At 41.3% G+C, this 57,671-nt stretch carries 47 protein-coding genes and 5 pseudogenes (1 of these 52 running past the window's edge); 21 read left to right on the top strand and 31 right to left on the bottom strand.

Annotation, left to right across the window (positions count from 1 at the left end):
• Positions 1-960 carry the 5' portion of a hydroxymethylbilane synthase gene (gene hemC, locus LC605_RS03720; protein ID WP_229546226.1) on the bottom strand. 12 nt of this gene lie to the left of the window's left edge, so the window shows 960 of its 972 coding nt (coding positions 1-960); it begins with the start codon at positions 958-960; the stop codon falls past the left edge of the window.
• Between the two features lie 1,300 nt (positions 961-2,260).
• Positions 2,261-2,683 carry a lysozyme inhibitor LprI family protein gene (locus tag LC605_RS03715; RefSeq protein WP_229546225.1) on the bottom strand — a complete coding sequence of 141 codons (423 nt, stop codon included), beginning with the start codon at positions 2,681-2,683 and terminating at the stop codon, positions 2,261-2,263.
• Positions 2,684-3,553: 870 nt separating this feature from the next.
• Here LC605_RS03715 and crtR point away from each other — a divergent pair.
• Positions 3,554-4,618, top strand: a complete 1,065-nt coding sequence (gene crtR, locus LC605_RS03710; protein ID WP_229546224.1) for a beta-carotene hydroxylase — start codon at positions 3,554-3,556, stop codon at positions 4,616-4,618.
• 753 nt (positions 4,619-5,371) lie between these two features.
• Here crtR and LC605_RS03705 read toward each other — a convergent pair.
• Positions 5,372-5,965, bottom strand: a complete 594-nt coding sequence (locus LC605_RS03705; protein ID WP_306426842.1) for a sterol desaturase family protein — start codon at positions 5,963-5,965, stop codon at positions 5,372-5,374.
• Between the two features lie 918 nt (positions 5,966-6,883).
• On the opposite strand from LC605_RS03705, the gene LC605_RS03700 reads away from it, so the two are divergent.
• Positions 6,884-7,855: a YegS/Rv2252/BmrU family lipid kinase gene (locus LC605_RS03700; protein ID WP_229546222.1), complete on the top strand. Its 972-nt coding sequence runs from the start codon at positions 6,884-6,886 to the stop codon at positions 7,853-7,855.
• 262 nt (positions 7,856-8,117) lie between these two features.
• Positions 8,118-9,680: a metallophosphoesterase gene (locus tag LC605_RS03695; RefSeq protein ID WP_229546221.1), complete on the top strand. Its 1,563-nt coding sequence runs from the start codon at positions 8,118-8,120 to the stop codon at positions 9,678-9,680.
• A 63-nt stretch (positions 9,681-9,743) separates the two neighbouring features.
• Here LC605_RS03695 and LC605_RS03690 read toward each other — a convergent pair whose 3' ends face one another.
• The 5 genes from LC605_RS03690 to LC605_RS03670 form a co-directional block, all read right to left on the bottom strand.
• Positions 9,744-10,256, bottom strand: a complete 513-nt coding sequence (locus LC605_RS03690) for a hypothetical protein (protein WP_229546220.1) — start codon at positions 10,254-10,256, stop codon at positions 9,744-9,746.
• Between the two features lie 205 nt (positions 10,257-10,461).
• The gene (locus LC605_RS03685; protein WP_229546219.1) at positions 10,462-10,869 is read right to left on the bottom strand and encodes a hypothetical protein; all 408 of its coding nucleotides are present in this window, start codon (positions 10,867-10,869) and stop codon (positions 10,462-10,464) included.
• Positions 10,870-11,636: 767 nt separating this feature from the next.
• Positions 11,637-12,071, bottom strand: coding sequence for a CAAD domain-containing protein (locus LC605_RS03680; RefSeq protein ID WP_229546218.1), 435 nt, complete (start codon positions 12,069-12,071; stop codon positions 11,637-11,639).
• A gap of 574 nt (positions 12,072-12,645) precedes the next feature.
• Complete coding sequence (locus LC605_RS03675) at positions 12,646-13,107, bottom strand: BON domain-containing protein (protein ID WP_229546217.1); 462 nt, start codon at positions 13,105-13,107, stop codon at positions 12,646-12,648.
• 234 nt (positions 13,108-13,341) lie between these two features.
• Complete coding sequence (locus LC605_RS03670) at positions 13,342-14,646, bottom strand: general stress protein (RefSeq protein ID WP_229546216.1); 1,305 nt, start codon at positions 14,644-14,646, stop codon at positions 13,342-13,344.
• A gap of 575 nt (positions 14,647-15,221) precedes the next feature.
• Between LC605_RS03670 and LC605_RS03665 the strand changes: the two genes are divergently transcribed.
• The 6 genes from LC605_RS03665 (at position 15,222) to LC605_RS03635 (ending at position 28,398) form a co-directional block, all read left to right on the top strand.
• On the top strand, positions 15,222-18,344 hold the full coding sequence (locus LC605_RS03665; protein ID WP_229546215.1) for an MFS transporter: 3,123 nt from the start codon (positions 15,222-15,224) through the stop codon (positions 18,342-18,344).
• A 1,088-nt stretch (positions 18,345-19,432) separates the two neighbouring features.
• Positions 19,433-20,464: a calcium-binding protein gene (locus tag LC605_RS03660; protein ID WP_229546214.1), complete on the top strand. Its 1,032-nt coding sequence runs from the start codon at positions 19,433-19,435 to the stop codon at positions 20,462-20,464.
• A 1,158-nt stretch (positions 20,465-21,622) separates the two neighbouring features.
• Positions 21,623-22,627 carry a calcium-binding protein gene (locus tag LC605_RS03655; RefSeq protein WP_229546213.1) on the top strand — a complete coding sequence of 335 codons (1,005 nt, stop codon included), beginning with the start codon at positions 21,623-21,625 and terminating at the stop codon, positions 22,625-22,627.
• A 1,396-nt stretch (positions 22,628-24,023) separates the two neighbouring features.
• Entirely contained in the window at positions 24,024-24,650 is a 627-nt protein-coding gene (locus tag LC605_RS32795) for a calcium-binding protein (protein WP_267868398.1), read from the top strand.
• Positions 24,651-25,256: 606 nt separating this feature from the next.
• Positions 25,257-26,891 (top strand): IS1634 family transposase, encoded by a 1,635-nt coding sequence (locus LC605_RS03640; RefSeq protein WP_229546212.1) that lies wholly within the window; start codon positions 25,257-25,259, stop codon positions 26,889-26,891.
• 733 nt (positions 26,892-27,624) lie between these two features.
• Complete coding sequence (locus LC605_RS03635) at positions 27,625-28,398, top strand: MlaE family lipid ABC transporter permease subunit (protein WP_229546211.1); 774 nt, start codon at positions 27,625-27,627, stop codon at positions 28,396-28,398.
• A 166-nt stretch (positions 28,399-28,564) separates the two neighbouring features.
• Here LC605_RS03635 and LC605_RS03630 read toward each other — a convergent pair whose 3' ends face one another.
• A complete protein-coding gene (locus LC605_RS03630) occupies positions 28,565-29,014 on the bottom strand; it encodes a hypothetical protein (protein WP_229546210.1) in 450 nt (149 codons plus the stop codon).
• 660 nt (positions 29,015-29,674) lie between these two features.
• Here LC605_RS03630 and cruF point away from each other — a divergent pair.
• The gene (gene cruF / locus LC605_RS03625; protein WP_229546209.1) at positions 29,675-30,583 is read left to right on the top strand and encodes a gamma-carotene 1'-hydroxylase CruF; all 909 of its coding nucleotides are present in this window, start codon (positions 29,675-29,677) and stop codon (positions 30,581-30,583) included.
• Between the two features lie 139 nt (positions 30,584-30,722).
• A complete protein-coding gene (cruG, locus tag LC605_RS03620; RefSeq protein ID WP_229546208.1) occupies positions 30,723-31,913 on the top strand; it encodes a 2'-O-glycosyltransferase CruG in 1,191 nt (396 codons plus the stop codon).
• Between the two features lie 41 nt (positions 31,914-31,954).
• Here cruG and LC605_RS03615 read toward each other — a convergent pair whose 3' ends face one another.
• The 6 genes from LC605_RS03615 to LC605_RS03590 all read right to left on the bottom strand — a co-directional run bounded on the left by LC605_RS03615 (position 31,955) and on the right by LC605_RS03590 (position 36,658).
• Complete coding sequence (locus LC605_RS03615) at positions 31,955-32,440, bottom strand: hypothetical protein (protein ID WP_229546207.1); 486 nt, start codon at positions 32,438-32,440, stop codon at positions 31,955-31,957.
• Positions 32,441-32,605: 165 nt separating this feature from the next.
• Positions 32,606-33,514: a ribonuclease HI gene (gene rnhA, locus LC605_RS03610; protein WP_229546206.1), complete on the bottom strand. Its 909-nt coding sequence runs from the start codon at positions 33,512-33,514 to the stop codon at positions 32,606-32,608.
• A 285-nt stretch (positions 33,515-33,799) separates the two neighbouring features.
• Complete coding sequence (locus tag LC605_RS03605; protein ID WP_229546205.1) at positions 33,800-34,054, bottom strand: hypothetical protein; 255 nt, start codon at positions 34,052-34,054, stop codon at positions 33,800-33,802.
• Between the two features lie 2 nt (positions 34,055-34,056).
• Positions 34,057-34,242: a hypothetical protein gene (locus LC605_RS03600; RefSeq protein ID WP_229546204.1), complete on the bottom strand. Its 186-nt coding sequence runs from the start codon at positions 34,240-34,242 to the stop codon at positions 34,057-34,059.
• A complete protein-coding gene (locus LC605_RS03595; protein ID WP_229546203.1) occupies positions 34,242-34,985 on the bottom strand; it encodes a M50 family metallopeptidase in 744 nt (247 codons plus the stop codon). Before LC605_RS03595 ends, LC605_RS03600 begins: the two co-directional genes overlap by 1 nt.
• Positions 34,986-35,827: 842 nt before the next feature.
• Positions 35,828-36,658: an FHA domain-containing protein gene (locus LC605_RS03590; RefSeq protein WP_229546202.1), complete on the bottom strand. Its 831-nt coding sequence runs from the start codon at positions 36,656-36,658 to the stop codon at positions 35,828-35,830.
• A gap of 93 nt (positions 36,659-36,751) precedes the next feature.
• Between LC605_RS03590 and LC605_RS32790 the strand changes: the two genes are divergently transcribed.
• Entirely contained in the window at positions 36,752-36,883 is a 132-nt protein-coding gene (locus LC605_RS32790) for a hypothetical protein (protein ID WP_267868397.1), read from the top strand.
• Between the two features lie 82 nt (positions 36,884-36,965).
• Here the strand turns inward: LC605_RS32790 and pgl are convergent, their stop codons facing one another.
• From pgl to LC605_RS03575, 3 genes are all read right to left on the bottom strand, one after another.
• Entirely contained in the window at positions 36,966-37,688 is a 723-nt protein-coding gene (pgl, locus tag LC605_RS03585; protein WP_229546201.1) for a 6-phosphogluconolactonase, read from the bottom strand.
• 271 nt (positions 37,689-37,959) lie between these two features.
• On the bottom strand, positions 37,960-38,703 hold the full coding sequence (gene rph, locus LC605_RS03580) for a ribonuclease PH (RefSeq protein ID WP_229546200.1): 744 nt from the start codon (positions 38,701-38,703) through the stop codon (positions 37,960-37,962).
• A 140-nt stretch (positions 38,704-38,843) separates the two neighbouring features.
• Entirely contained in the window at positions 38,844-39,467 is a 624-nt protein-coding gene (locus LC605_RS03575; protein WP_229546199.1) for a nucleoside monophosphate kinase, read from the bottom strand.
• 343 nt (positions 39,468-39,810) lie between these two features.
• On the opposite strand from LC605_RS03575, the gene LC605_RS03570 reads away from it, so the two are divergent.
• Entirely contained in the window at positions 39,811-40,347 is a 537-nt protein-coding gene (locus LC605_RS03570) for a P-loop NTPase family protein (protein WP_229546198.1), read from the top strand.
• 88 nt (positions 40,348-40,435) lie between these two features.
• Here the strand turns inward: LC605_RS03570 and LC605_RS03565 are convergent, their stop codons facing one another.
• From LC605_RS03565 to LC605_RS33245, 8 genes and pseudogenes are all read right to left on the bottom strand, one after another.
• Complete coding sequence (locus LC605_RS03565) at positions 40,436-41,233, bottom strand: hypothetical protein (protein WP_229546197.1); 798 nt, start codon at positions 41,231-41,233, stop codon at positions 40,436-40,438.
• A 27-nt stretch (positions 41,234-41,260) separates the two neighbouring features.
• Positions 41,261-41,830: a dCMP deaminase family protein gene (locus LC605_RS03560; RefSeq protein WP_229546196.1), complete on the bottom strand. Its 570-nt coding sequence runs from the start codon at positions 41,828-41,830 to the stop codon at positions 41,261-41,263.
• Between the two features lie 238 nt (positions 41,831-42,068).
• Positions 42,069-43,562, bottom strand: coding sequence for a thymidylate synthase (locus LC605_RS03555; protein ID WP_229546195.1), 1,494 nt, complete (start codon positions 43,560-43,562; stop codon positions 42,069-42,071).
• Between the two features lie 75 nt (positions 43,563-43,637).
• Positions 43,638-43,835, bottom strand: a complete 198-nt coding sequence (locus LC605_RS03550; protein WP_229546194.1) for a DUF433 domain-containing protein — start codon at positions 43,833-43,835, stop codon at positions 43,638-43,640.
• Positions 43,836-43,956: 121 nt separating this feature from the next.
• A complete protein-coding gene (locus LC605_RS03545) occupies positions 43,957-44,217 on the bottom strand; it encodes a hypothetical protein (RefSeq protein ID WP_306426841.1) in 261 nt (86 codons plus the stop codon).
• A 305-nt stretch (positions 44,218-44,522) separates the two neighbouring features.
• Positions 44,523-44,957, bottom strand: a pseudogene (gene thyX, locus LC605_RS33255) (FAD-dependent thymidylate synthase); the annotation flags it as partial.
• Between the two features lie 12 nt (positions 44,958-44,969).
• Positions 44,970-46,256: pseudogene (locus tag LC605_RS33250) on the bottom strand (HNH endonuclease); the annotation flags it as partial.
• A 60-nt stretch (positions 46,257-46,316) separates the two neighbouring features.
• A pseudogene (locus LC605_RS33245) lies at positions 46,317-46,604 on the bottom strand (FAD-dependent thymidylate synthase); the annotation flags it as partial.
• Between the two features lie 200 nt (positions 46,605-46,804).
• Here LC605_RS33245 and LC605_RS03535 point away from each other — a divergent pair.
• Together LC605_RS03535 and LC605_RS03530 are read left to right on the top strand one after the other, a co-directional pair.
• Positions 46,805-47,020, top strand: coding sequence for a chlorophyll a/b-binding protein (locus tag LC605_RS03535; protein WP_190912609.1), 216 nt, complete (start codon positions 46,805-46,807; stop codon positions 47,018-47,020).
• A 145-nt stretch (positions 47,021-47,165) separates the two neighbouring features.
• On the top strand, positions 47,166-47,747 hold the full coding sequence (locus LC605_RS03530; RefSeq protein ID WP_229546192.1) for a thioredoxin family protein: 582 nt from the start codon (positions 47,166-47,168) through the stop codon (positions 47,745-47,747).
• 82 nt (positions 47,748-47,829) lie between these two features.
• Here LC605_RS03530 and LC605_RS03525 read toward each other — a convergent pair whose 3' ends face one another.
• Positions 47,830-48,342 carry a hypothetical protein gene (locus tag LC605_RS03525; protein ID WP_229546191.1) on the bottom strand — a complete coding sequence of 171 codons (513 nt, stop codon included), beginning with the start codon at positions 48,340-48,342 and terminating at the stop codon, positions 47,830-47,832.
• A gap of 414 nt (positions 48,343-48,756) precedes the next feature.
• Between LC605_RS03525 and LC605_RS03520 the strand changes: the two are divergent.
• From LC605_RS03520 to LC605_RS03515, 3 genes and pseudogenes are all read left to right on the top strand, one after another.
• Positions 48,757-48,904, top strand: a pseudogene (locus tag LC605_RS03520) (3-phosphoshikimate 1-carboxyvinyltransferase); the annotation flags it as partial.
• Positions 48,905-49,427: 523 nt separating this feature from the next.
• Positions 49,428-49,562 (top strand): hypothetical protein, encoded by a 135-nt coding sequence (locus LC605_RS32780; protein WP_267868395.1) that lies wholly within the window; start codon positions 49,428-49,430, stop codon positions 49,560-49,562.
• A gap of 120 nt (positions 49,563-49,682) precedes the next feature.
• Positions 49,683-50,855, top strand: coding sequence for a type I restriction endonuclease (locus LC605_RS03515; RefSeq protein WP_229546190.1), 1,173 nt, complete (start codon positions 49,683-49,685; stop codon positions 50,853-50,855).
• 332 nt (positions 50,856-51,187) lie between these two features.
• Here the strand turns inward: LC605_RS03515 and acsF are convergent, their stop codons facing one another.
• Positions 51,188-52,264, bottom strand: coding sequence for a magnesium-protoporphyrin IX monomethyl ester (oxidative) cyclase (gene acsF, locus LC605_RS03510; RefSeq protein WP_229546189.1), 1,077 nt, complete (start codon positions 52,262-52,264; stop codon positions 51,188-51,190).
• A 421-nt stretch (positions 52,265-52,685) separates the two neighbouring features.
• Between acsF and LC605_RS03505 the strand changes: the two genes are divergently transcribed.
• Entirely contained in the window at positions 52,686-53,180 is a 495-nt protein-coding gene (locus LC605_RS03505) for a TM2 domain-containing protein (protein WP_229546188.1), read from the top strand.
• Between the two features lie 294 nt (positions 53,181-53,474).
• Here LC605_RS03505 and LC605_RS32775 read toward each other — a convergent pair whose 3' ends face one another.
• The 3 genes from LC605_RS32775 to LC605_RS03495 all read right to left on the bottom strand — a co-directional run bounded on the left by LC605_RS32775 (position 53,475) and on the right by LC605_RS03495 (position 55,427).
• Positions 53,475-53,597 (bottom strand): hypothetical protein, encoded by a 123-nt coding sequence (locus tag LC605_RS32775; RefSeq protein ID WP_267868393.1) that lies wholly within the window; start codon positions 53,595-53,597, stop codon positions 53,475-53,477.
• Between the two features lie 17 nt (positions 53,598-53,614).
• Complete coding sequence (locus LC605_RS03500) at positions 53,615-54,244, bottom strand: DUF2996 domain-containing protein (RefSeq protein WP_229546187.1); 630 nt, start codon at positions 54,242-54,244, stop codon at positions 53,615-53,617.
• Between the two features lie 127 nt (positions 54,245-54,371).
• Positions 54,372-55,427: a DMT family transporter gene (locus tag LC605_RS03495; protein WP_229546186.1), complete on the bottom strand. Its 1,056-nt coding sequence runs from the start codon at positions 55,425-55,427 to the stop codon at positions 54,372-54,374.
• A 251-nt stretch (positions 55,428-55,678) separates the two neighbouring features.
• Between LC605_RS03495 and LC605_RS03490 the strand changes: the two genes are divergently transcribed.
• On the top strand, positions 55,679-56,041 hold the full coding sequence (locus tag LC605_RS03490; RefSeq protein WP_229546185.1) for a hypothetical protein: 363 nt from the start codon (positions 55,679-55,681) through the stop codon (positions 56,039-56,041).
• Positions 56,042-57,429: 1,388 nt separating this feature from the next.
• Positions 57,430-57,671 (top strand): annotated as a pseudogene (locus LC605_RS03485) (hypothetical protein); the annotation flags it as partial.

Genomic DNA, 57,671 nt, shown 5'->3' with positions numbered 1-57,671 from the left:
CTGAATCACCGCAAAAATTTCTGATAAAATTTCTTGCGCTCCCTGTTCCCGCAACACTTGTGCTAGTTCTTGTCCTAGCGCTTCAGCGTTATTGGCAATGCCTGTGACGGTATCTTTTACAAACTTTTGACCATCTACACTGGCGACTATTCCTGTTAAGGTCAAATTATCACCAGCAATTTCCGTATTTACACCAATAGGTACTTGACATCCGCCCTCTAAAGAGCGTAGAAAAGATCGTTCGGCGAGACAGCGATCGCGTGTTTGCGGATGTTCGATGGCTTTGAGTAGAGATCGCAATTCACTATCATCACTCCGGCATTCTATTCCTAAAGCACCTTGTCCAACGGCGTGGAGGGAGATTTCTTTGGGTAGGATTTGATGAATGCGATTGCTCATTCCCAATCTCTCTAACCCTGCTGCTGCCAAAATTAGGGCATCATATTCGCCTGCATCCAGTTTTGCCAACCGTGTAATCAAGTTTCCCCGCACGTCCTTAAAGGTAAAGTGAGGGAAGTGATGGCGTAACTGTGCTAACCGCCGCAGTGAAGAAGTCCCGATTACCGCACCTTCTGGCAATGTATCAATTTGTTTATCTTTATGCTTTTCATGCACCACTAATGCATCTGCTGGATTTTCCCGTTCCGTAATTGCTGCTAATGTTAACCCTTCTGGTAAGTGAGTCGGCAGATCCTTGAGAGAATGAACTGCAAAGTCAATCTCCTGATTGAGCATTGCGAGTTCAAGTTCTTTAGTAAAAAGTCCTTTATCGCCAATCTTAGCTAATGCCACATCCAAGATTTTATCGCCTTGGGTAGACATGGTGTGGACTTCAAAAGTGATATCAGGAAATCTTTTCTTGAGTTGCTCTTGTACCCAGTAGGTCTGAACCAGAGCAAGTTGGCTTTTGCGTGAACCGATCCGAATAGTGCGTGGCGGACTAGAAACAACTGAAGTCATAAAACAATATATCAAAGGAGGCGATAAATTCACTCTGATCTAGACTACCGTAGTCAGGGACTCATGCGAATTTTGGGTTTAAGATTTGGGATTTGAGATTACAATTCTTTACCAAAAGCTCGTTTAAGGTAGGACTTACGCAAGTGTCACAAAAAATATAAAGCTTTTAGTTTGTAGTAAGGGCTTCAGCCCTGATTTTGAGGACTAAAGTCCTCACTACAAACTAAAAATAATATGCCAGTTGCGTAAGTCCTATAAGGAAATACTCCCTTCCCCCTACAAAATTACCTATTGATTTTCTCTCTTCCTTGGTGTCCTTGGCGTCCAACTCTTACGAGACGCTACGCGATGGCGGTTCGTAAAAAAAAATTAGGTAAGCTAAGTAAGTCGGTGAGAATAAATCAAACTAAATTAAGTAATGTAAAAAATCTTGATATTATTTTGTAGTCAGGGCTAACCTACGGGAACGCTCCGCGAACAGCCATCAAATAAGGACTAAAGTCCTCACTACAAACCTTTAATTATTTACGCCGCTCTAATTAATCGGCATTTAAGTTGCATAAAAGCAAGGGTGAAGCCCTGACTACAAGCGAATCATTCTGGAAAAATGAATGACGATTAGCTTATTCTTCTGGCGGGAATGGGGAAAAAGAATTTTCTAGGCGATCGCCTTGTTGGATTCAGCTAGTGGCGAACGTTGATAAGCTCGATGTATGTCTTTCGGAATGGCATAAGTAACGAGTCCTCACTATCCACCAAAGCGTCGATCAACTTTTGTAGTCCTTTACTAGGTAGCACAATCGACCACGCTAGTTTTTCGCGTTGATTGTAAACCTCACGGTCTAAGAGGACGTTTGGAAAGTCCTGTTGTTGGTAGCAAAACGTTATTTATCCCCCCTAACAAAGAGATAAATTGGGGGGAACCGGAATTAAAGCCCCCCAATTTATCTCTTTGTTGGGGGGATAAATAAGTGCCGAAAATCACAGCTAACTACTTTTCAAACATCCTCTAACAAGCGCTGTACGCATATCTGCACAAAGCCGAAATGCATCAGATATTGCTAACCCTCCAATAAAATCCCTGACTCTAAAACCTGTCTATTACATAGCAATACACTTGGGTTAAGCATTTCCTCCTTCTCCTTCTCTCTGTGTTCTCTGCGCCTGGAGTGGTTCGTAAAAAAAAGAGTTTCAGCCCTTTTGTGAACCGTATTGGTCTACATAGCAATACGCTTGGGTTAAGAGGTTGCTTAAAAAGTGTTTTAGTGTAACTTTAGGTACTTTTAGATCCCCTTTAACCTTAAGGGTCGGGTTTAAGATATTCTTGTAATTGTTGAGTACGTAGTTTTGTGATATTTGCCAGACAACTAAAATAAATGCTAGAGGCAATAGTTCCGCCCTCATATCTGCTTCTCTCAAACTCACAATTGGTATCACGAAACTTGATCCATGCCAGCTGTGCAGCGATCAATTTCTGTTTTCTAGACCTTTCTAATGTAGATTGCAATTGTTGATAAACTTGATTCAGTTTTTTATCTGCATTCTGAGCAGACAATTTCGTGCATTCATTAATTGCTGGTTGAGTTTGAGGATTATTGCAGTTCAGCTTTTGAACTAAGCGCATCTCAGATAAATCAGGGGTTGTGCCTGCTATTGTCATAGCGGGTGTATCTAAACTGCTGAGGGTTAGTATACTTGCCAAAAGTAGTAATAATCGACCCATAGTATAATTTTTATTATTAAGTATGATAATTTGATATTTTAGGTAGCGTTTAACTCAGAATCAGAGTAGTTTGTCAAGCTATTGTTGAGGTTTTGTCGTCGCCACTAAAGTGTTTATAAGATCAGGGCTAAAGTCCTGACTATAAAAGTATCTTACCTATCAATTTAAACTTGACAGAGTAGTAGAAAGTGGTATGCTCCACAAATAAGTATTATGCTTGGGGCCAAGGTTTCTATGTTCCGCCTACCAAGACACTCCGGCAATGGAGTTTTGGTTAAAACAAGAAGACGCCAACTGCACGGAATTAAAAGGGGGAAAGCGATCGCTAGTATATATACTTATTGGAACCACCAGGAAAACGGATGATATTTTTATCTAAGCAAATAAAATATACATTTTTGTTATAAGTTATGATATTTCTGCTGAAAGCATCTTTATTATAAGTCAAATTACGACAAAACTCTTGCCTTTCTCATTCAAATAACTGTATTGTTTATATTGTTGAAAGTTGTTTTTCACAAAAACAATAACAAAGCATAATTTCAGCACCCCGCAAAAAGCATTGTCTTGGCAAATCGATAAATGTCGATATAAACCAAAATATGTATGCAGTCGTTGCTGCCATTACAAGTAACAGGACTAACTCCAGAAATGAAAAATCAAATATTTTGTTGATGTGTGTAGTGTAGCAAGGAATTCAAAATTGGCCCTATCCTCTATCTTTATACACGCCATACCTAATCTTAACAGAGAGGAGTATGGCTAAATTTTCAGGGTTTCATCTCTCTAATCGTGGCAAGAAATCTATTCTGTGCTGGCTGAGTTTGGGATTTCAAGCCCATTTTATCAACGAATCACGACCAGAAAATTATGACCTCTGTAGATCCTAATTTTTTTGACATCCCGGACAAAAGCCTAATCATCATCGACCCAGCCGTTGATGACTATACAAAGCTAAATGCCAACAACTTGGAAGTCATCTTTGAAGACGTAGTAAATACAAAAGTAAGAACGGTAACTTCAGAAGCACATAAGCTGCTGAAAGTTCCACCTAAAGAATTGTTAGCGCCTCCTGGTGATTTCAATCCGACACTACTACTGTTTTTTGCATCTGTGACAGTGTTGGTGTTATCTCACTGTGGTTACTGGCTTTGGCAATGGCCAGACTGGCTATGTTTTAGTTTTAACACTATTGCCTTGCATTGTGCTGGGACAGTAATTCATGATGCTTGTCACCAATCTGCCCACCGCAATCGAGTAATTAATGCCATGCTAGGTCATGGTAGCGCCCTGATGCTAGGGTTTGTTTTCCCAGTGTTTACGCGAGTACATTTGCAGCATCATGCTCATGTCAACGATCCCAAAGATGACCCAGATCATTTTGTTTCTACAGGTGGGCCGCTGTGGCTGATTGCATTTCGATTTTTGTCCCACGAGGTGTTTTTCTTTCGACGGCGACTATGGCGTAAATATGAACTATTAGAATGGTTTATTAGCCGCTTAATTGTTGTTGCAATTGTTTATATCTCAGTTCAATATCATTTTTTAATGTACGTTCTCAATTTTTGGGTTGTACCTTCTGGTATAGTGGGATTAATACTGGGACTATTTTTTGACTATTTGCCCCATCGTCCTTTTATTGAACGCGATCGCTGGAAAAATGCTCGTGTATACCCCAGCCCAATTCTGAATATCCTGATTTTAGGACAGAACTACCATTTAATTCATCATTTATGGACTTGTATTCCCTGGTACAAATATCAGTCTACATACTATGTGATGAAGCCTTTATTAGATGAAAAAGGCTGTTATCAAACTTCAGGTTTACTGCAAAAGAAAGATTTTTTAGACTTTATTTACGACATCTTTGTAGGAATTCGGTTTGACCATCAAAAAACTAAAAATCAAAAGGAATCACAAAGTCGTGAGTTGTGAGTAAGCAGGGTAAGCGCATCTAATTTGGTAGCTTTTGATAGAGACAAAAAGCTGAAAGCTCTATCTAAATATCAACTTTTCATTCAAAATAGGACGAATTGTCGTAAATGATTGAAAAAACATGGTTCAAATAGTTTTTTATGTTTTTTGACCATATAAAGACAAAAATGTCAATCCTGCCCCTTGGCTCAGTGTAGTAATTTTGAACTTATCGTAAGTTAAAGGGTTTAAGACCCCTACATTTATATGTAGCAACCATTTCAGTCGGGGTTTAAATCCCCGTCTGAAATGTCTAAAATGTTTGAATTTTGAATTTTGAATTGTGCTTTGGGTGAACCCCAAAACAACCGTTTCAATAGGGTTTGAGATGCGCTTACCCTGAGTTTACTTCCAAATGACTAATGACTCATATTGACACTCTCCGACCTAAAGGCGCGGAGATTCTTAAGACCTCACGGCCAAAATATCCTGTTTACACAGGTTCCCAGGCTCACTACGTTTGCCCCACAGGGCGCAGTGATATCTCCTCAAGGTTTTTCGGGCGTAGACTTTCCCCCAGTCCGGGGGTAGGTTTTTAAATCTTGTACTGATTGAGTTATTCTAACATGGCTGAGTCCTAAAGGACTCAATTAGCCTTCTCCCAAGGGGAGACGCAAGCGCGAACATCACGCAGCCTGAAGTACGGAATACGCAACTACGTTGCTGTTCCTCAAGGGTTTTCGGCATATTTTCTATAAATTAAAACTCCCTTGTTTAGGTTTTGTTTTCATAATTAGGGTCTTCAGTACCAAGCAGTTTGTCCCAGAAGGTAAAATACAAACCGTAGTGTACTTTATATTTGTGATGATGCATCGAATGATGGGTAGAACCTATAAGCCACCTTCCAATCCAGTAACTCTTAGATGACGAGGGAAATACCTGAAATCCCAAATGGGTAAACACTGCCCATAGTGTCATCGTTATAAGTGCGGCAACTAAGGTGATAAAATGCAACGGAACTATGAAGCTTACACCTACAAAAAAAAGTCCTTGGACGATCGCCTCTGGCAAATCGAATGCAGAAGAACTCCAGGGCGTCGGTTCTCCTGAACGGTGGTGTCCATAATGCATCCATTTAAAAATCAGAGGCTGGTGAAATATCCGATGGATAAAATAAAAGTACGTATCTTGAAGAACTAGCACCGCAATAAAGCTAACTAATAAATACCACAGTCCATACTTGTATAGATCAGTGTATAACAGTGTTGCTCCCAAACTATATGCAAAGATGATAAACGCTCCACAAATAGCAAAAACCACTGCGGAGAGTACCGATAATTCAATATCCTTTTTAATGGAACAACTCATTAACGGTTTTAAATGCAAACTATTGTTAGCGAGAGACTTCCCCAGAACTAAATAAAAAAGCAAGTATGCTCCCCCAGCGATCAGAAAGTATCGGCCAAGAGTGATACCGAAGAAGAAAAAGAAATAATACCAAAATGAGTGGTTCGCCAATTAGACCCATCCGTAATACTAAAGTACGTTTTAACGGACTATAACCTTTTCTCAGTAGTCTTTAGACTACTTTCGCTATTAGACTCAGAATTAATTATGAGGCAAGCTGGATGAGAATGAAATAGCCCTGGTTGTCCCACAGGCTTTTTATCCCTCCACCCCCCTACCGTGTATACACAAGTCGGTAGACCTCTCCCCAAACCCCTCTCCGATGCGGAGAGGGGCTTTGAAGATTGACTCCCCAACCCTGGTAGGGAAGGGGCTGTTCTTGTTAGGTCTGAGAGCGCTTTGAGCAGAATAAGTGAGATGATCTTTTGCATTGTGTATAGATATGTATATACCACCGTAAGTAGGTTGGCGCAATTAAAGTTAACTGGCGAAGGCTGTCATTGGTCATTGGTCATTTGTCATTAGTAAAGGTTTTAAGCTTATTTATGTTTCGTAACATACTTGCTTTTTTTCGCACCAATGCAAGTAAGTCAGCAACAATAAATCCAACTATATTACGAAACGTAAATGCACCTTAAACCCTTATAAATGAATAAGTACAAGTGACAATTGACAGCCTTAGCCAGTTAGCTTTATTTGCGTCGCTTTACTTACTTAGCTGAAAAGAGGGGGATCTTAAAAGCCTCTTTTTAACGGAGTTGACGGATATATTAAAGATATCTAGATAACTCAGCCCTAAGAGCAAGGTTGGAAATTTACAGGAATGCTAAGAATAATTTGGTATCTTCATTAATCATCCAAGCTTAATTGTTATCCCTTATGAATCGTTTTGCCTGTCTCATCTTCAATCCTGTTGCGGGTCAGGGCAACCCAGATATAGAACTGGCAGAAATTCGGGCAATATTAGAGCCAGAAATTGACTTAGATATTTATCTCACAACTGAAGAAATCGACGCCGACCAACTGGCCTATGCAGCAGTAGAGCGAGGAGTAGATGCAATCATCGCTTCTGGGGGAGATGGCACCCTCTCGGCGGCGGCGGCGGCTGTAGTGGGTACTGATATCTCATTTGGGATCATTTCTCGAGGCACAGCAAACGCTTTTGCCACAGCTTTAGGAATTCCTGACACGATCGCAGATGCGTGTCAGACAATTTTACAAGGAGGAACCCGTCATGTAGACGTAGCCTATTGTAACGATCAGCCAATGGTACTGTTGGCAGGTATTGGCTTTGAAGCTGAAACTGTAGAATTGGCAGACCGCGAAGCCAAGAATCGCTTTGGGATGATGGCTTACATCTTGGCAGGAATCCAGCAATTAAGAAACTTAAAAAATTTTGATGTTGAAATTGAAACAGAAGACAGGATTATTAAAACTAGTGCCTGTGCGGTGACAGTAGCAAATGCTGCGCCTCCCACTTCGGTCTTGGCTCAGGGCCCAGCAGGTCTGATTTATGATGATGGGTTACTAGATTTAACGATTGTAGCTCCAGCTAACAAGGCAGGAGCGATCGCAGCGACATTTCATCTATTTCAAACGGCTTCTACGGGTAACGCCGTAGAACGGGATGATATTGGCTTTCTACGAGCCAAACAATTTAAAATTACGACTGAGCCACCGCAAAAGGTTGTTATAGATGGTGAAATAGTGGGCACAACACCAGTAGAAATTAAGTGTGTTCCAGCAGGTTTGAGAATTTTTGTGCCATTAGTAGAAGAAATTGAGCCTACGGAAAAACTAGAGGGACTCCCTAATTTGACTATTGAGATGAAAGACACAGTGGGAGAATAAGGGCATGGGACATGGGGCAGAGGCAGGGCTATTTCATTTTAGACATAAACCGCCAGGAACTGAAGTTCCTGGCTCATAGCTAAAATCCGTTTTAACGGACTAGAACCTTTTCTCAGTCGTCTTGAGACGACTTTCGCTATAAGAGAGGTGAATTCATTCTGAGGCGGGCTAGATGAGAATGAAATAGCCGTGGGACAGAGGAGAGACTTGCTCTAATTTTTCCTCTGCTCCCCTTCAATTGAAGATTCAGGAGTAGGTTGCATTGAAACTTGTATCTGATCCAGCGATCGCTAACAAAATTCGTAAAATGAATCAGCGAGTCCGATGGCAAGATCCGTTAATTATGGAACGGAACATCGATCAAACTCGGCTGGTGTTGGAGGATGGTCAAACAGACAATTCTGAGTTCTCATTTTTAGTTGTAGGTGATAGTGGTTCGGGCAAGCATCGGGGACACGATCCTCAGCGACGGGTGGCTGAACTGATGCTACCCCATCACAAGGAATCCCGTTTTATGCTGCATACCGGGGATGTGATCTATTTAGTGGGGTCGAGTGAATACTACCAGCAGAACTTTATCCAGCCCTACCGAGAGTTTATCTTGGGCGGTGAGCATCCCCAACAGATTGCATATAACCAAATGATTTTTACGCTGCCCATTTTACCTGTGCCAGGAAATCACGATTACTATAACTTGCCAATTTTATTGAGCTTGGCGTCCCTAACAACATTACCCATTCGTCGCCTGTTGCGATCGCGCTTAGACTTAGATGTGGGCTTGCATGGCTCAGGAACTGGTGGCGCTTACGCACGGGCTTTTCTCGACTATCTTCAGGCGTTTCAGCTTCCCGGAGAGTTAGCCAGTCACTTAGATCAGTACTACACAGCTAAGACAGACACAGGTCGTTGTCTTGCTTATGAACCTGGGCAGTTTACCCGCCTTCCCAATCGCTACTACACTTTTCGCTATGGCGGGATTGATTTCTTTGCCCTGGACTCTAATACATTTAACGATCCACCACCCCTACCTAAAACAAAAAAAGGTGACGCTGATCGCAGAGTCTTAGAAAAACGTCGTGAAGATTTAGAGCAAGAAAAGCTGCAAATCATTGAAACCTCAGCCAAACTTCGTCCCGAAAACCCCAGCGAAGCCGACCAATTAGACGACTTCCACGCCAAGGTGTCACAAATTGAAGAAATTATTGTTGATATCGATAAGCAATTAGCCACTAATAAAACAACGCTAACTGATATCGAACAACTAGACTGGCTCAAACAAAGATTAATCGGATCTTGGAATAATTCTGAGGTTCGAGGAAGGGTGATTTATTTCCATCATCCTCCCTATGTAACTGAGGCGACAAAGTGGCAACAAGCACAAACACTGATCATTCGCGATCGCCTCCGTGGTGTGTTGGATGCAGTAGCTAAAGAAATAGGTTCTCTAACTCAGGGCCGTCCTTTAGTTGATTTGGTATTAAACGGTCACGCGCACTGCTTAGAACACCTTGAGACAATGGATACGGGACACGCTGATTCTGGCATCCACTGGATTGTTTGTGGTGGTAGCGGGTTTAGTTTGCGACGCCAGCGAACTGAGGGAGCAGATTTGATGGAGACCTTTGGGAATGAAAATAGGCTAGTGGCGCGATCGCATCTCTTCATTGGTCGCAACGGTGAAGGTTTTCACAAACGACGACCTTATTCAGGTTTACGCATTGATGTTAAAGGCAATGGACAACCTAAGTTTATTGTCCGTCCTTTGGTTGCCGAATGGTATCAACGGCAATGGCATAATCGAGAAATTGAGCCATTGATCATTTAGTACTTTTTCAAAACCCTTTAATTTACGATAAAATATCACCTAGCTATTGAGCCGGCACCGAAATCAAGATTGTGAAATTGACTCGGAACTAACAAAGATCGTTGGAATGGCCATCACCATCAACATTACTAAGTTAGCAACCCAAAACAACACAACAACGCCAAAACCCACCAATGTCAAATAGGAAAATTTTAATTGCGTGAATCCATCCAGCAGTTGCCATAACCGAAAAGCTGTGTAGAAAAAACCAATGGGTACAACAATACTTGATACCAACCAGCGACTAAAGACACGTTCAATTATGAGTTGCACGGCTACTATCAATAGGTAACTCCCCCAGAATACCCATGAAGATGGTTGCCTCCAAGCCAGAACTAACAAGCAACTTGGTAACAAAACTCCAGCAATCAAGGCTAACTTGACCCACCATCGCAGAAATTGCCATTGCTTCTCACTAAACCCAATTTCTACCGTAAAGGGTAAACGTCGAGCTTTCACACCAAAACCATAGCCAATAGCTAGCAGGGTTGTAATCAGAATAAAAAGCGTAAGAATCAATCCATTATTAACTACCATCTGCTCTTACACCTAACACACTTATTCTACGAGTACCAATTTTCATACCCCTAGTTTAATCTGCCTCTAACATCCTCCCCCACACCAGATCCCAATCCGGGCATAATATCATCTATACAGATAGAGACGCAATCATTGCGTCTCTAAAAACCACTTATTTTACCTTGTTATATGTAATTACATCGAGAAAAAGAATAATTGTGAATTAAATTATTCCTGGCCCTCTACCCCGGTTGTCACCCTTTTCTGTCAACTTACCTTCTTCGTCTTGATTAATTTCTGCGAGTTCTTCAACACGTTGAGCGGTATCATCTGCTGCTTCTTTGCGTGCATCGCCCGGTTCTTCGTAGTACATTTCCGGTTCAACTGCATAGTTATTTAACAAACCTTCTTTGTCCACAGTATAGCCGTCAGTGGTGCGTATACTTTCTGGATCAGTTTGGTCATCGGTAGGTGCATCTGCTTCCCTTTCTTCTGTAGGGAGTGTTTTATAGTTATTTCCTTCTCTTTCCATCCGAGCAGCTGTTTCTGCTGGGATAATGCCGCGATCGTATGTATCTACTTCGGCTCGATCAGATGAATCTATACCTTTCTTAACTGCTTCGTTAGCCATAATTTATGTCCTCGTTAAAGAATCTATTAAATAACTTCAAGAACTAGATTAGGTCGTTTTTTATCTCCGGGCTACCATCTTAAGAAGTGATTTAAAATTAAAATAATGTTATGTTCTCTATCTTTTGATGTATTCAAAAGACTAAGATTAAGGGCACAGCAATGCTCATTGGTGTCAACTTAACGTGAAACCCCTGTCAAGGAAGGTAGGCAAACTCACGCCGCAGTTTTACTAGTACAATGTCTAAGTTAGTTTTGAGGGTTTGTAGTAAGCAGTTTACTGCTTAGGAAATAAGGACTTCAGTCCTGACTACGGGGAGCATCCCGATTTTGCTTAAATCTTTTCCCTCACCCCCAGCCCCTCTCCCATGTTTGGGAGAGGGGAGACGTAATTCTAGTTCCCCGAATCCCAAACATGGGATTCGGGGTTAGAGGATTTGACAATTCAGGTTATCTGGAAAACCTCACTTCTATTTCTCTCTTCCTTTAAGGAGAGAGACTTTGAATTTCCCCCTTCCCGATGCGGGAAGGGGGTTAGGTTTCAATACGCTTGGGTTAAGCCCAAAAAATAAAAATGTGTAGGTTGGGTTGAGGAACGAAACCCAACCTACAACGGGCGTTTATTGCTAACACTAAAGTTCAACCCAACCTACAATTATCCTTAACTCAAGTGTATTGGGTTAGGTTTTTAGTGGACTTTTCCACATGACCTGAATTGTCAGGTTTATTTACGCCTTGCTGTACTACTTTAATAGTTGGTTGAGAGATTTATTCGCCCACAAGTTGGTTTTTCAGAAATTCAATTTCATCGGCTAATTCTTGCCGAGTAGAAGCCTTGAGTAGATAACGGAAAATGAACCAACTGGCATAACCGATTCCAACTAACTCAAAGAGCGGTGATAATAGTGGAATATCATTGATTGCATTCAGTACTGCTAGTACTAGCTTAGCTGTAAAAATCGCCGCAAAAATTAAAGCAACAGTTGTTAAAGGCTGTTTATAGTCCTTAAAAAATCTGCCTAAGTATTCAGGTAATCGCTCCAAAATCTGAGAAATTTGTCTGCTAGTTTGCTGCCATTGAGATTCTGGTTCAGCTGCTGGTGCTAACCTTGGCAAGTTTGTAGTATCTGCACCTTCAAGTGCTAGCGTACCTTGTGATAAGGAGGTATTGATGAATTCACGTTGCTGTTGTTCGGTTTCCATAGTTTTCATTTTCGGGAAGTACAAAGAGCTTGTATAGGAATCCTATTTGATTACTGATTCACTCGCAGAAAGAGAAACAGGGAAGAAGGTTACTGAGTTTTCTCCAAAAATCGAATATCATTCCTATATAACTTAACTGAGCATCAATCAGGGCTATTTCATTCTCATCTAGCCCGCCTCAGAATCAATTCTGAGTCTAATAGGGAAAGTAGTCTTTAGACTACTGAGAAAAGGTTATAGTCCGTTTTAACGCAATAGGGTTCACAAAAAAAAGGGCTGAAACTCTTTTTTTTTTACGAACCACAGGGGCGCAGAGAACACAGAGAGAAGGAGGAAATGCTTAACTGAACTGTATTGCGTTTTAACGGACTTTAGCTATGAGCCAGGAATTTCAGTTCCGGGTGGTTTATGTCTAGAATGAAATAGCCCTGGATCATCAATAAATCTAATTGTTAAGGTCTTCAGTTGTCAATTATTAGTAGTCAGTAATAGGTAGAACTGACCACTAAAAATCAGCAGGAACATCTCGGTCTATTTACGTCTACCTACTCCCTTGGATTTGTTGTTAGCCGTTTTAGTTTTTTGGCGCGGCAACAACTGCTTTAACAACTACAGTTTTGACACCTTTAATTTCCTTAGATAAAGGTTCAATCTTAGCCAATTCCTTGTCATTATTGACAGTTCCTCCGACAGTGACAGTCCCATCGTCTACGGCATCAACTGTTAGTTGACCCTTGGGTATATTAGCCTCTAACTTAGAGCGAACTTGACTTGCTAAGTCACCTGCATCTCTTATTGTATCGCCACCAGTAACATTATTGCGCTGCTCGCGGGCGCGAATATCCTCGTTTAGTTGTCTTCTGCGAAGTTCACTTTGTGCGTCTTCTTGAGAAGCTTGTGTTGTTTGTACAGTGGGAGCTTGGGGAGCTTCATTAGGATTATTGGGTGCAGATTCGCTTGTTTTAGAAGCGTTATCACAAGCAGCAACGCCAAAAACTAGAAGGCAGCTAATTAAGAAGGGGGTTAGCTTTTGCATATGTTTAATTCTGAATCGGAAAGTCAAATTTGTTGATATTTACGGCAGAAGTGAGGAGCAAAGTTTTCAACTTCTTAATCCTGCAATTTTGGAGAATTATAGGACTTACGGAAAATCGTGAAAAAACGAACCGCAAAGGCGAGTGCGTCTCCCCCTGGGAGAAGTACGCCAAGTAGGCCAAGAAATAAGAGTTGCAGAGAGTTTTTGCGTAGTCCTGAATTAATCTACCTTGGCTTAGAGTGTTTCATCACGACGGTCAACAATGACTACAGCAGGCTCGTTTCCATAAGACTCTGTTGAGTAATTGGTGCGATCGCTATTAGCAATTGGTGTGTTGTGATTGGTTACTCGGTTCAAATCTGGGCGATGTTCACCTAAATCAGTGGCATCATAGATATCAAATTCTTCAATGCCTCGACGTTTGAGAATCGCTTCAGCTTGGTGGATTTCGGCTTCCGTACCATCGATCATTACTAAGTAGTCGCCTCTTTGAAAGCGATCGCTATATACTTGCGCTCTGTGTTCGGGAATTCCCAAGCCAACGAGTGCGCCAACAATGCTCCCAGCTGCTGCACCGATCGCACCACCAGCCAATGTTGTCGCCAAAGCTGTTGCGACTGCGCCACCTGCAATCACCGGCCCAACTCCCGGAATCGCTAAACTTCCAAGACCAACTAATAAGCCAGTCAAGCCGCCTAGAACTCCGCCTGTAGCTGCTCCAGCTTTTGCACCATCGTCTGCTTTGTTTCCGATACCGACGTTTCTATCTACATCTACACCAGCCATCCCATGACCGTCTGTATCCTTAGCAATGATGGAAACTCTACTTAAGGGAAAACCTGCATCTCGCAATTCTGTAAGTGCTGCTTCCGCATCTCGGCGATGAGAAAATACGCCAATTGCTCGTCTAGCAACACCACTATCAGCCGCAGTTGGAGTCACATAACCGGTGGTAGTAGGAGTTGGAGTGACATAATCAGCATTTGTATTTCTCCCATCTGGGTTGTCGTAAATGCCAAACTCTTCCACACCCTGGCGATTTAAAATTTCTTCTGCTCTAGCAATTTCTGTATCTGTGCCATCTAGGATGACTAAATAGTGTCCTCGTCTGACGCGTTCGTCGTAAACTCTGGCTCGTTCTTCGGGAATTCCTAAACCAATCAATGCACCAAGCAAACTACCAGCTACCGCACCAATACCCGCTCCAGCCAAGGTGGTCGCTAAAGTAGTTGCTGCGGCTCCCGCTAGCATAATTGGCCCGATTCCAGGAATTGCCAAAGTTCCAAGACCAACTAATAAGCCAGTTAATCCACCCAAAGCACCGCCTGTAGCTGCTCCGACTTTAGCCCCTTCGTCGGATTTATCACCGACGCGATCGCGCACATCAGCGCCGGCAATATCCTCTTTGTCTCCATCCTCTGTAATCACAGAGACTCTATCCATGTCAAAACCGACATTTTTTAGTTCATGTAGGGCATTTTCAACATCTCGACGATTAGAAAATACACCTACACCACGTTTATGTACATTTACAACCATTATTCTTTCTCCTCAGCAGCAATTCTTTAATTACTAATTCATAGCTCGTACATAACATTTATTAAGACATGATTTGATTTAGTTTTCATCAATCCCTTGGAGTAAATTTTCTCTCTATCATTAGACAGAGGTGGCTTGTTCTAAAGTTACGAACAAATCGTAATCGACAAACAAATTATTTTTGAAAATTAGATATTAGTTATTCAAGGCAATACTGCGCAGGTTTTGGCAAAAAAATAAAAAATCTTCCCTCTCTCTCTCTTATCTCTGTGCCCTCTGCGTCTCTGCGGTTCGTTAAAGAAAAAGAGTTTTAGCTTTAAGTGAACCCTATTGCGTTTTCACGGACTTTAGCTATGAGCCAGGAACTTCAGTTCCGGGTGGTTTATATCTAGAATGAAATGGTTACATTATTTTATTTAGAAAAAAATAGAGAAATCTTTCTTCTTGGCAAAATACGACTTTTGGCAAACAAATTTATTACCTAAGAAAGTGCCAGATGACATAAATGATCACTAAATTGATGAGTAAGCCATTTTCTAAATGGCTACTTAATTTAGTACAAGTGAGAAAATCCTATGTTTCAAGGTTTTTTAACTATTGAGGGATGGAACTGGCTGCATTTTGGATTAGCGCCAATAACTTTAGCTCAGGAAGTACTAACTCCAGAAGAAGCATCAGTTCTCTTTTCTGGCCCTAAATTCTTGGTAGCACTGGTAGCTGGGGTTTTAATGGCATTTGCCTTTCAATTGTTATTTACAAACTTTTCACTCGCTGTGGGAATTTCATCTTGGGAAATTGACTCCGATTCTGATGATGAGTCAGAAAGTTTCGGTAGCAAAATTCGCGAAGTTCAAGCCCAAGTTGGTTCTTGGGCGTTGATAACCGCTAGCATTGCATTATTTATTGCTTGTTTTCTCGCGGTAAAACTTAGCTTAATCGAAAGTGCATTTCTCGGAGCAATTATCGGTGTAGTCATCTGGTCTACCTATTTCTCACTGGTAATTTGGTTGGGTTCATCGGCGGTAGGTTCTTTAATTGGTTCTATCGCTAATACTGTCACTTCTGGTTTTCAATCTCTGATGGGTACAGCAAGTGCTGGTATCGGCGCTAATGCTGCGAAAAAACAGTTAATTTCTACTGCTGAAGATATTACAGCCGCAGTCCGGCGGGAATTAACTTCAGGTTTTGATTCTGAAGGTATTAGAAATACGCTTCAAAGTTCTTTAGGTTCTCTGCAATTACCAAAGCTGGATCTCAAAGAAATTCGTAATCAATTTGAGCAAGTTCTGAAAGATACAGATTTGCAATCTGTTGCTAACAGCGACCTATTGCAAAACGTTAATCGCCAAACCTTTGTTGATTTAATCAGCAGTCGCGCAGATTTATCTCAAGAAGATATTAATCGGATTGCTGACCAATTTCAAGATGTTTGGCAACAAGCTTTGAATCGCAAAAATCCCACAGAACAAGTAATCAATTTACTTAAGTCTGCTACTCCTGAAGAACTGAATTCTGAGCAATTGGGTGAACGACTTCAAGAACTGGTTACAGTGGGAAGTGGTAATGGGAATGGTGTAATCAAGCAAGCTATTCGATATGGCTTGAGTGCTGCTGCACCAGCAGTTCTGGAACGGGTCAACCTTTCTAATATCGATGTGAACAAAATTACAACTCAGTTGCAAAAGCTGAAAGAAAAAGTTCAAGATGTCGATGTTGAGCAAATCACAGCACAACTGCAAAAGCTTAGAGAGAAAGCAACTGAGCAAGTATCCGCAAAATTACCAATATCACTGGAAAATACAATTAAGTCAGATGTAGAAGACTACATCTTAAATTCATTCCCTTGGCATTTTAACCGAATTACCCTAGTAGATGAATTTAAAGAAGTCATCTATGACGTAAATGCAGATCCGACAACGGTGAGAGGGGAGTTAGAAGAAATCAATCAAGAGTATTTTACCAACTTGCTGAAGCAACGGGGTGATATCAGCGAAGCCAGGGTGAAAGAAATTGCGGAACAAATGGAAAGCGATCGCCTGGAAGTTTTAGAAACTGTAAAACAGGCTCAAACGCGAGAAAAAGGGCAAGATTTCCGCACTCGCATCGAAGATTATCTCCGTTCGACGGGGAAAGAAGAACTCAATCCTGAAGGTATTGAACGAGACTTTGCGAAGTTGGTGGAAGATCCCCAAGCTGGCTTTGAAGATTTAAGTAGCCGTTTTGGACAATTTGACCGCGATACTTTTGTCCAATTGCTCCAACAGCGTCAAGATATCAGCGAAGAGGAAGCTAATAATATTGTTAGTCAACTCGAACGCAACCGTGATCATATCTTAAATCGGGCTAGAGAACTGCAAGAACAAGCAAAAGCGAAAGCCGATGAACTCCGTCAAAGAGTTGAAGACTATCTACGGAACACTAACAAAGACGAACTCAATCCCGAAGCTATCAAACGTGAGTTTAAAGTTTTGCTAGACGATCCGCAAGCTGGAATTAGCCTTTTACGATCGCGCTTATCGCAATTTAATCGCGATACACTGGTACAATTGCTCAGTCAGCGTCAAGATTTGAGCCAAGAACAGGTAAACCAAATTCTCGACCAACTAGAAGCAGTGCGAGATAGTATTTTACAAGTACCCCAACAAGCGAAAGAACAGTACGAAAAAACTACAAAAGCGATCGCCGAATATCTCCGCAATACCAACCTAGAAGAACTTAATCCTGAAGGTATCAGGAAGGATTTGGAAAAATTACTCGATGATCCTAAAGCCGGGGCCTTAGCATTACGCGATCGCTTATCTCAGGTCGATCGAGAAACCTTAGTTAAACTGGTGAGTCAACGGGGAGACTTGAGCCAAGAGCAAGTTAATCAAATTATAGATCGCGCCCAAGATGCGATTGGTGATATTGTGAGAGCGCCACGACGTTTAGCCAAGCGGACTGCTCAACAAGCATTAGATTTTGAAGCCAATCTCGAAGAATATCTGCGTAACACTAACAAAGAAGAACTCAACCCCGAAGGAATCAAACGCGATTTACAATTACTCTTGTCTTCTCCCCGCGCTGGAATTGGGAATTTGAGCGATCGCGCCTCGAAATTTGACCGTTCAACAATTGTGGCCCTGTTATCCCAACGCCAGGATATCTCAGAAGAAGAAGCAAACCGAATTGTGGATCAAATTGATTCTGTTCGCACTTCCATTCTTGAACAATTCCAGCAGATTCAGCAAAGAGTGCAATCAGTGTTAGATGGGGTTTTTGCCAAAGTTCGCAACTATCTCAACTCGTTGGATCGTTCCGAACTCAACTATGAAGGAATTAAGCAAGACTTTGCGAAAGTGTTCGACGACCCCCAAGCCGGATTTGAAGCATTGCGCGATCGCCTCAGTCAATTTGATCGTGACACCTTAGTTGCTGTCATCAGTTCTCGTGAGGATATTTCTCAAGAGGATGCTAATCGAATTATCGACCAAATAGAATCGGCGCGGGATGGTGTACTGCAACGAGCCGAACGCATCCAACAAGAAACCCAAAAACGCCTGAAAGCGATCCAAGAGCAAGCTAAAAAACAAGCCAAAGAAACCAAAAAAACCGTTGCAAATGCTGCTTGGTGGTTATTTGGCACAGCATTGACTTCCCTTTGTGCTAGTGCGATCGCAGGTGCGATCGCGGTTACTGGCATAACTCTACCAGGGTGAAATATCCCCGTCATTAAAAATTTTGACAAAATACCAAGTGGTATAGCCATTTTCAATCCGGTGAGCTACAAGTATGCAAATAGACCTAACCCCCAACCCGTTGCGGGAAGGAGGAAATTCAAAGTCTCTCTCCTTTTAGGAGAGAGATTTAGAGAGAGGTTTTCCAGACGTTGGGGTTTCTACCTTAGAGGTTGTTTGAAAAGTATTGGGCGAATAGAATTCGCTACTACACAAACTCTCGTCCACCTCCGTGGACTAAAAGAAAATTAAGGTTTTTAACCTGCGTAGGCAGGTTTTGTTTGTGTAGCCGCGACTTCTAGTCGCCCGGTTAGTAATAAATTAGACTTTTCAAACATCCTCTGGCTCTGTCTTGCCTAAGATCTGGCCTATAGTGTATTGCACCCACGCTATCTAACCACAACCATAGCCTGATCACGAATAATTTACAGTATTAATACTTAATAATATTACCATGACTGGTAATTAATATTGAATTATTTATATAATACATTTTGAAGTGCAAGATATGGCATATAAATGAAAAAAACCTTACCTAAACAGAGGTTTCAGGCTTTCTGCTGGCGATAGTAATAATTATTCTTTCTTATACATAGAAAAAAGTACGCTTGAGGGTTATATCATAGTTTTGTGATTCAGAATAAAGTTAGAAAGTCCTAAGACCTATGCAATTCGGTAGGAGAAAATCTGCTTGTTCTCTAGCAGCCTACTACTAGAAGCAGTGAACACATAGGGCACAAGGATAAAACATGACTATTGGCACAAGTTTGATGCCAAGATCATAAATGCATCCACAGCTTCTCAAATCTTCTGAGATTTTCAGACTTAACATTCTTAACATTAAAGAAGTGTTTTAATCAAGTCTGGTTCAGTAACCTTTTGGCACTCGTTAAATTCTCCACCTTGTGTTCTCGGCGTTGCTTAATGAAAGTATGAAATTCAAAAATTCAATACTTGAAACAGTTTCTTTTCATCGGAACCAAATTCATGCTCTTAATTAGCAATGCCGTTTTCTGATGTGGAAGTGACGAGGTAATTTTTTCCCCTCTAAGTTTAGGAGATACTCATTAATGGCAACCTTTAACGGTCAGAACTCCAGTGACGTTATCAACGCTGGTAGTGGCAACGATATCATTAACGGTAACGGCGGCAGCGATGTGATTAACGCTGGCAGTGGCAACGATAGCGTTAACGGCGGTACTGGCAGCGATGTGATTAACGCTGGCAGTGGCAACGATACCGTTAGCGGCGGTAGTGACAACGATGTGATTAACGCTGGTGATGGCAGCGATCGCGTTAACGGTGATAGTGGCAACGATGTGATTAATGCTGGTAGTGGCAACGATACCGTTAGCGGCGGTAGTAACAACGATGTGATTAACGCTGGTGATGGCAACGACACACTTGCCGGCGATGATGGCAACGACACACTTGCTGGCAGTAGTGGCAACGATACACTCGTTGGCGGTGATGGCAACGATATCCTCATTGGCGGTACTGACAGCAGTATCGTCGTTGGTTCCACTGCGAGTAATTCCATTGTTATCAATGGTTCCAGTGTTGTCAGTACTTCCATTGGTAACACTGGAGGAGATATCTTCATTAACGGAGTTAAGATTGATCCCAGTAGTTTCACTGGAGAATCAAATATCGTCATTGGCAGTAATGGGGCTACTTCCACTATTGTCACCGGAGGATCAGATGTCGATGGCAACGATATTCTCACTGGCGGTAATGGCAATGACACACTCGTTGGCAGTCGTGGAACTGATACTCTGACTGGAGGATCAGGCAACGATGTTTTCAAGTTCAACTCAGTTTCAGACAGTCGTACTGGTGTTTCACGAGATATTATCACTGACTTTGTTGGAAACGGTAACTCGCCAGGTGACAGAATCGATCTATCTACTATCGACGCCAAATCCACTATCGGGGGTAACCAAGCCTTCACTTACATTGGGTCTAGCCCATTCTCCGCAGCCGGTCAGATCCGTTATTCAGGAGGCATTCTCCAAGGTAACACTAATGCGAATCTGTCGGCTGACTTTGAGATTCAGCTTACAGGAACACCACAACTAGTGGTAAGCGACATTATCCTCTAATAGACCTGCCTTGAAAATAAGGCAGAACGCAAAATTCTGATAATTAAAATAGTCGCAGGGAGAGGTAAGTTTAGCTTACCTCTCTTTTTTATAGTGATTATTACTTTTTTTACTCAGCACTCCTTACTCAGCGCTGTTTTGTATTATAATTGTAATACAAACCGCGAAGCACTGAACATTTGTGATATTTTAAAAACACCTTACTTTTGTCAATTAGTAATCATACTGTAAATTTAGAAAAATGCAAATATCAAGTTAACCATTGTACTGAAAATATGGGGCAAGAATGAATGAAGCGTATCAATATTAAGCCTTAGCGGAGCTTAACGTACCCCTGCGGGGAAGCAAGCTACGCATAGCGTCTCGTAGAGAAGTTGTCACCTACCCAAAAATTGTGTTGCCAACCCCGATTTCAGCAAAATTTTAAGTACTATTGCTTATGGATAAATTGTATATGACCTTAAACTCTCACGAATGGGCACAGAAGGAAAAAAGATGTCCGAAAATTTGAGGGGTGAAATTGTGACAAAAAGGGTGCAGTGATAGTACTGGTCAATAAGACTTTTAACTTATTGGCAATTACTTCCTTGTACATAACTACAGAAACCACCAAACAAATCTCAATATGTGAAACCTTTGTTCCAATAAGGGTTGTGCTGAGAGGAAAAAAAGATTGTTAATTATTCTTTGTTATTAGATTGAAAAAAATCGGGTTGATTGTAGTATGATATTCTTGTGACTCTGAATACAGTCATATGTTCTAAGACCTGTGCAATTGCGTAGGAAAAAATCTGCTTGTTCCCTAGCAGTCTACTACTGGAATCAGTGAAGACATAAAGCACAAGGATATAGCATGACTCTTGGCATCAAAATTGTACCAAGAGTCATGCTATATCCAGTGCTTCTCAAATCTTCAGAGTTAACAGCAAAGACCTGTTTGAATTAGGCGTGGTTCAGTTACCTTTTTCCACTCGTTATTTCTCCACCTTGTGTCCTCGGCGTTGCTAAATGAAAGTGTGAAATTCAAAAATTCAATTTTTGAAACTGTTTCCTTTGCGCCTTTGGGAGGAACCAAATTGAATTAATCAGCAACGCCCTTTTCTGATGTGGAAGTGACGAGGTAATTTTTTTACCCTCTAAATTCAGGAGAAACTCACTATGGCAACCCCAACCGCAGATGAAATCAAAGCCGCAGCTGCAATCAAAGCCGCAGATGCAAGCAAAGCCGCAGCTGCAATCAAAGCCGCAGCTGAAATCACAATCACAAGCCCAATCACAACCACAACCACAAGCCCAATCACAACCACAACCACAAGCCCAATCACAACCACAAGCCCAATCACAACCACAACCACAAGCCCAATCACAACCACAACCACAAGCCCAATTACAACCACAACCACAACCACAACCACAAGCCCAACCACAACCACAACCACAAGCCCAATCACAACCACAACCCCAAGCATCCCTTCCGGTTCGACGACTATTAGTAGTGGTGGCAAAGATACCTTTCTCGGTGGTAAAGGCAACGATCGCTTTGTTGCCGGTAAAGGCAACGATCTTCTTAAGGGTGGAGGTGGCAACGATACCCTTATTGGCGGTGCTGGCAACGATGTCGTTGACGGCGGTGATGGCAACGATTTCCTTGACGGCGGTGATGGCAAAGATAAGCTAACTGGTGGTGCTGGCAATGATATCCTCACTGGCGGTGCTGGCGACCATTTCCTTGACGGCGGTGCTGGCAACGATGTCCTTGACGGCGGTGCTGGCAAAGATAACCTTATTGGCGGTGCTGGCAATGATATCCTCACTGGCGGTGCTGGCAATGATATCCTCACTGGCGGTGCTGGCAACGATGTTTTCAAGTTCAACTCAGTTTCAGATAGTCCTACTGGTGTTTTACGGGATGTTATCACTGACTTTGTTGGAAACGCTAACTCGCCAGGTGACAGAATCGATCTGTCTACCATCGACGCCAACTCCACTATCAAGGACAACCAAGCCTTCACTTACATTGGGTCTAGCCCATTCTCCGCAGCCGGACAGATCCGTTATTCAGGAGGTATTCTCGAAGGTAATACCGATAAGAACCTGTCGGCAGACTTTGAGATTCAGCTTGCAGGAATACCACAACTAGTGGTAAGCAACATCATCCTTTGATTTAACGGGTCGCAGAAGTCCCCATTTTCAAGGTATTCCTAAGATGGGGATTGTGAATAGTCCTGCCTTATTTTTAAGGCTGACAATTCAGGTCATGTGGAAAGGTCAACGAAAAGCCTAACCCTCTAACCCCCTTCCCGACACGGGCAGGGGGAAAATTCAAAGTCTCTCTCCTTTTAGGAGAGAGACTTTGAAGTGAGGTTTTCCACATACCGTGAAAAGTCAGATTTTTAAGGCAGGACAAATAATTCTGATAATTAAACAGTTGCGGGGAGAGGCAAGCTAAACTTACCTCTCCCTTTTACATTGATTTATGTACTTAGGCACATTGACAAAATGCACTGGGCTTTAACCTGTCAAGGATCGATGGGTGAGTAACACATTAAATACCAAAAAATCATGTTTTATACCAAGTTGCCAAAGTTAGTCTTGTTTATAATCAAGGTATGTGCTGGGCTGACTTTTAAGCAAAAAATAGCATCAAACACAACTTGGTATTGCCAACAAAATCGCTCAGATTTGCTGAAACCTCAAGATTAAGATTGGTAGTCATCCAAAACACTGTTAATTAGCAACAAAAGGACAACTGAAGAAATGGCGAATTACCAATGCTTGCTCATGTTTGCTCTCACGGCATATATATGATACAATCATGTAACATAAATAAACTACAAACTATGAGACATGGGGGGAAAAAGATGTCAGAGAATTTGAAAAGCCAAATTGTGATGCAATGGGTGCAGTGTATAGCACTGCTCAACAAGGCTTTTAACTGATTGGTAATTACTCGATTATATAAGAACCCTACTTGAATTTTGCTCAGGATACTGACAATGAAAGCTTTGTATATCAAGCCTCTAGGCAGCTTAGTTGTTCAAAAATAAAATAGGAGTCCTATACATAACAACAGAAAACACTAAATAAATGTCAATAGTTAAGACCAACTCTATAGACATCTAGTGAAATTAATTATGGGTTGTCCGAAATCCTTGGTAGGCAGAATTTATCAATTTTGCCTAAGTTCTTTTTAATCCTATATCTTAATCTTAATAAAGGTTTCAGATAGTTTATGTCCAGAGAAAAAAGATGGCTGATTATTATTTCTTATATATAGAAAAAACTACACTTAAGAGTAATATCTTAGTTTAGAATTAATATTAAAGAGTGTTCCAATCATGCTTGGATTACTCTTATCTCTTCCCACTCGTTATTTCCCCACCTTGTGTTCTCGGTGTTGCTGAATGAAAGTGTGAAATTCAAATTTTTCATGTTTGAAACTGTTTCCCTTGGGCTTTTGGAAGAAACCAAATTCATCTTTTTAGTCAGCAACTCTGTTTTCTGATGGTGAAGTGATGAGGTAATTTTTTTACTCTCTAAGTTAAGGAGAAACTCTTTAATGGCAATTAGCAACAGTCTCATCGTCAATGGTTCCCCACTTATCTCTCGCCCTGTCATAGATGGGGGTGCTGGCATCGATTTACTGAGGGGCAATGCTGGCAACAATGTCCTCAATGGGGGTGCAGGCAAGGATTTTCTCAATGGGGGTGCCGGCAACGATACCCTAAATGGCAATGGTGGCAGCGATATCCTCAATGGGGATGCCGGCAACGATATCCTCAATGGGGGTGCCGGCAACGATATCCTCACTGGCGGTATTGGCAACGACACACTAGTAGGCGGTAGTGGCAGCGATCGCCTCATTGGCGGTATTGGCAACGATGTTTTCAAGTTCAACTCAGTTTCTGATAGTCCTGCTGGTGTTTCGCGGGATATTATCAGTGACTTTGCTGGAAACGGTAACTTGCCAGGTGACAGAATCGATCTATCTAGGATCGACGCCAACTCTACCAGAGGGGGCAACCAAGCGTTCACTTACATTGGGGCTGGCGCATTCTCCGCAGCCGGTCAGATCCGTTATTCAGGAGGTATTCTCCAAGCTAGTACTGATGGGGATCTATCGGCTGAGTTTGAGATTCAGATCGTTGGATCACGACCACTAGTGGCAAGCGACATTATCCTTTAATTTCAATAGACTTCAGACTTCTTGCAAAAGTCCCCAACACCCCACTTCTAAAGGCTTGCTTTTAGAAGTGGGGTTCTTCTTTTTGATTTATGCAATTTTGGTAGGTTAATTAATTTTTAAATTCATCAGGCATAGAATTCAGGACTCAGGATTCACTATGAATTAGACATAGGAGTGAAAAAGAATTGTTTTGACGTAGCAGTGCTACGTCTCTACAAGGGTTCTGGGCAACGCATATTTAATTTCACCAGATGTCTAATGGGACAGACTACTACACAAAGCATGAAAGCAGCACCAAAAAAGCTCACAATCCTTTACCTGCTACTTTCCTCCAAAGTATACTACCCACATTCCGCACCCTAACTGTCACAAGTTCATTAGTACTTAACTAATTGTCGCTGAACAGTACTTATGAACTATAAGCTGAAGTTGTATTTTAAAGCTTAATAAGAATTTATTCTATTAATGTGTGATTAACTTAAGCCAAAGCCTCCAGGTGTGTATGTGAAAGAAGAGAGTGAAAACTCACGCGTTTGACATTACAAATAAATTTTTATGTTCATCAAATGCGAAAATGACAGTTGTTGTAACTTTCATTTCATAACCATGTTTAACCACCAAGAGATTGAAATTCAGAACATAGATCATTTAGGTATAATTGCAGGAATTATAGATGCCATAGGCTTAGTAGATATTATTAATGAATTAATCGGTCAAGAGGCACAAGAAAAAGTTAGTCCGGGACATGTAGTTAAAGCAATGATATTAAATGGACTGGGTTTTGTAAGCAGTCCATTATATATGTTTCCAGAGTTTTTTAAAGATAAACCTTGTGAACATCTAATTGGAGAAGGAGTAAAAGCAGAATATTTAAATGATGATAAATTAGGTAGAGTAATGGATAAGTTATTTATTAAAGGTTTAACTGAGATATTTTTAGAGATTACTATAAATGTAATACAAAAATTTAATATTAGTTTAAAATCGTCACATTTAGACTCCACTTCACTACATTTACATGGTGAATACAACACTAGTTTACCAGATGTAATTATTCATAATAATTCATCAAATGGTCAAATCAACTCACCACAAGCTATTGAAATTACCTATGGTTATTCTCGTGACCATAGACCGGATTTAAAACAATTTATTATAGACTTAATATCATCATCTGATGGAGATATACCAATATTTTTAAAATCTGCATCTGGAAATCAATCCGATTCTTCAAGTTTTGCTAACATATTTTTAGAATACAAAGAACAAATGCAAAAACCAGAAATAAAAAATGAAGATAGTTTAATGGTTGCAGATGCGGCTTTGTATAACGCAAAAAATATCAGTTCATTATTTGGAACGAGATGGTTATCTAGAGTCCCTATGACTATAGGACTGGCAAAAGAACTAGTATCAACATTATTATCAACTAATTTTATTAGTAGTTCTTTAACGGGATATTATTATTCTGTAGTTAAAAGTAATTATGGTGGAATTGAACAAAGATGGTTGGTTGTAGAAAGCACTGAAAGAAAAGAATCTGATTTACGAAAATTAGAGAAAAGAATATCTAAGTCAAAAACTAGTGCATTAGAACATCTGAAAAAACTACTTGATTCCAAATTTAATTCTCGTGACTGTGCTATCAAAGCCGTGGAAAATTTCAAGAAAAAGTTCAAGTACCATCAAATTGATAACATCGATTATTTAGAGAAAGAATCAAAAGATAAACAAGTTTTTTATCAATTAAATGCTTCATTATCTGAGAATATACACGCTATTAAAATAGCTTATCAAGGTGCTGGACGTTTCATACTTGCTACAAACATTTTAGATGAAAAATCTCTTAGTAATGATGATATGCTTTCCGAATACAAGGCACAGCAAAGCTGTGAGCGGGGATTTGGATTTCTCAAAGACCCCTTATTTTTTGCAGATAGTATTTTTCTTAAATCTCCAGAAAGAATTGAAGCTATGGCTATGATAATGGGATTATGCCTATTAGTCTATACTTTAGCTCAAAGACAAATAAGAAAAGCCTTATCCGCATCTGAATCTACTATTAAAAATCAGCTTGGTAAATCTATAAATAATCCGACTATGCGATGGATATTTCAATGCTTTCAATCTATACATTTAGTGAAATTTGATAATGAAATATCAATATCTAATTTGAATTCAGAAAGAGAATATATTCTGAGTTTTTTGCCAGAGAATTGTCGTTATTATTATAAATGTTAATCGGGCTGTATCTACAATCTATTTGTCATAGAGACTATTAATTAAAATTCATAGTCACAAATTGTAATCACTTTTAATTTGTATATCATAAACTAGACACAGATATTAGTTTAACATTCATAAATTTTTATCTATTAATTAAACGTAAATACTTATTGCTTCTTATTGAGAAGAAAATATTATTTAGGATAGGTAAATAATATGAGTATAGGAGCCAGGGAAGTATTTTTTTACTCTCCTTGTCGAGAAAATATTCAGTAAAAACCCCTTTGTGACAGTTAGGGTGCGGAATGTGGGATACTAAGTACAGATGCAGCATAAAATCGTGGCGAATTGAGGGTTGAAATTTAAACGCATAGGCGCCTCGCCTTCCCGCAGGGTAGGGGCGCAAAGGGAAGCGCATAGGCGCAACTCTTGGAGACGCACTCGCGTTCGCCTTTCCGTAGGGTAGGTTCGCAGAGAATTCGCTACGAATTAATGAAATGTTGTACTAAGCTAAGTTGCACCATGCCCAAACACCTCCTCAACTTTGAGGGTGTAGTGCGTAAGTTCTAGTACCATACCCTAATAGCAATTCGTAATATCCCGTGGTAAGCCGCACTTTGTGCGTCTACGTAATTGGGAAAATCAGATTACATTTGGCTGGGCTTCCAGCATTTATATCTGTAGTCTTTTTTTGGAGAATTGAGATATAACATATGTGCAAAAAAAGTCAGTCTTAAGGACGATAAAATTGCGAATAAAAACAAATTTCGAGCAATCTGAGATTGTACGCTGTTTAGCAGCAGTACTGCTTTTCGGTCAAGTGTGGTTACATTTACTCCAAGGAAAAACTTACTACCGCAAGGTTTTGCAACATCTCGTGACTGCTGGGCCAGGTTCTATCTCTCCAGTTCTTCTTGTCAGTGGTTTTGCAGGAATGATTTTTACTATTCAAACGGCGAGGGAATTAGTGCGATTTGGGGCTGAAAATGCTGTGGGAGGTGCTTTTGCCTTAGCTTTTTGTAGAGAATTGGCTCCAATTTTGACCGCTAGTATTATGGCGGGACAAGTCGGTTCTGCTTTTGCAGCAGAAATAGGTGCAATGCGAGTCACCGAGCAAATTGATGCACTTTATATGCTCAAAACTGATCCAATTGATTATCTAGTACTTCCTAGAGTAATTGCTTGTTGTTTAATGGTGCCTCTGATGACGATTTTGGCTTTAGTTACGGGCATAATCGGCGGAGTTTTTGCCGCATCATACTTTTACAAAATTATTCCCGAAATATTTTTAGAATCAGTCAGAAATTTTTTAGACCCGTCAGATTTGTTTATTATTTTGCTCAAAGGGTTTATTTTTGGTGTGCTGGTTGCTGTCATTGGTTGTAGTTGGGGGTTAACTACTAAGGGGGGAGCCAAGGAAGTCGGAGAATCTGCAACAAACGCAGTTGTTACTAGTTGGGTGTCAATTTTTATCATGGATTTTTTCCTCTCTCTGCTACTGTTTGAACAACCTGCATTTTGAACCCAAGGAAGTATTCAAAAAGATTCTCGACTTTTTTAACAAGTTGGGAATCTCAGCAAAATATCCCTCTTTGGCAAAAGAAAAATAAGAGCCAAATTTTCAACCGTAGATAGAGTGACTGGAGTTTAGACTAAAAGCAGGCGATCGCTAGGTTTTTGAGTATAATTCATTGCCTTAGCGGCATTTGGGAATATATCAACTTGTAGATTAGCGCACCCAAAGCTAAACCTCCTAATGAAAAGATAGATGCAGTCCAAAAGGCTAGCCTTTCCTTAAGACCGGCTCTTTGAAAGTCTATTCTGACTAATATAGTTGCTGAAATGATCAGTAAGGTATCAAGAAATACTCGAAACCAAGCAATCATCATAAAAAATAAGAAAGCTGCTAAAACGGCAACGCCGAAAGACCTGATATTTGATCGCAGGAAAATACTGTAGTAATAAGTCATCTTCGGCCAAGGAGCCGTCAACGTTACTATTAAAAGCAAGATAGCAATTACAGTTGCTACCCAGACAAACGCAGGAGCGCGTGTTTCAGATATTACCCAGCCCAAAGTACTATAGCTAAGTAATACTAGCGCCAGGGACACCCAAGGAACTCTTTTCAAAATTAACATGGGCTGATATTTCTAGTACAGGGTCAAGGTCTTAAGTAGGTCGGCGCAATTAAAGCTAACTGGCTAAGGCTGTCATTTGTCCTTTGTCACTTGTACTGAGCGAAGTCGAAGTATTGCTCACTAGTAAAGATTTTAAGGCTATTTACGTTTCGTAACATACTTTGATTTTTTCGCGCTAACTTACTTATTCCATAACTAAATGTAGTAACTAAAGACTTTATTTTGCTTGAGGGCTTGCTCAGTTTATAGTGCTTGTCCTCCCTCAACTAGATACTACTACCGCAAGGCGGAATTCACCCATTCAAAATTCACCCATTCAAAATTAATACAGCGTAAGCATTTCATTGATTTGGAATGGGTGGTTTATTTCCGCCGTGCTGTACTAGTATAAAAGGAGTTTTCTACTATGCGGGTGTCAATCAGACAAGAAAACTGAAGTTCTTACAGATGAAATTTTGTAGATTTTGACTATATGGCTTAAACTAGTAAGTCTATCATCATATCTCTTATAGCTTCAATTAATAGGCTGTTATGCTCTTGCCAAGAAAGCCAAACAAGTTTGTCGAGAATTGCGGTACAAAGTAGTTAAATATATTGTTAAAGATTTGTAAACTGTTAGCAGCCGAGTAGCCGCGTGTCACATTTTGTTAAGGAATTATCATGAGACAACTTGTTATTGCTGAACGCGTATGCCTCATTGGTCATATCGTGTCAAAAGCCTTTGGACTGGTAGGGATGCTACTGGTAGTACCTAATGCCGAAATGATTTTAAACTCATCGCAGGTTGGAGAAACTGCCATAGAGTTAAGTATGGCTGGCGGCGGTGTAGTTGATATCATCTTGGGAACAGTAGCTGTCTGTATTTATGCTTATCGAACGTTAGGATTGGGAACTTGGCTAGCATTTATGCTGCCAGCTGTGTTGATCTCTTTGGGGAGTGAACTTTTGGGAACTAGCACAGGATTTCCATTTGGTGATTATAGTTACTTGAGTGGCTTGGGTTATAAGATTGGGGGGCTAGTTCCTTTCACAATTCCTTTATCTTGGTTTTATGTTGGGCTATCGTCTTACTTAATTGCGATAACTGGCTTGAAAGTGGCTCAAAAGCCCAGTTTGGGACGCCATATTGCTGCTATAGCTATTGGTGCTTTGCTCTTCACTTGCTGGGACTTTGCCCTCGAGCCAGCAATGAGTCAATCTTCTCTGCCCTTTTGGTATTGGGAACAACCAGGAGCTTTTTTTGGGACACCTTACCAGAACTATGCAGGTTGGTTTGGTACTAGCGCCCTGTTTATGAGTGTGGCAGGATTATTGTGGAGAAATACTTCGATTAAATTAGAGCGATCGCAACTTAATCTGCCCTTAGTCGTTTACTTAACTAACTTTGCCTTTGCTGCCGGACTAAGCTTGGCAAGTGGGTTTTCTATCCCTGTGTTACTCGGCTTATTGCTAGGTGTGACTCCTGCTGTGGCGCTGTGGTTGAACTCCTTAACCACAACCGTTCAAGTTACTGGTGAACCAGTAAGCAAAGAAGTATCAGTAGCAAAAGTTGAAGTTGCCTTGAAATAAGCTCATAAATTAGGGAGACACGATTAATCGCGTCTGTACTAGGAAGTAGAGAAAATAAGGGAGATGAGATAGCAGACGGGCAGAAGGGAAATGACAAATGACAAATGACAAATGCCCAATGACAAATGACAAATGACAAATGACTTTAATAGTAGAAAGTGCCATCTCCCTTTTATTGCTACTGATCCAATTACCAGCAACGGCGATTCTGTTTTCGCGCCTGTTAAAGGGGCCAAGACGCCATCCTCCAATAGAACCCCAACAGCCAACACCGGAGCTTTTGGGTAGTGTTAGCGTCGTCATTCCCACACTGAACGAAGCGCTCCGCATTAGCCCTCTATTGGCTGGTTTAAGTCAGCAAAGCTACGAAGTTCGGGAAATTATGGTTGTAGACAGCAAGTCCAGTGATGGCACACCTGACTTGGTAAAAGCCTCGCAGCAAAAAGATCCGCGCTTTCGCCTGATGACAGATGATCCCTTACCCTCTGGTTGGGTGGGGCGTCCTTGGGCGTTGCATAACGGTTTTCTATATAGCTCAGACGCTAGTCAGTGGTTTCTTGGGCTGGATGCTGATATCCAACCCCATCCTGGTTTAGTTGCTGGTTTGGTGAAGACGGCCGAAGCACAAGGATATGATCTTGTTTCCCTTTCACCGCAGTTCATCCTCAAATATCCTGGAGAGTGTTGGCTACAACCAGCTTTGTTGATGACTCTGCTTTATCGATTTGACCCAGCCGGGATCAATACAGACCAGCCAGAACGGGTGATGGCAAATGGGCAGTGTTTTTTGTGTCGTCGCTCAGTTTTAGCTGCTGTGGGTGGTTACAGCAGTGCAAGGAGTTCTTTTTGTGATGATGTCACCTTGGCACGAAATATTGCGATCCAAGGGTATAAGGTCGGCTTTTTAGACGGGGCAAAGGTGTTGAAGGTACGGATGTATGAAGGGGCGATGGAGACGTGGAAAGAATGGGGGCGGAGTCTCGACCTCAAAGATGCAACTTCTCGTTCTCAGTTGTGGGGAGATTTATGGTTACTCACATCTGTTCAGGGTTTACCCCTGTTAATTGTCCCCACTTACTTGTTGATTTCTTTGCCACTCTCACACTTGCCCATTCCTTCACTCCTGCTACTAGGACTGAATTTATTCCTGGTGCTGATTCGCTTTGCGATGCTGATAGCGATCGCACCTTCCTACGATCGCACAAGCGCTAAAGGTGCTTGGTTGTTCTGGCTTTCCCCTTTGGCTGATCCCTTAGCTGTGCTACGAATCTTCTTATCTGCGTTCCGCACCCCACGCGAGTGGCGAGGAAGAAAATATAGTGATGGGTAGGGCATGGGGCATTGAGCATTGGGCATCGGGCATTGGGCATCTTACCTTGGCACTAATGTGAGTCCATTTGGAGTCAGCGTCAATATAAATATGCTTCCATCACTAACTTCAAGCACACCGTCTCCAAAAGCTTGATCATGATACGTTTGACCAAATTGATTTATAAAATGACCATCAGCGAGAACCCTATATGAATAGCTGCCAGAATTAGGGACTCTTATTTTAACCGAAGCATTAGGGTTCTGCTCGTCTACCACAAGTCGAGCAATTAGTCTTCCCTCAATATAAACCTTAATATATTCACTAACCTGCCTTGGTGCAAGCTCATTCCAAATTGAAAATTCTATTTGGGGTTCAGGTGTAACTTCCAGAGTTGGAGCAGGGCTAGCTATCGCAGGTGCTGAGTTATTGTTGCTAACATTTCCACGTCTATTTGCTGCTTCAATAACAGCATATGCACTTATCATAGCACATGAAAGAGTTACGATAGTCCAAACAAACCAAGGAACTTTAGGTTCGGTTGACATATACACCTGCTCTTAATGTTTATTTATAACTTTTTGCTGTATGCAACTACTCCATTCGGTTACGGTTACTATACCAAATTTTTCCGTATAATCACCCTTCAGGGGAGGATGAGGAAGAAATCTTTCCCCCATACTCCCCACACTTCCCAGACTTCTCTATCTCCCTCACTCCTCTTCACCTCCTACTTGATCCCCGCGTTCCAATTCCCAAAGAATTTGATTTCCTTCACGGCGTACCCGTGACACTATCCAGTTTCGCCAACGCCATTGATCTCCCCGACTTGTAACAGCGCTGGCGTGGACATCCATCAAGTCTGCTAACTCAGAACTGGTGATTAAGTAGCCTTTTTCAGAAATTTCGTCAGCTATACGCAGAGTTTCGACTAAGCTACGGAGTTGCGAAACCCTCATTTCTGGCGGTTTTTCATCGGTTGAGGCCGCAGTTGGCCCAGTTGATGGTTCCATAACGGTTATTTCTGGTGCAGAAGTACTGATTTCTTGCGGACTTTGGTTAATTATTCGAGAGTTTTTTTCATAATCAGCTACTTTTGCTACATTTATTTCATTTGATGAAGGTAAAGATTTATAAAAATCTGTAAGAGATAATTGTTGTAGGGAAGGGGTTTGGCCACTTGCATAGGTGCGGGCGATCGCATCACAACGTTCGTTACCTATGTTACCAGAATGTCCCCGCACGTGTTGCCATTGTACCTGTTGGGTATTAAGTTCATCCAATATTTCTAAAAGGTCTTGGTTTTGGACGGGTTTACCATCTGCCTTTTTCCAGCCCTTGTTTTTCCAGCTTTTTACCCACTTGGTAACGCAGTTAATCAGGTATTCGCTATCGGTATGAAGGGTAATGGGTTGGGCTTGTTGAGATGTTTGCAAAAATTGAAGAGCTGCGATCGCAGCTTGTATCTCCATTTTATTATTAGTGGTATGAAGGGATGCATCGCCCATTTCGTGGATTGAGCCATCGCTGAAGTAGACGACAACACCCCAACCGCCAGGGCCAGGATTACCGGTACAAGCACCGTCGGTGTATATGCTTTGAATTGTGGGTTGGGTGGACATGATTAGGGTATCGAACGGGGAAGGACGCTAAGGGAAGAGTTATTAGCGGCAAATTTTTTAACAATATCCAGGCTATCATACTGATAAATTTTTCCTTTAAGGACACAAAGAAAGAAGTTAAAAGAGTTTGGCGCAGCCTGACAAAGAAATGAAGGAAGGAGTGAAATTTTCATGATGAAAATTAGTTGCTCTGTACCCTCAATTACGAATTACTTTCCTTGTGCCGTCCTTCGACTACGCTCAGAAACCGCGAAATCGAGGTATTACGATTTAGTAATTATCTAGTCAATCTTCATCATCATACAAATTTTCCATTTCCTCACTAATTAGCGCCTGAAAATCTTCGTCACAATGATTATGCAAATGAACCGCAGCAGCTAGGAGTTCTGCTAGAATTTCAGCTTGTTGGTTAGTAGTTAAACTAGTTAACTGTAATTGGTTAACTAATGCTTGTACTTTCAGGCATTCTGTACCTAATTCTGCAATCAAGGTACTGAGGGTTGAATTGGTCACTGCAAGGGGGCGATCGCTAATCTGCATATTTATTGTGCCAATCTTTTACGCGCTTGTTGAATTGCCTTGTCAAAAGCACGAATCTCTTTTTCCCAATGCTTAATTAAACCTTCGTCAGGAAAACTATTCTCTAATTCCAGTTTAATCTTTTCTTGATGTTCAGTAATTCTTTGAGCTAGAGATTCAATCGCCTTTTGATGGTGCTTCTTACTCATTACTCCGAACGATAGGCAAGGCGGAGACTTTGGATTAAAATTACCAAAGATGCGATCGCCATTAACCCGCCCCAAAACCAGTAAGGTAAAAGCAAATATCGCTGCATTTGCGCTGTATCAGAGAGTCCAAGGGGGCCAGCAGACCTACTAAATAGATAATCAAGTTGATGGTACGTACTCACACAAGCTTGTACACCCAAAAATTGAATGACAAACCCTTGTGCCCAGCGAGGGGCTTTCAGGGCGATACCCAAGATTATTAAACCCAGCAAGGGAATTGCCACGAATCCAAACCAGGAACGTACCCAAATTAATGTGGAAAAGAGCAAAAAACTTCCTAAAATTTTTAAACAGAGGGTTGCTGCTGTAAAACTGCGGGAAGCCAGAATTAAAGCTGCACCTGCAAGAGGCGGCCCCATTGGCCCTGCGGCGGCGATCATTGCCGGGACAATGGGCCCCAATGACGACCGGATGCCATAAGTTGCGACACCGGAACCATTGCTAAAAATCTCCAATTTCTGAAACTGTCCTCCTAATAGCAATGCCATTAAGCCGTGACCCATTTCATGAAACCAAGTTGCCAGAATTGTAAATGGGTATAAGATATAATCACCTCCTGGAACTTGCCACAGTAAAGCAGTTGCGATCGCTGCTGCAATTAGCCAGGTTAGCCCCATGCGTTCAACAACTGGCGGGGCTTCTTTGGTGAGCAAGGTTTCAAAATTTTTGCTTGATTCCCTCATAAAACCTCGATTTTAGATTTTAGACTTTCCTGCAGAACGCACTCGCGTTCGACTACGCTCAGTCGAAGGATTTTAGATTTTAGATTTTGGAATTTAGATTATTGCCCAGATTAATTCATCAGGCATTTAATTTTGGATTTTAGATTATAGATTATCCCTTCAATCTCAAATCGAGAGTGTAAGTAGGTCGGCGCAATTAAAGCTAACTGGCTAAGGCTGTCATTTGTCATTTGTCCTTCGTCATTCACAAGGGTTTTAAGCCTATTTACGTTTTGTAACATATTTATGTTTTTTCGCGCCAACTTACTTATTTTTATCTATCCTATAGGACTCCTACTTGATTGCGTGAAAAAAACTTAGTATACCTTTATTTCTTTTTCCCTGCTTCCTGCTCGCTGTTCCCTCTCTCTACAAGTTATTCAGTAATCAAATCAGATTCCTATAGCCTAATTATTAAGGTAATGGATTTGCCGGCCAATGCAACAATTCGCACCTGGAAGCGACGGTCGTAAACTATGGAGCTATCAAGAACAACATAGTTAAGCTGATGCGGGTCTAAATTGTACATTGCGATCGTTAAGACTGTCCTAAGTCAATTGGTCATCTCTCCTTTGAAATACAAATGACAAATGACCAATGACAAATGACAAATGACAAATGACCAATGACCAATGACCAATGACAAATGACTAATGACAACCTCACGAGTAAATATACAATTTAAATGCGTAACAGCTTATCCGTCGCTTGTGTGATGCGGTTCATTTATTTATCCTCCAAAATGGATGCCGGAGGATGGGCAGAAAATGCCTAGACCGATGTCACAATTAATGGAGAATCAGTTAAGCAAGTTGAAACAGGAATGTCATCAAGTCTCCTTTACCCAAGCTGATGCGATCGCCTGGTCGCAAGCGATGACGATTCCCTGGTAAAAGCGGCAAATTATTAATGTAAGTACCATTAGAACTTCCCACATCCTCTACATAATGGGCATCTCCCTCGACGCGAATATCTGCATGAATCCGCGAGACAATTTCGGAATTGGGAAATCCGGAAACATCTATATCTGGGGGAATCCGGTCATTGGGCTTGCCGATATGAATTACAGAAAAATTTTGGGGTAATTCAATTAAGCGATCGCTTTGAACGTGGATTAACCGCGCCGTAACCTGCTGCAATTGGGTTCTGGCAACAGTTGCAGTTGGTGCTGTTGGCTCTTTTACTTCGGCTTCAGACACTGGCGCAGGTTCCAAAGGTGGTGGAGTCGGAATACTTTGTACAGAGACTACGGGTTGAGCGGCCACAGCTGGCACTGGTTCTGGGGGAACTGCCACCTCTGTTGGTGGTAAAGATGATTCGGGAGGATCGGAATTGGTAGATTCACTGCTTTTTAAGGCATTTAGTTGTACAACTTCTAACAGTGGATCGGGTGGAACTAACGGCGGCACTTCCAGAGAGATATCGGGAGTGACTGTTGTAGCTACTGGGGTATGAACGTGTGGAACTCCTGCTGAGTGAAGGTTATAGCCACACTGACCACAGAATGCAGCATCTGCCTGCACAGTTGCCCCACAACTGGGACAGTTAGTAGTTGCGGGTAACGGTGTATAGCAAGCTTCACACTGGACAGCGCCATCAGGGTTGGGATGATTGCAATTAGGGCAGACGATCATCGATATTTAGCCTTTGTTCAAGATCATCATAAAAATAGGTAGGACTGGCAAGCACAGGGCGACCCTAGCTTTAGATTCTAGCAATTACTGCTAATGGAACAATCAATTGGACACTCTGACGGGAGCAAAGGGAGCGGGGGAGATGAGGGAGATGAGGGAGATGAGGGAGATGAGGGAGATGAGGGAGATGAGGGAGCGGGGGAGATGAGGGAGCGGGGGAGATGAGGGAGATGAGGGGGATGGGGACGATGAGGACACAAGGAGAATAACCAATGCCCTGTTTGCCCCATGCCCTGTTTGCCCAAATTCAATATTGAAGTTCCAAACCTGCTGCCGCATCTAGCAGCCACCAAAGTTCTCCTTGGGGCTGAATTAAGCGGGATGGGTAAGTGAAGTCATCGGCTACAGGTGCAAAAACTTGCGCTAAAGCTGGTCGTTTATTAGCACCAGCAATCACAAAAATCACACTGCGACCAGAGTTGATGAAGGGGTATGTGAAAGTTATCCGGGGATTTCCGTCTTTGTTACCCACAGTAACTAGGCGATCGCGTACTTTGAGAGCTTCTGTGTGGGGAAACAAAGATGCAGTATGTGCATCATCACCCATTCCTAGTAATACTACATCCAAAGCGGGAAACTCGACCCCAGAAGTATGGAAAAATTCTTTGATCTCTTGTTCATACTTGGCAGCAGCTAATTCGGGATTGGCTGACAAAGTTGGTACGGCGTGAATGTTAGCCTCTGGAATGTCAACATGATCTAGCCATGCGCGACGCGTCATCAGTTCATTGCTATCGGGATGAGTTGGTGGTACGTAACGCTCATCCCCCCAGAATATATGAATTTTATCCCAAGGCAGTTTTTGATTAGCAATCGCTTCGTACAAGGGTTTAGGTGTACTACCGCCAGATAAGGCGATGGTAAACCGCCCACGCTCTTCAATGGCAGTTTCTAACTTCGACAGAATTAATTCTAACGCTCGTGCAACCAGCGCTGGCTGATCCGGAAGAACTTCAACGGTTTTATTCATGGCTTCATCGTCATATTGCTGGCTTCTGGCAATACAATACCGAACTTATTACAATCCTCCTTTTTAACTTTTGAAACATTTAACATCGTGCATTGGGTAAACTGAAAAAATAGACGCTCCTTATCACCTTCAACGCTAAGTTGTCAGTAGTCAGTCGTACTAACTACTAACAACCCTCATGATTATTTTTATTTACACCCAGTTACTTGATACTTTGTTGATTAAGGCCACAAAGGATACATTTATTAATTCTTATTAAAAATTAATAAAACTAATTAATCACAAATAGCGCTTCCCAGTTAGCGATCGCTTCACGTTGGGCAATTAACAATTCCTGAATTCCTTTTTGGGCGACATCTAGTAGTTGATTCAACTGAGTGCGGCTAAAGCTGCCTTCTTCGGCTGTTCCTTGGACTTCAATGATTCTCAAATGTTGATTCATCACCACGTTAAAATCTACTGTTGCAGCCACATCTTCGAGATAATTCATATCCAAAAATGGCTCTCCCTCCAGTAATCCTACGGAAACTGCTGCTACTTGTCCACACAAAGGCGATCGCTCCAACACGCCCTCTTGCAACAATTTAGAAATCCCATGAGCCAAGGCTACAAACGAGCCTGTAATGGCTGTTGTCCGAGTTCCAGCGTCTGCTTGCAACACATCAGCATCCACAGTCAGCGTCCATTCTCCCAGTGCCTCAAAATCCACTACTGCGCGTAAGCTGCGTCCAATTAAACGTTGAATTTCTTGCGTCCGTCCAGATAACTTCAATAATTCCCTTTCTTGTCGTTTTTGTGTAGCAGATGGTAGCATCCGGTACTCAGCAGTTAACCAGCCTTTACCAGTTCCTTCGAGAAACTTTGGAACTCCCTTATTAACGCTAACAGTACAAAGTACCTGAGTATCACCGCATTTTGCGAGAACAGAACCGGGGGCAAAGCTGGTGAAACTGGGGTAAAAGCTGATCGGACGTAGTTGGTAAGGAAGACGACCGTCAGGACGCTGCCAAGCCATTGGAGTTGCCTCAAATTTTACAAAACTGCCTTAAGATTACCTTAGTGTCACTGGGAATTGGGCATTATTTATTTCCTTTGCTCCCTAATCCCCCTCATCCCCCTCATCCCCCTCATCCCCCTCATCCCCCACTTCTTGATCTAAGGAACCGAAAGCAGAGTCAAAATATTTTGCTGCACCATCTCTGGTGACTGGTCGCCGTTGATGGTCAATAAGCGGCGACGACGGTCGTAGTATTCTAGGATGGGAATGGTGCGATCGTAGAATAATTCTACACGGCGCTGTACAATTTCTGGTTGGTCATCTGGTAGCGATCGCCCCAAGGATCGGCTAACCATTACTGCTTCTGGAACTTGGAGATAAATTGCCCAATCTAGCTTTTGACCTAAATCATCCAATAAAAAATCTAATTCTTCAGCTTGGAAGGCAGTACGGGGATAGCCCTCTAAGACCCAATCACAGTTAATATCTGGTTGTCTGAGACGAATTTGGATCAATTCAATGATCATTTCGTCTGGAACTAACTCGCCTTTTTGGATATAAGGCCGTGCGTGGTAACCTAGTTCACTCAGGCTAGCGTAAACCGAAAGAGAAGTCCGGGGATCGGCTTTTGACCATCGAAATTCCGGCAGAGGCTTGTCACCAGATATTGCTTCCCGTAAAATCTCACCTGTAGAAATCAGAGGAATATCAAAGTATCTGCAAAGCCTTTGCGCTTGAGTGCTTTTCCCCGATCCTGAACCTCCCAGAATCACCAATCTCACAACAATTTACTCCTCATCCTGTCAAATTCACTACTTTCTAAATCTCTTTTGCCCAAACAACCGATCAATCTAACATTTTGCGATTTTCAGACGTTCTGCCCAGCTTTTTTAAATATTTGGAACTGTACCTTATGTGTTTTCATTTTTACAACACCTTCCCGAGAAAAAACGAAAATTTCAATTAAAATAACCCTTGACTTCAACACAAACGTAGTGTTTGACTAAGAATGCAATTTGCCAAATCCACCACACCTGTGAAAACAGATTTATTATACAGGCAGTTTTGTAAGAATTACTGACACCAGAAAGCATTAATTTATTGTATTTTTTTGAACTTAACCCTATGGTTGCCCAGCTAAAAACTCCAAGTATCAATTCAACCCTTACCTTACCATATCCAGTAGAAGGACTAGTGCAAGTTTTCACTAGCTCCCATCGCAACTTTTTTACGAGCGTCATGGCTCAATCACTGAGAATAGCTGGACAAGGAACCCCAGTATTAATAGTGCAGTTTCTCAAAGGAGGTATTCGCCAAGGACAGGAAAGACCCATACAATTAGGACAAAAGTTAGATTGGATTCGTTGTGATTTGCCTCGTTGTATCGATACACCGCATTTAGATGATACCGAAAGCCAAGCTTTGCAAAAGCTGTGGCAGTATACACAACAAGTGGTGTGTGAGAGTAAGTATTCTCTCGTTGTCTTAGATGAGTTAAGTTTAGCGATTAACTTTGGTTTAATTCCGGAAACGGAAGTTTTAGCGTTTCTAGCAAAACGCCCTCCCCACGTCGATATCATTCTCACAGGGCCAGAGATGCCAAAATCTCTCTTGGATGTAGCAGATCAAATTACAGAAATCCGCCGGAGTTATCGACCTTAAGCAATCCATCTCCAATTGATAAGTTGCTCAAAAGGTGAGTTACCACCGGTAGTATTTAAGTGGACGAGAATAGCGCTGGTAAGGATTTTTATTTGTGCTGTTGTCTCCACTGTTTCAAAACACTCTCAAGTTGAGTCAAAGCATCTTTATAGTCTTTGAACTCGATTTCAGAAAATACAGTAGGTATACCACGAGGGAATCTCGATATTACTTTACCTCTTTCGTAGAGTAAAATAATTGGAATAGCATTTGTATCTGCATATGCTAGTTCCATCCCGACACCTAGCGAAGCATAACCAATGTAAGCAATAACTAGGTTAGATTTGATAACTTGGTGCTTGTCAGTATCAAAAACTTGACGAGGGCTGATATTAGGATTATCAATGGGGTCAGTGTTTAGATGGGGAACATAACTCTGAAATCCTATTTCGTCGCAAAGTGAGCCGATCGCTGTATAAAAAGCCTTGATTTTATCTAAACAGAAAGAATCTCTAAAACGAAGTACTACAGAGCTATCTCGGTAATTACTTACTGAAATTAACAGTTTGCCTGTCCATCCTGGATCTATTGTGGTAGAAATATGAGACAAACCATAAAGAACAGCTTTTGAAACCATTGCATGTATGGTAGCGCCGACTTCTTTAGACAAACTGACTGATTCTAGGGTTTCAATAACTACCGTATCGTTGGGTTCAATCTCAATCTCTTTCTCTTTCTCTATATCAATTTCACGCTTATTTTTCCAAGAAAATCCTTTTTGCCCTACTCTAAAATCATAACCAACAGGGGTTAAGTACTTTTCTTCAAAGGGATCTATATATATTCCCTCTGTTGGATTATTTTTTCTGTCTTCTATTTGTTGTTTAATATCTGTATCACTCAACATATTTAATAAGTATGTTTTGTTATGAGTTTATGGATTTTGTACAATGTCAAAACTGACAACAGATGTAGAAGATAGCAGGAATGAGGATGCTCTTTTTGCTGTGGCTTCAGAAAGCTTAACTTGCTTGAGGATAACTAGACCTTCATTGACAAAAGAATCTCTCACTAAGGCTTTCTCGCCGCTATTGAAAGAAGTTTCATAAAACACTTCCTTAATCCCTGCGGAGATAATTAACTTTAAACAAGACAGACAAGGTTCTAGGGTGACGTAAATACTTCCACCATCTGTAGACGTACCATGCTTTGCTGCTTGTGCGATCGCATTTGCTTCCGCGTGTACAGCCCTTGATGGTAAAGTTTTGCTAGCATCACAGCTACTCAATCCTGGATAACAGTAGCCCTGAGCCGTACAGTGGGCGGAACCAGATGGTGAGCCATTGTAACCTGTTGCTACGACCTGCTTGTTTTTGACAATCACAGCACCCACGGGAAAGGCTAAACACGTTGAACGAGTTGCTGCAAGTTTAGCCAACATCAGAAAGTATTCATCCCATGTTGGTCTTTGATGGCGTTCGTCGATTGGGGAAATATCTTGCATAATCTGTCAATTTCAAACTTTATTCTACTGCCTTGCTGACAACGCAATCCACCCTAGTAAGTAGAGCGGCGTAAATAATTAAAGGTTTGTAGTGAGGACTAAAATCCTCATTCATTTAAGGGCTGAAGCCCTCACTACAAACTAATATTAAGATTTTTTACATTACTTAACTTAGTTTGATTTATTCTCACCGACTTACTTATTGCTAGTTATTTATATGAATTACAGTTTTTTTAAATTACTGATCCTGAATGTAAGACTTGTCAATTTTAATACAGTTACTAGCCTTTTGTAGCTCTATACCTAAATAACCAGTATGTTCAGGCTGAATTGCTGGAGAGGTAGAACAAATATCTCTTAGTAGGGTGAGGGGATTTTTCCCACGATAAGACTTAATCACCTCACCACTACCAGGGGTTGTGTGGGTAATGACTATCTCTTTACCGTCAACCTCAATTAGGAAATTGCCAGAGGGATCATAATAACTACGCTGATTAAAAATTGCAGTGTATTGATTTGCAATTAACCTCTCTGCATTGTCCCAAGTATCATCATAAATATGAGCAGACTGACTGATAGTAATCAATGGCCCCATTTTCAATTCATATTCAGAACCCTTAAAAATTTCATTTTTAATATATTGTTGTAAAGCCCTCAAAGCAAAAGCATTTGCAGGCCATGCAGCAAACATATCATTACTTCTAAGAGTTGCAGTTAATGATAATTCATTATCAACCACTCTCAGCCAAATATGATTAAGACAAGGGCTACCACCTTTTTCATGGTCTTTTACATCCCATAAATTCATCACTGCACTAGCAGCATCAATTTCCCCAATTAACTTCTGAATCACCTGGTCAATTTGATCGCGCCCAAACCAGGAACGTAAACGTTGACCATAAGTATATTTCAACCCTTCCCTATAAGGTGCATCATCTAAAATCTGCGAAACGTATTCTTCAAGAAAAGGGCGGTCAATTGGTAAATAATTCGGTTCAGGAAAATAAAACTCAGCAGGCTCATCAGTAACAATTGCCATTAAATCAATTAATTCTTGCCATTTCCCATCATAGCCAGTTGGTCTAATTGTTCCTGTTGTCTTAATCCGATGAATGATTTTTACCCAAGTTTCGGCTATAGTTTTACCTTCTATTCGATGTCCATAACGCGAGCCTGGTAAAACAGTTGGTTCAACGACAGACATGGGAAATTCTACAGGCGTTCCCCAAGGGTAAAGTGGTTGCAATTCTGCATAAGATAAAACTTGCCTAACTGCCTCAGCAATTGATTTAACTTCTTTGCACTCTACAGAATGACGTAGTTTTTCTAGCGTATTGATATCAATTTCAACATCAATATAACCAGGAATCGAAGAGCGAATTACCCATGCTCTCCGCCCAGTATCGCTAACAGCTTCTTCAACACCATTACGAAAAAAGTCTAGCAAGCACTCTCCAGCACCAGCGTTCTTGTCTTCTTTCGTAGCATTGAGAACAACCAAATAGCGGACGTGGGGATTCAACAGCAAATTGCGAATTAGTAAGTTTATCCCCCTTGTGGGCGAATATAGTTGCCCAATTACAGCATAATCTTCGGGTTGCAGGTGTTTAGCGATCGCCTGCCTTACTGTCCATCCTGTAATCACTGCTGTCTGACCTAGACCATAAATAAGCTGGTTGGGCTTGTGCAGTGCTTTGTACTCGAATTGGGTTGCCTTACCCGTTGCTGTCATGATTGGCTAAAATACAAAAATTAATAATTCCGTATCATATCACTAAATCTAAATTATTCAGCATTGCTTTTGCAATCACCTCCAAAACTTGCAACACCTGAGTTTGCAAATGTGGAAAATCTCTAAGAATTCAGTTAAACCAGCTTCGCCTTCTAGATAGTCAAAAAAAGTCTGCAATGGAACTCGCGTTCCAACAAACACAGAAGTACCACTCATAATATCTGGATCACAGGAAATAATTCGGCGATCGCGTAGAACTTTTTGAATATCCATTCTCTTGCAAATGTCTATATTTAGAGATAGTCTAATCTTTGATTCAGATTCTAGCTCTAAGTCAGGAGTTGGAGCGATCGCTCTAAATCATACCCAAAAGTCGGAGTGCGATCGCTCTGTCCTACAAAACATTCCGTAAATCTTGAATTGTATTTGCTACAACGATCCTGCGTAAAATCCCTTTCAATTGCCCTAAGTCAGAAATTTGCGAAACTTGCGACATCAACTCCAAACCATCGCTGCCAAATTTCGCCTCTAAAGTTGTTTCGATACTAGAGATTATTCCTCGTGCTTCTCCTCGTGCTTCTCCTTCTGCTTGTCCTCGTGCTTGTCCCTCACGTAAAATTTCTTGATACCAAGGTGACTCTCTTAAGACTGTCATATCCCACCTCATGATTTCCTGAACTAGATTTCGCCTGTCACAATGTCGGGAATTCCTGTCACCCATCTTGCCCAATTATTTGGTGCAAGACTGATTAATTTTTTAGTACTAACATCGGCAGATTTGTTCATTCAAAGGTATTCGATTTTTTGTCTAATCGGAATTCGTGCAAGTTTAATCCACTATCACTTACCACCAATAAGTAGATGTCACCAGAAATCACGTACGGAATTAACTTACAAAATCAACACTGCAAGAATGTGATCGCAATTTTGATTTCCGGCCCCTTTTGGCGGTGACATATACTAAGGTGCTAACCTCGCCTTACCTAGACGCTGCTTTTCATACCATTGTGCGATCGCTGGTGCCCAATCTTCAAAATGAGGCCACATCATTTCACACAATTTTTGAATTTCAAGTTGAGCATCTTTCTTATTTCTCAGGTCACAAAAATGCAAGAAAGACCTTAAATTGAAACTTACTACAAAATGCTGGCGATAATCAAAAGGCACTTTACCTCTTGCGTGTTCTTCAGACATTCCAGCCTCAAAATCAGCTTTATATCGTTTAGCTGCTTCTAGACACCACTCCAAATCTGCTGCTCGTTGCTCTGGTGAATAGTGGTACTTTTTGCCTTGTCTATCAGTGTAATAACCAACGGGACGTAGATAAAAAACATCTTCTATGTCTTTCTTACCTTCTACTACATCAATAAATTGGTTGCCTGTGTAACGGAAAGAGTTATGAACTGCCATACCATTAGCAACAAAGTTATGCCAACACCCTTCTACTTCTAGGTCATAAGTCATTTTTTGTCCAAGGTATTCTACACTTTTGACTTTGACTGAATGCGCTTGGAGTTTTTTGCCCAGTGGCTTTGGTTTATGTTGCCAATTTTCTCTATCGATGATGGGATTATAAAATTGAGCAAATTCCGTTTCTTGGTTGTTCTGATGAATAGATTCGTGACACTCTTTGCATAAAGTCACTAAATTTTCAAAGTCATAAGCATAGGATTGATCGGCATAAACTGGTACTAGATGGTGAGCATGAAGAATACCACCCCGAACTCTACATTTTTGACAAATATAGTTGAACTTGTCGTGTACTACTGGCGCAATTTCCCTTGTCCATGCACCTATTAGCTCACGCTCAGTGGATGTACCCCCTTTCCAAAAATTCGATTCTTCTCCTCTTCTAGTATATTTTTTGGCATTATCAATACGTTTTTGACTACTTTCTTCTGATAGGTTTAAGTTGTAACCACCTTTACCCTTATTCCACGGTTTTTTTGTGCCAGAGGATTTCTTATTCAAGGATAATCCGTAAGTATAAATCCATTTTTTAATTGCTTCTATTGAGCAGTTAGCCAATGCTGCCATTTCATCAGCATGAAGTCCTTGATCAAGTTGTTCTTCTAACCAAGCTTTATCTCGATAAAGTGCATTAGAGTTATAGTTCCAGGGTTGATGGCCATTAGAAAATTTACTATCTTTTTGGTTTAAAGTTAATCCATATCTATTAGCCCAGTTTCTTAGTGTATTGATTGAACATTCAGACATTTGTGCAATCTCTAATGCAGACAATCCTTTTGCAATCTGAGATTCCAGCCATTCTCGATTTCTGTAAAGCCGATTGCCTAGTACTGCCATACCATTACACATTACATGGCATAGCTTAGTCATTTTGGCTACGCTACCATTATGATTAGTAACCAAACCAACTGCATCACCCATTCTTTGCCAGCCTTGTGAAGTAAAAAGGCGGTGATTAACCGTGCAATCTAAAGTTTTTCCATCTTCTAAAGTTACTCGGTACACTGGCTGAAGACCACTACACATTACGTCCTTGATATGCCCAACTTCAAACAAGCCAGTCTCTTCGTTGAGAACTCGCAGGCGCATTTTGCGGATACGTTGTTTACAGTCACGTCGATATTGACCAGGTGATTGTCCATTTCTACCGCGAATCGACCGTTGACGAATCGCTTTTTCCCCATTAGTCCAAAGGTCGTATAACTCTCCAATGGTTTTTTTCAATTTCTGGTTACTTTGACCTTCACAGTTAACGAAGGTAATTTCTGTATCAGATGCCAGACATTGAACATCAAATGATACGCCGACGCGATGGGTACGGGCCTGCTGCATCACACTGTGGGGAAAGTAGCCACAGTTGAAAACAATCTGGGGATGCTCTAGAGGCCCATAGTGTCCCCTTTCACCTGCTAAAAGTCGCTTAACAATAACTTCGCCGCTTTGTGACTCCGAGGGCCAGGAGTCGCGCTCATCAAACACGAACCCATCAGTATAGTCTTGGTGCATCGCGGCATAAATCACCTGCTGCGGGTTGGGTGTTTTGGCAATAACCTCTACTCGAAATCGATGCATTAGGTGTTAACGAATGAATTTGTGACTGAAAGTGCTTACAAATAAGGAGTAGAGCCTGTTGCTTAGACATGGCTTTCAACTCGATTCATCATCATATCTCTTCTTTGGCTTGGACTTCTACTTGAGCAGATTAAGATCCTTTACAAATATTAATAATATTGTTACAGTTGTTTACATAAATCAAAGACAGGGAAAAATCCATGCGCACAAACACTGCTATAATTGACGACCAAGGCAAACTGAACAACTTTGCGATCGAGCCAAAGGTTTATATAGATGAGCAAGGCGATCGCACTGGTTTCACTCCCTATGCAGAAATGCTCAATGGTCGTTTAGCAATGATTGGTTTTGTCTCTCTCATAGCATTAGAAGTATTCACAGGACACGGGATTATTGGTGTTTTGGCAAGCCTGTAAAAACTAATTAACATAACTTAATTCTCAACAAATGTAAGAGACGGTAAATTTACCGTCTCTTAATTTATGGAAAACTTAGTGGTAGAGTAAAAATATACTGATAGCAAAAGCCCTTAGTTATCAGCGTAAAGTTATCAGGTAAATTATGGTTTTAACTGCTTCGACTATGTTGCCACTAGGCACAAAAGCACCAGATTTTAATCTACCAGAAGTGGTATCTGGAAAGGGAACTTCACTTTCCACCTTTGCAGATAAAAAAGCGCTGTTGGTAATGTTTATTTGTCGGCATTGCCCATTTGTAAAGCACATCCAACAAGAATTAGTGCAGTTAGGAAAAGACTATTTTTCAACTGATTTAGCGATCGTTGCCATCAGTGCTAATGATGCAAAGAATTACCCAGATGATGCGCCACAGTCGTTACAAGCATTCGCCACAGAACAAGGGTTTAATTTTACCTTATGCTACGACGAGAGCCAGGAAACGGCAAAAGCTTACACAGCAGCTTGCACACCAGATTTTTTTGTATTTGATGATCAACGCCAACTTGTTTATCGGGGACAATTAGATGATAGCCGCCCCAGTAATGGTAAACCCGTAACAGGCGCAGATTTACGCGCAGCCATTGAAGCAGTGCTAGCAGGTAAACCTGTTACAAGCGAGCAAAAGCCGAGTGTTGGTTGCAATATCAAATGGAAACCTGGAAACCAACCCAGTTATTTTGGTTGAAAAGGATTGGGGATTGGGGATTGGGCATAGGTTATTCTCCTTGTCTGCCTTGTCTTTCTCCTTCATTCCCACTCCCCACGATTCAATGTTTAATTTCCAAATTTAGTATGTAGCACCCTAGTTGGACTTTTTCTGCCCACAATTCATATTCTAGACGCAAATGTTCTGGCAAGGGATGCCCGTTGAGAGTTAAGCTACTAGTAAAATTTCGTAAACGAATCGGATCGTTAGGTTGTAATGACTCAGTTGGCAACCAATAGCGACTAATGCCATAAACGCCCTGTTCCCAGAAGTGACGGTAACTCACTTGAGCGTTACCTTGCATGGTCATGATGACCCGGTAAGGGGAAATCTCCAGCCACAAAATCCTGGGACTGCTAGGGGCGTAAGCTTTACTCTTACTTTGGGGAAGCGTGTCCTCTGGACTTACAACACTCTCTACTTCACAGCTAATTAAGGGCGGTGCGGTTAGCAACAAATGGAATCTATCAGTATCTTTTTGATACAATGTTCCGGCAGTTTCGACAACAGACCAGATTGGTAGGTCAGTGGAAATAAGTGATAAGCACACGGGCTTGCGGTGATGGGTCAGCATGGGAGCGATAAGGGCTAAAAGCTATTGAACAAAATGAAATAAACACTCTAGCTGTCTAATAGGTCGGGGTAAGAAACTAAATAGTAAAGCAGGCTTAAGATTAATGAATCCGGTGATTTGTTAATAAGCTACACAAATCTGGGTGAAACAGGTAGAATGTCAGGCTGTACAGTAAAAACGGTACTTTTTCTAAAGAGAGCTAATTCGTAAGTCAAGCTTGTAAATATTCTAAGGCTATAGCCTCAAAACAGTGGGAGTTGGTTTAGATGCTAAGAAACCTTCTTGAGAGACTTCCCCTAGATGGAGTAAGTTTCATAGAGCCAAAAGCAATAGGACACTAGGAAGGAAGTCACCAGAAGCGACAAACTGAGTCGCTGATAAACTTCTGGTGTATTCAAAAGCCAGTGTATCCTAATGTCGGCTTCTGTCATAACCGTAAAAACTCACGAAGACCTTTCTCACAAGTTAATTATTTAGCGGCCCCTTTTAGCTGTATTTACGGGGTCGCATCCGGGTACTTGGGGATAAATCTATCTCTCACCGTGCTCTAATGTTGGGCGCTTAAGCTCAAGGTTAAACCGAATAACTCTCGCATAATACTGTGATTGATGTTGGGAATTTTGGTATCTCATATCATGTCCGCATAATTAGTTATGATTCCCACAGTCATTGTACCCTACACGCCAGATGCACAACGAAGGGGAGACCCCAGACGCTCTCTACGAGACGCTACGCGCGTTCGCAGACTCGCTAACGCAAAACTGAATTACGAATTACGTTAGCGCAGCGTTGACGAGTATTCGTTGGCGGAGCCTCTCGTAGAGAGCGTCATTACGAATTACGAATTATTTACAGCAGTTTTCATGTATTTGAACCACAAATAGACCTCTCTCCAAACCTCTCTCCTACGAGGAGAGAGGCTTTGATTTTCTCCCCTTCCCTTGTAGGGAAGGGGCTGGGGGTTAGGTTTCATAATTGTGGTTCATTTACCTGAAAATCGCTGTAATAACGGGTGATGGCTCTTTGCTCCCGCGTCACATCCCTTGTAGTTAAACCTTTGCAATAAATGGAACCAAAATTTGGGGATGCAAGGGCAATTCTTTAGCGACTTGCTTTCTCAAAAGTGTGAACAGGTGATGAGTGTTACAGGCTGGTACTTATTTGGGAATACTTTTATAGGAGTGATCAAAAAGGCGATCGCCCTAACACTTTCAATTTAAATGTATTGTATCACCTTACAATCACTCCTATTTTACAAAAAATACGTATCAATAATCACTAATGTACCAGGAGTAAGCAAGATGGGATTCACTGAAGATATTGTCAAGCTGTCTGAACAAGTGCGTAAACGATTTGACCAAGTTGTTGGCGAAGAAGCTACTAAGATGGCACTGATTGTTCCTTTTTTGAGCGCTCTTGGCTACGATGTGTATGATCCTAGCGAAGTCATGCCGGAATATGTAGCAGATTTTGCGACTAAAAAAGCAGGGCAGTTTGAAAAGGTAGATTATGCTTTAGCTATTAACGGTACTAAGGTTATGCTCGTAGAGGCAAAAGCCTGTGGTAAAAAAGCTGAAGCACATGATGGACAATTAAGCCGCTATTTTAATGGGCTTTTGACAACAAAAGTAGCTATTGTCACTAATGGAATTGAGTACCGTTTCTTTACAGACTTGCGTGATAAAAATGTCATGGACAAGGAGCCATTTTTTACTTTTAACATTCTGGAATATGATACCAAAGATATTGATAACCTCAAATTTTTTCATCGAGATAATTTTGAAGTTACAGCTATTACCAACCATGCTGAGGAAATGGTTTATGTAAAAGGCATGACTCATCTTCTCGGAAATCTTTTACGTTCTCCTTCTGAAGAATTTGTTCGCTTTTTAGTGGCTGAACTCGGTACACTTGCCCCCAGTTATGAAATTCAAGGTCGAATTACTGGTAAGGTTATTGATAAATTCAAACCAATTGTTAAAAAGTCGATTCAGGGAAGTTTAGTAGAGTTAATGACTCGCTCACTGAGCCAAGAAATAACTCAGCCTGTTGAACTAGAAGTAGAACAAGAGATTGAAGAAGAGGAAAAGCAACAAGAATCTCAAGACTCAAAACTAGTAACAACTGCTGAAGAAATCGAAGCTTTTGAAAAAATTAAAGCAATTACCCAAACTTCAAGGAGTTACAATTTTGAACTCCAATACAAGGACACTGCTTCATACTTTGGTATTAATCTTGGCAAACCTACGTGGTGGTTTTTGCGGCTGTATCTATCTTCGCAGAAAAAAAGTTTTATTACTCGACTAAGTGTAGATGAAGTAAAGACTCTAGCTTCAAATTTTGAAGTTCAGGAAGTAACAGCTTCTCTGGGGGATGCAGCATCCAAAGTAATTATTTCTTCTATCAGTGATTTTGACAAGCTGACATCACTGATTCTCAGCTGTTACGAGACAGAAGCAGCCAAGCATCAAGCATTGACTCCAGATGTAATTAGAATGGAAAAATCAGCTTAATGGCAATGTTGTTAAACTAATTTCGTATCCGACACGGGGGCGATCGCAGTAGTAATTGGTTGACCTGTAAACCTCAAAGCACTACTATTCACCTCCAGATGTGGGGCGTAAATGGATTTCACCAGCGATCCAATACGGTTGGGTTAAGGATTTTCTGGAGAACCATAGGCCTGTAGAGACGTTGCATTGCAACGTCTCTACACTGTCCACTGGATAAGGGTTTTAGTCTTATCCCAAGCGTATTGACCAGCGATCGCCTTTTGAACAAAAAAACAAAAAAAGTGGCTCTGCAATCAGCAGAACCACTAAAGCTTTCGCAAACCTGTTATAACTTAACGAACTGCTCCTTGAGCGGAAACAGTATCAATCGGTTTCATTAGGTACAGACGTAATAATTGCCAGCCGTTGGAGATGTAAAGCGGCAGTTTTTGGAAGAATTGCAGGAATTTGGGAGTGCTGGAGTTAGCGATCGCACTCAGCTTCTCATTATTGCTTATACAAGTATCCAAGCGCTGATAAAAATCTGGATTCTCTACATCCAGCATGAGTGGGAACACTCTACCAGCGTTTTCATTGGTCTTCTTAATTACATGGATGTCGTATTCTCGCGCATCTAATCCAAGGGTGGCATAAAAGTCCTTCCGTTGGATGTCATTCAGATACATTGTCGCAAACACCGACAATAGGAAGAAGCGACTCCATAGCCGTGCTTTCCAATCATTTAACATTTGCGGCTGAGATTTCATGATCGCATCAAAGAAATCGCCGTGACGGTTTTCATCTTGACACCAGTTTTCAAAGAACCGGAAGATTGGATAAATCCGGTCTTCGGGATGTGCTTCTAAATGGCGAAAGATGGTGATATAACGCCAATAACCAATCTTTTCAGAAAGATAAGTGGCGTAAAAGATGAATTTCGGCTTAAAGAACGTATAATTGCGGCTCTTAGTCAAAAACCCTAAATCTAGAGACAGATTAAAGTCTGACATCGCTTTGTTTAAAAAGCCAGCATGACGCGCTTCATCCCGTGACATCAGGTTAAAGCACTCTGCCAAAACGGGGCTTTTGCCTTTCAAGCGACGGCCAAGTTCTTTATATAGCAAAAAGCCAGAAAACTCTGCGGTACAGGAACGTTCTAGAAATTCAACGAACAATCGGCGAGTTTCCCCGTCAATATGATCCCAGGATTGTTCAAACTCCGCATCCCGAACAAAGTGATGGCGGTTGTAGTCAGTGCGGAACTCTTCGAGAATGGCTTGTAACTCATCTTCGTTGACGGAGATATCCATCCGCGCCATTTCATCAAAATCGGTAGTATAAAACCGAGGTGTTAACAGGGTTTCTTTTGCCGGGACTTTAATCCCTGGCCGGATTTCTTCAAAGCCTGGTTTTTTGAGGGAATCTACCATGTCTTGATTGCTCTTTCGTCTTTATTATCTTAAGTAGACCCTTCGGGTTTGGTAGTTACTCATGGGGAAAACCCGCTCTGAGCGACTGCTTCACCAGAAAGCCAAGGGTAATGTTCTGTTAAAGCGTAACAGCCCACAATAATCCAATTGTATAAAGTTCAGTCTACCAAGGTGCGGGTGAGAAATTTGTAAGCAAAAGATTAAGAGTTGCAACAATCATTCAATGTTTGCGGAACCAAGAATCGCACATTAGTAGTCAAATAAACGTAGTTCAGTGATTAGCACTGTTTCGATCAAGTGTAGTAGCACGCACCTTTTGTATTCTCAAAGCGCTGCTATCTCAGTAATTTTCTGTAGTTGTTACTACAACATGGAAAACCCATCTCCGACAACAAGAGCAAATCCAAAGGTTGAAAACAAGATGAATCTTGAAAACAATCAGCAGAAAGACCGACTTCTTGTCTCTTACATTTTGTGTGCAGTCGGATTTATGGGGGTGGGAGGATTGCACCGTTTCTACAATGGCAAGATCGGGACTGGTTTGTTGTGGCTGTTAACTGGTGGTGTATTTGGTATAGGGCAGGTCGTGGATTTGTTCTTTATCCCCGGCATGGTTGACGAATACGAACACAACCTGAGATTAAAAGCGGGTGTATCTCCATTTGGTGTGCCGTTAAATCAAGCAGTGGTAGCCTCTCAAGTCCACCGCCCAACAGGCAACCAACTGATCATTAAACTGATTGAAGCGGCGGAAAGCAAGGGTGGTATTTTAACTGTTACTCAAGGCGTGAAGTTTACAGGAGCTAGCTTTGCTGAAGTGGAAGCTACTCTCAATGAGATGTATAAGTCAGGTTATGTGAAAATCGATAACGACCCCAATACTGGAGCCGTTATCTACCATTTCCATGAACTTTAATTGTTATTAGTCCTTTGTCCTTTGTCCTTTGTCCTTTGTTAAGAACCAATGACTAATGACTCAGGGCTATTTGATTCTAGACACAAACCACCCGGAACTGAAGTTCCGGGATCATAGCTAAAGTCCGTTAAAACGGACTATAACTTTTTCTCAGTAGTCTAAAGACTACTTTCGCTATTAGACTCAGAATTAATTCTGAGGCGGGCTAGATGAGAATGAAATAGCCTGCTAATGACCAATGACCAATGACTAATGACCAATGACCAATAGACATCTGGTGAAATTAAATATGCGTTACCCAGAACCCTTGTAGAGACGTAGCACTGCTACGTCAAAACAATTCTTTTTCGGAGATGACCAATGACCAATGACCAATGACCAATGACCAATGACTAATGACCAATGACCAATGACCAATGACTAATGACCAATGACTAATTTCTACCTAACCACTTTTGACCATCCAAGCGCTGAACTAAGCCAAATACCAACAAATCGAGGGTAGTTTTGCGTTCATCGATTAAGAATGACTCAAGAGTGCTAGGTTTTTTGCCTTCATTACAGGAAAATCCCTTTTTCCCTTGAATATTTTCTTCGGGGAAATACAGGTTAAACTGACGCCGACCGATTTCTGACCAACTGCCGATAATTTGCCAGCATTCTTCGGCCGATTCAAAGCCAGTGATTAGCACCTTTTGCTTCGCAAAAGACACCTGTAAATCTTGCACACCTTGTTGAGCGATCGCTTTTTGTAAAGCTGGCAAGTAGTCTTGCTGGATAAACTCTACAAATGGCTTATCTTCAACAGCTGGGGCTTTTTCCTTTTTGGCAACTTTAGCTGCTGCGGGTTTTTCTCCCTTGGGTGATGCAGCATCTGTTTCAGCAGCATTGGGATTATCTTCGGGGTTTGCGGCTTTAGGATCTGGCGCGTTGGCAGTAGGAATATCTGTGGCTTCGGGTGAGTCTGTACTAGGAGCGTGTTCTTCAGCTACACTGGGAGCTTGCTTGTCAACAGTGCTGGGAGCTACTTCTCCCGCTTGATTGTGATTGGTTGGGTCTGCCATTGCTCAGGTCGATCCTTTAATCTAGCTTTGGGAGCGATCGCTCACCTTGATGTATCGAGTATTTTTATTTTGACATATTAGTACGTTTTAGATGTTCAATCCAAAATCTCAAATTCTTCCGCCTTCTTCAAATCCCCTTGAATCCCATATCAGTTTCTACCTGTTGCTGTGCCGGAGTAGAATTCACTTTGCCAGACGCAATCCTAGAAGTCTCGCGCCAAATGCCAACTTGGCCCAAGAATATGCCTACTAAAATCAAGCTACCGCCAATATATTGAGGTTGGGTAGGGGCTTCACCCAAAATTAAATAGGCTGCTAGGATGCCTACAACTGGCCCAAAGGAGCCAATTAAAGAAGCCATAGATACAGTACAAGTTTTCAAGCCTTTAATCAAAAAAGACTGACCTACCACCACAATCAACCCACCATACAAAAACATCCACTGCCACAAGAATGGTGAAAGGACATCAGCGAAATGATCACTACCATAGAGGACTAAAGCAAAGAAGAAAAAGATTATGGTTCCTAGTGCAGTCCGAAAGATGCTATAGATTCCTAAAGGTATCTGCGAAAGGTATTTTTTACCGATAATGGTAGAAGCGGTTCCAGCTAAAGATCCTGCTGCTGCTAAAAGTTCCCCTATGCCTAAACTGAAACCTCCCATATTCATCATGGTTTCTGTTGCAGGCTGAAGGATAATAGTGAGGATAACGCCGACAAAGGCTGCGATCGCTCCCATAAGTTCCCAAATATTTACCCGTTCCCTCAATAACCAGACTGATAAAGCCAGAGTTAGAGGCGGTTCCAAACGTCCCACTAAGATGACATTGTTCACTCCTGTGAGTGCCAGTGCCTGGAAAATTAAGCCAGGGGCTAACGCTCCCGATAAAACAGCTACTAGCGTTAGACTGACCCAATCCTTCCTTGAGAGCTGCTTCAAAGTAGTTTTGTTCCACTGTCGCCCATAGATTAGGATTAGAAGTATCAAAGCGCAAAGGTTTCCCACGAATAAAACATTACACAAAGAAATCGGATTGCGATCGCCGATAAAATGTTCAGCACCAATTTCTGTTAGCTTCCGAGTCACTGCGCCAGATGCTGCAAAAATTAGTGTTGCTAGCCAGAGATATGTTTGTCCGGGAATTCTAGGGATTAGGCGATGTGTTCTTCTGGGTCTGGTCACAATAGCGTCACTGCAATGAAAGCATTGCTCATTATAAGTTACCGTCACCCAGTTCAGAATGAGGTTTTGTTGAGAAAATACTGAAATTATGCTGTGACTTTGATTTACATCATTGCCTGAGAAAGCGCTGAGAATTAACTAAATTTTCTCAAGGGATAAATTCATAAAAATAGTAGCTTAGTTTCAATCAGCTCTCACTCCCACCTGAGATGCTTAGGATGTTCAGGATAAAACAAAGAAGAGAGTAACAAATGAAACTTGCACCCCTATTTACAAGTGTTGCTTTGGTTGGTTTTTTCACCGTTTGGGACGCTCCATTAAAGGTGATCAATCCGTCACTAATACAGGCATCAGCAGCCGAAGAAATGTCTATAGCACAGAAACTAGACTTACTTACTAAAAGTAAGGATCAGATTGGTGGTGGTGATCAACTGCGTCGTTTCTTTTTTGGTGACTTGGAGCCAATCGGTATCCAGCCAGGTGGTGCAGGTCACGTAGTTAACCTTTATAACAAAGCCAATGATGTCACATTCGCTTACTGTTCGCACTACGATGTGATTGTTGCCATTAAGAAAGGTAAGGTAACTAAGTTTGAACCCAGTGAAGTGAAGTAATACTAAATCCACTTTCTAATTAATATTTATTTGCTAAAACCAGAGCAGCAATTTGATTGGATCTAAGAGGCAATGTCTGATAACAAACCCCGAGCAATAGACATCTGGTGAAATTAAATATGCGTTACCCAGAACCCTTGTTTTGACGTAGCACTGCTTGTAGAGACGTACCAGTGCTACGTCAAAACAATTCTTTTTCGGAGATAGTTATGTACTGGGTTAAGTGCAACGCAAAATCAAGGTTTTGCCATATACTGAGATGCTCTGCTGTGCTAACTATCAGAGCAAAATACCCTTTTAAAACATCCTCTTAGTGAGATAGACATCTGCGATCGCAACAGAAAGGTTGGCTCGTGGTTAGCAGCTTCATTTGGCGTAGTTAAATCCCTGACAATACAGGATTCAAATTTTGTCAATATATATTAGTTATATTAGTTGACCTAAGATATAGCAAAAGTCTGATTTGGTCATCCACAAAAAGGCATAAAAGTTATTGCAGAATCACGTTAAACGCAGATTCGATACTTCGTTTTGTAATATATCAATATTACTAATATTAGGCTAATGGTAGTTGAATAGCGATGTCTACGACAGGCTACGCCTAAGCCAAAAGACTAGAATATATCAGCGTTAATATTTACTTATATAATCAATTTTTGTTATCAAATTTACTGAAGTATAAAAGTATGAGTTTTGAAGTACAGAATGTGCGGTTAAAGCTACTTTGTAAATAAACAGTCCAATAGCGATCGCCTGCGAAGATTAAATCGTTTCATCGCTATTAAAACAGTCGAGTTATATCTGCATCCGCGAGCTAAAACAATCACTAGCAACTAAAGCTTAACCCAAATATTATCAAACCTTAACAAATAAAAGTATTGTTCTTAACGTTAGTCAAATATGATGTTATTAACCTTATTAAAGGTACAGTTTTTAACCTTAAAGTTTCGACTGTTCATGGGCAAATTAAAGACCTTGACTCTCTGTTAATTGAATAAATACTAATTACAACACTCTTGAGTTAAGTAGTCCTCGCCTGTTTAAGGTCAAAGATTTAGTAGTATTTCAGTTTTGCAAACTTCTCGGCTATATAAGCAAAGAAATATAGCGCAGACTACATCTTTAGGACTTACGCAAGTGTCACAAAAAATAAAAGCTTTTATTTTGTAGTAAGGGCTTCAGCCCTGATTTTGAGGACTAAAGTCCTCACTACAAACTCAAAATAATATGCCATTTGCGTAAATCCTAATCTTAAATCTTAGGCTGCCAAAATTAGCTTTGTTTGTATCGTCAAAGACTTTTAGTCAGATAGTAATTTGCATATTTGGAATGCTGCGTATTTGGAATGTTTTCAAAAGTTTAACAGTTTAAATAAGGAGAAAATTCTCATGGCACTCTACGGCTATACCATTGGAGAAGATCGCGACGGCAACTCTAGTAATGGAAAGCAACTTGACGTTTACCGCTTTGTGCTACCTCCTGCAGCTACTACTGTACCTATTCCTGCCACAGTAGTAGGTACAGTCACTCTTGCAGCTACTGTTGGAGATTTAGAAGGTTTAGGAACTAACCCCGCCGGAAGAGCAAGTGCGGTTAACGAAGCACGGGTCAGTTTTTCAACATTAAAAAA

The sequence above is a fragment of the Nostoc sp. CHAB 5836 genome, assembly GCF_020829445.1.
In the GTDB taxonomy this organism is placed as follows: Bacteria; Cyanobacteriota; Cyanobacteriia; order Cyanobacteriales; family Nostocaceae; genus Nostoc.
This window is presented reverse-complemented; position numbering and strand designations above follow the sequence as displayed.

Bases quoted from the DNA above. Each gene is read 5' to 3' on its own strand.
- LC605_RS03715 (WP_229546225.1), bottom strand. From the start codon at position 2,683: ATGGGTCGATTATTACTACTTTTGGCAAGTATACTAACCCTCAGCAGT.
- crtR (WP_229546224.1), top strand. From the start codon at position 3,554: ATGACCTCTGTAGATCCTAATTTTTTTGACATCCCGGACAAAAGCCTA.
- LC605_RS03705 (WP_306426842.1), bottom strand. From the start codon at position 5,965: ATGAGTTGTTCCATTAAAAAGGATATTGAATTATCGGTACTCTCCGCA.
- LC605_RS03700 (WP_229546222.1), top strand. From the start codon at position 6,884: ATGAATCGTTTTGCCTGTCTCATCTTCAATCCTGTTGCGGGTCAGGGC.
- LC605_RS03690 (WP_229546220.1), bottom strand. From the start codon at position 10,256: ATGGTAGTTAATAATGGATTGATTCTTACGCTTTTTATTCTGATTACA.
- LC605_RS03685 (WP_229546219.1), bottom strand. From the start codon at position 10,869: ATGGCTAACGAAGCAGTTAAGAAAGGTATAGATTCATCTGATCGAGCC.
- LC605_RS03680 (WP_229546218.1), bottom strand. From the start codon at position 12,071: ATGGAAACCGAACAACAGCAACGTGAATTCATCAATACCTCCTTATCA.
- LC605_RS03675 (WP_229546217.1), bottom strand. From the start codon at position 13,107: ATGCAAAAGCTAACCCCCTTCTTAATTAGCTGCCTTCTAGTTTTTGGC.
- LC605_RS03670 (WP_229546216.1), bottom strand. From the start codon at position 14,646: ATGGTTGTAAATGTACATAAACGTGGTGTAGGTGTATTTTCTAATCGT.
- LC605_RS03665 (WP_229546215.1), top strand. From the start codon at position 15,222: ATGTTTCAAGGTTTTTTAACTATTGAGGGATGGAACTGGCTGCATTTT.
- LC605_RS03660 (WP_229546214.1), top strand. From the start codon at position 19,433: ATGGCAACCTTTAACGGTCAGAACTCCAGTGACGTTATCAACGCTGGT.
- LC605_RS03655 (WP_229546213.1), top strand. From the start codon at position 21,623: ATGGCAACCCCAACCGCAGATGAAATCAAAGCCGCAGCTGCAATCAAA.
- LC605_RS32795 (WP_267868398.1), top strand. From the start codon at position 24,024: ATGGCAATTAGCAACAGTCTCATCGTCAATGGTTCCCCACTTATCTCT.
- LC605_RS03640 (WP_229546212.1), top strand. From the start codon at position 25,257: ATGTTTAACCACCAAGAGATTGAAATTCAGAACATAGATCATTTAGGT.
- LC605_RS03630 (WP_229546210.1), bottom strand. From the start codon at position 29,014: ATGTTAATTTTGAAAAGAGTTCCTTGGGTGTCCCTGGCGCTAGTATTA.
- cruF (WP_229546209.1), top strand. From the start codon at position 29,675: ATGAGACAACTTGTTATTGCTGAACGCGTATGCCTCATTGGTCATATC.
- cruG (WP_229546208.1), top strand. From the start codon at position 30,723: ATGACTTTAATAGTAGAAAGTGCCATCTCCCTTTTATTGCTACTGATC.
- LC605_RS03615 (WP_229546207.1), bottom strand. From the start codon at position 32,440: ATGTCAACCGAACCTAAAGTTCCTTGGTTTGTTTGGACTATCGTAACT.
- rnhA (WP_229546206.1), bottom strand. From the start codon at position 33,514: ATGTCCACCCAACCCACAATTCAAAGCATATACACCGACGGTGCTTGT.
- LC605_RS03605 (WP_229546205.1), bottom strand. From the start codon at position 34,054: ATGCAGATTAGCGATCGCCCCCTTGCAGTGACCAATTCAACCCTCAGT.
- LC605_RS03600 (WP_229546204.1), bottom strand. From the start codon at position 34,242: ATGAGTAAGAAGCACCATCAAAAGGCGATTGAATCTCTAGCTCAAAGA.
- LC605_RS03595 (WP_229546203.1), bottom strand. From the start codon at position 34,985: ATGAGGGAATCAAGCAAAAATTTTGAAACCTTGCTCACCAAAGAAGCC.
- LC605_RS03590 (WP_229546202.1), bottom strand. From the start codon at position 36,658: ATGATCGTCTGCCCTAATTGCAATCATCCCAACCCTGATGGCGCTGTC.
- LC605_RS32790 (WP_267868397.1), top strand. From the start codon at position 36,752: ATGGAACAATCAATTGGACACTCTGACGGGAGCAAAGGGAGCGGGGGA.
- pgl (WP_229546201.1), bottom strand. From the start codon at position 37,688: ATGAATAAAACCGTTGAAGTTCTTCCGGATCAGCCAGCGCTGGTTGCA.
- rph (WP_229546200.1), bottom strand. From the start codon at position 38,703: ATGGCTTGGCAGCGTCCTGACGGTCGTCTTCCTTACCAACTACGTCCG.
- LC605_RS03570 (WP_229546198.1), top strand. From the start codon at position 39,811: ATGGTTGCCCAGCTAAAAACTCCAAGTATCAATTCAACCCTTACCTTA.
- LC605_RS03565 (WP_229546197.1), bottom strand. From the start codon at position 41,233: ATGTTGAGTGATACAGATATTAAACAACAAATAGAAGACAGAAAAAAT.
- LC605_RS03560 (WP_229546196.1), bottom strand. From the start codon at position 41,830: ATGCAAGATATTTCCCCAATCGACGAACGCCATCAAAGACCAACATGG.
- LC605_RS03555 (WP_229546195.1), bottom strand. From the start codon at position 43,562: ATGACAGCAACGGGTAAGGCAACCCAATTCGAGTACAAAGCACTGCAC.
- LC605_RS03550 (WP_229546194.1), bottom strand. From the start codon at position 43,835: ATGGATATTCAAAAAGTTCTACGCGATCGCCGAATTATTTCCTGTGAT.
- LC605_RS03545 (WP_306426841.1), bottom strand. From the start codon at position 44,217: ATGACAGTCTTAAGAGAGTCACCTTGGTATCAAGAAATTTTACGTGAG.
- LC605_RS03535 (WP_190912609.1), top strand. From the start codon at position 46,805: ATGCGCACAAACACTGCTATAATTGACGACCAAGGCAAACTGAACAAC.
- LC605_RS03530 (WP_229546192.1), top strand. From the start codon at position 47,166: ATGGTTTTAACTGCTTCGACTATGTTGCCACTAGGCACAAAAGCACCA.
- LC605_RS03525 (WP_229546191.1), bottom strand. From the start codon at position 48,342: ATGCTGACCCATCACCGCAAGCCCGTGTGCTTATCACTTATTTCCACT.
- LC605_RS32780 (WP_267868395.1), top strand. From the start codon at position 49,428: ATGCAAGGGCAATTCTTTAGCGACTTGCTTTCTCAAAAGTGTGAACAG.
- acsF (WP_229546189.1), bottom strand. From the start codon at position 52,264: ATGGTAGATTCCCTCAAAAAACCAGGCTTTGAAGAAATCCGGCCAGGG.
- LC605_RS03505 (WP_229546188.1), top strand. From the start codon at position 52,686: ATGAATCTTGAAAACAATCAGCAGAAAGACCGACTTCTTGTCTCTTAC.
- LC605_RS03500 (WP_229546187.1), bottom strand. From the start codon at position 54,244: ATGGCAGACCCAACCAATCACAATCAAGCGGGAGAAGTAGCTCCCAGC.
- LC605_RS03490 (WP_229546185.1), top strand. From the start codon at position 55,679: ATGAAACTTGCACCCCTATTTACAAGTGTTGCTTTGGTTGGTTTTTTC.